Raw genomic sequence first — 57196 nt, 5'->3', positions numbered from 1 at the left:
ACCTCTACTTCCTGCCGCCGGACGTCGCGTCTCTGGTGGGCGTGGCGCCGCTGTGGCTGGCGCGCGCGGCGGGCGCGCTGGTGTTCGCCTGGGGGGCCTTCCAGGTCGCGGCGAGTTTCGCGCCGGACCGCGTGAAGATCGGCGGGCTGGTCGGCGGGCACCTGCTGCTCGTGGCGGCGCTCGTCCCGGCGGCGCTGCGCGGCGGGGACGCCCTGCCCGCGCCCGTCCGCACGTCCATGCTGGTCGTGTCGGGCGTGCTGACCGTCCTGGCCGTCCTGGGACTGCTGGGCGCGCCGTCCCGCCGGGGGCGCCTGTGATCCGGATTCCGTCTGTTTCGTTCACAACCCGGAACTTCACCGGGTTGCCCACTCCACGCCCGGAATCCGCGCTGCTCCCACTCGCGTCCGCTCGGACGGAATGGTGTGCGCACACCATTCCATCGGAGTCCATATGACCCCCGAACGCCTCCAGAAACGCCTCGCCCGCGCGGGGGTCGCGTCACGCCGCGCCGCCGAGGAGATGATCACGGCCGGGCGGATCACTGTGAACGGCGAGGTCGCCGTGCTGGGCCGCACCGTCACCGACGCGGACGACATCCGCCTGGACGGCCAGCTGATCGAGACCGAGAGCGTTCCCAAGGTCACGTACATGCTGTACAAACCGCGCGGGTACGTCACGACCGCCCGCGACGAGTATGGCCGCCGCAACGTCCTGGACGCCATGCCGCGCATCCCGGGCCTGCACCCGGTCGGTCGCCTGGACCGCGACTCGGAAGGGCTGTTGCTCCTGACGACCGACGGTGACCTGACGCTGACCATGACCCACCCCCGCTTCGGGCACGAGAAGGCCTACCGCGCCTGGACGGACGGCCCCGAGGAGCCCACCCAGGAGGACCTGGACGCCCTGACGGACGGCAGCCTGAAGTTGGAGGACGGACCGGCCCGGGCGCTCCAGGCCAGCCCGGCGCGGGGCGGGGCGTTCGTGACGCTCGGCGAGGGCCGCAACCGGCAGGTGCGCCGCATGCTCGAGGACATCGGCCACCCGGTGACGCGCCTGTTGCGCTACCGCGTGGGCGGCCTGTGGCTGGGCAACATGGAGGTCGGCGAGTACCAGCAGCTCGACGAGCGGGACCTGCAGGACCTCCTGCACCCGGAGAAGGTCCCGGCGGCCATCTGGGACCGCCAGTGGGAACGCATCCAGAAACGCTGGGGGTAAGGGGGTCGTGGGGCGTGGGCTGTGGGTTGTGGGAAAGGCCCTTCCGACCACCCACAGCCCACAGCCCACAACCCGGCCTGCTATGCTCTGTCCTTGCGGGGGAATGTTCGGCCGCGCCTGGGCGTGAGTTCAGGTGAGGAAAGTCCGGGCACCGCAGGGCAGGATGCCAGCTAACGGCTGGTCGGCGAGTCAAGCGCCCACCGCGCGCGCCTGCGCGTGGGTGGCGGCGAAGCCGAAGGACAGTGCCACAGAAACCAGACCGCCACCTGCTGACGTTTCAGTACGCGGAGCCCCGGCGCGGGCGGGCAGGTGGTCAGGGTGAAACGGTGCGGTAAGAGCGCACCAGGCCCCCGGGAGACCGGGAGCGCTGGTAAACCCCATCCGGTGCAAGACCCGACAGTGCGCGAGGGCGGCCCGCCCGTTGACCGCCAGGATGGTCGCTTGAGGCGCGTGGCGACACGCGTCCCAGAGAGATGGCCGAACAGTCACGCGAGTGGCGGACAGAACCCGGCTTACAGTTCCCCCGCACCACGCGAAACAGGCCGCCCCGATTCCTCGGAGGCGGCCTGTTTCGGGTTGTGGGTTGTCGGTCGTGGGAACAGCTTTTCCTACAGCCCACAACCGACAACCTACACCCCCTTCTTCACGTCCAGCGCCGCCAGGACGAACCCGGCGATCATCAGCGCACCGCCGATGGGTGTGACCGCGCCGAGCACCTTCACGCCGGTCAGGGCCAGCACGTACAGGCTGCCGCTGAAGATCACGGCCCCGGCGAGCAGGAAGCCGGGCGCGCGGCGCTGGCCCGTCTGGGTGCCCAGCGCGAGCAGGGCCAGCGCGGCGTACATCTGGTAGCGGGCGCCGGTCTCGAAGTTGGCGAGCATTGCGGCGTCCAGGCGGGGTTTCAGGCCGTGCGCGGCGAAGGCGCCCAGCGCGACGGCTAGCGCGGCCAGGATCGCGCCGCTTCTCAGGGTGCGGGTGGGGGTCATGGGGGCAGGGTAGCGGGTGGGGGGCGGGGTGGGTGTCCTGCCCCGCCCGGGGAGCTCCGGTGGGAATCCGGTGCCACCTGCGGGGGGAAGTGGGGGAGACGGTGGGAATCGGTGGTAAATCGTGGTGGTGGCTGTTACACTCGCCGCATCAACCGAAATGCGTTCAGCTCGTGTTCACGGTTGACCGTGACCGCCCGTCCGGCCGCCTGTGGTGGTGGGAGCGGGTGGGGAAGAGGAGAGTCGTTTGCCGTTTGGAGAGTACCCGTACACCATCGACGACAAGGGCCGCGTGGTCATGCCACCCGCGTTCCGTGACTTCGTGGAGGACGGCATGATCCTGACGCGCGGCATGGAGGGCTGCCTGTACGTGTTTCCGCTGTCCAGCTGGAAGCGCGTGGAGGAGCAGCTCGAGGGCCTGCCGCTCACGGACGCCGAGTCGCGCGCGTTCGTGCGGTTCTTCTATTCCGGCGCGAACAAGGCGCGGCTGGACAACCAGAGCCGCGTGTCCGTCCCGCAGACGCTGCGGGCCTTCGCGGGCCTGGACAGCGAGGTGATCGTGGCCGGAGCGCCCGGTCGCCTTGAACTGTGGAACCCGGCCCGCTGGGAAGCGGCGATCACGGCTGTGCAGGACAACCCCCCCAAACCTGACCTTCTCACGAACTTCGTGGCGTGATTCCAATGACTGACCCTGACTTTCCCACTGACCCCCACGCGACCCTCACCGGGGAAGCGCTTCAAGCCGATCTCACCCCCGACCCTGACGGGGAGACCCTCTCACACGTGCCGGTCCTGGCCGCCGAGGTGCTGGAGATGCTCCAGCCGGCGCCCGGCCGGGTGTTCGTGGACGGCACGCTGGGCGGCGCCGGGCACACGGGTCTGCTGCTCGCGGCGGGTGCCCGCGTGTACGGCATCGACCAGGATCCCTATGCCCTGGACCGCGCCCGCGCCGCCAACCCGCACGGCCTGACGGTGCTGGAAGGCAACTACCGCGACATGGCTACGCTGCTGGCCGGGGTGGGCGTGACGCAGGTGGACGGCATCCTGCTCGACATCGGCGTGAGTTCCTTCCAGCTGGACGACACCGCGCGCGGCTTCTCGTACCACACCGAGGCGCCGCTGGACATGCGCATGAGCCAGTCCGGCGAGAGCGCCGCCGACGTGGTCAACGAGTACGACGCCGAGGAACTGGCGTCCATCATCTACGAGTACGGCGAGGACCGCCTGTCGCGCCGCATCGCGCGGGCCATCGTCGCGGCGCGCGAGCAGGCGCCCATCGAGACGACCGTGCAGCTCGCCGACATCGTCAAGCGGGCGTACCCCGGCTTCTCGAAGGGCATCCACCCGGCGCGGCGCACCTTCCAGGCGCTGCGCATCCACGTGAACGACGAACTCGGCGCGCTGCGCGACGGCCTGGCCGCCGCCGAGACGCTGCTCGCCCCGGGCGGGCGGCTGGCGGTCATCAGCTTCCACTCGCTGGAGGACCGCATCGTCAAGCGCTTCCTGCTGGGCAGCGAGACCCTGGAACCCCTCACGAAACGGCCCGTGATCGCCACCGAGGAGGAACAGGCCACCAACCCCCGCGCCCGCAGCGCCAAACTGCGCGGCGCGCAGCGGGTCGGCGCATGAAACGCCGCGTGACCCTGCCGCGGTGGAACGGCGTCGCCTCCGGGTTCACCTGGCCGGACCTGGACCTGACGCTGCCCACCTGGCGTGCCCGGGCGGTGCGGTACCTGCTGATCTACGTGGCGCTGGTCGTGGCGCTCGTCAGCGTGCGGGCCTCGACCAGTGGCGTGCGGCCCGCGCTGCGTGAGGCGCAGGGGCGCGAGCAGGCGCTCGTCACGCAGCGGGACAACCTGATCCTGCAACTCGAGGCGCTCGAGACGCCGCAGCGGATCATCGAGTGGGCGCGCGGCAACGGCATGCGACTGTACGCCGACGCGCCCAAGGACACCGCCGACATCCCCGCGATTCCCGTCGCGGCGCCCGCCGCCGTTCCCGCCCGCACCGTGGAGGTGACCACCCAGTGGAAGTGAAGATCCGCACCCGCTCGGCCCTGATGCGCCTGATCGCCCTGGCGATGTTCCTGACGCTGGTCTGGGCGTACGCGCAGCTGGAGTGGGGCGCGCCGCAGAGCGTCAAGCAGCGCGTCGTGCAGGCCCGCGGGTCGATCCTGTCCGCCGACGGACGCGTGCTGGCCACCAGCGTGAACGGCAAGCGGGTGTACCCGCAGGGCACGCTGGCCGGGCAGCTGGTCGGCATGATGGGCGCCACCGAGGGCCTCGAGGGTCTGGAGGCCGCGTACAACGGCGCGCTGACGTCCGGGCAGAACCTGAAGCTGACGCTGGATTCGCAGGTGCAGGCGGCGGCCGAGGCGGCCCTGGCCCGCGCGGTGCCGGACCATCAGGCGGAGTACGGGTCGGTGATGGTCCTCGAGACCCGCACGGGGCGCGTGCTGGCCGCCGCGACGTACCCGCCGTTCAACCCGAACGACTGGCGCCGGTACTCCGACGAGCAGCGGCGTAACCGGCCCTTTATTGACGTGTTCGAGCCGGGTTCGACCGTGAAAGCACTCGTGGTGGCCGCCGCGCTGAACGAGGGCCTGACCACCCCGAACACGCTGTACAGCACGCCCATGAGCCGCTTCGTGGGGGGGCGCTGGGGCAGCCGCATCGGGGACGCGGTCGCTCACCCGTCCACGCTGACCACGCAGGGCATCCTGCGCTACAGCAGCAACGTCGGCATGAGTCACATCGTCGAGCCGTTCAAGCCGGAACGGATGCGTAGCTACCTCTCGCAGTACGGCTTTGGCCGGGACGTGCAGATTCCGGTGATTCCCGCCACGAGTGGTCAGCTGCGGCCTCTGCCCGAGTGGGGTGACCTGGTCCGCGCGACGAACGCGTTCGGGCAGGGCATGAGCAGCACGAACCTGCAACTGGTGGCGGCGTTCAACGTGCTGGCGAACGACGGGCAGTACGTGTCGCCGCGCCTGATCGAGAACGCGGGTGGCCTGGAGCGCCGCGAGGTGCTGCGGCCGGAGGTGGCGCGCACCACCCGGCAGCTGCTGCTGAACGTGATCAACGAGGGCATCTTCGGGCAGGCCGGAATCAAGGGTTACGACCTGGCGGGGAAGACCGGCACGGCGCAGGTGGTCGTGGACGGACGGTACTCCAGCACGGTGTACGACAGTGTGTTCGCGGGGTTCCTGCCGGCGGAGGCGCCGCGCGTGACGATCACGGTGATGGTGCACGGGGCGAAGCAGCGGCATCACGGGTCGCAGCTGGCCGCGCCGATCTTCCGGGAGATCTCGGCGCAGGTGCTGTCGTCGTGGGGGGCCGCGCCACACGCCCAGAACGAGCCATGAGAAGATAATGAGAAGTGATGTGGAGCTGGCCTGCGGGTCAGCTCTTCTTGTTGGTGGACTCATGCGGGCTCAGGTCCGGTAGGTGACGTGGGTTGCAATTGCACGGCTGTCGGGGAGAGGTCCGGTCCAATCCACCCCCCTTTTCTGTCTGGAACAGACGTATACGATGAGAAACTAAATGAGAGGATTAGAACATATCTCATTTTACAAAAACAGATATACAGCCAGAATCTCGATTATTTTGAACCAAGTATAGAATAAATTGGTATTTATAATGAGTTCACAAAAGTGAATATCTTAAAAACCTCCCATATTGACCCCGTACGCTCATCCCCAGGTCAGGTGAATCCTTCATTCCCTGCCTCCGAATGTCCCCACCAACAGGGACCGCAGCACAACCCCCACCTCACCAGAGCCAGGCACGAGCACCGACGTGCCTGACAGGAGCGTTCATGTTTCAAGCCCCCATCCGCCGACTGCAAGCCCTGATCGTGGCCCTCGTCGGCTTCACCGGCGCCGCCGCGCAGACCGCTGCCCCGGCCCTCCCGGCCAGCACGGTCGCCACCGACGCCGTCCGCGACGCCCTCGCCCAGACCGCACCCAGCCAGAACAGCGCCCAGCAGGCCGCCCAGAATCAGGCCGCGCAGAACCGCGCCGCGGGCGTCGCTGCGACGCAGGCCAGCGACGTGGTCGCCGTCACGCCCATCCGCGGCAAGAGCGTCATCGCGCGCAGCACCGCCTACAACAGCACCCCCGGCCAGACGGACGCCACGCCGTTCATCACCGCGACCGGCACCCGCACCCGCCCCGGCGTGATCGCGCTGTCCCGCGACCTCCTGCGCATCTTCCCGTACGGCACCCGCGTCATGATCGAGGACCTGAGCGGCCGCTATAGCAGCATGCTCAAGAACCGCGTGTTCATCGTGGAAGACACCATGGCCGCCCGCAAGACCAACTCGGTGGACGTCTGGATGCCCACCCGCAGCGAAGCCCTGAACTGGGGCGCCCGGCAGATCCGCATCACCGCCGTCCGCTGAAGCCAGCACACACAGGCCGCCGCCCCCACCCCGGGAGCGGCGGTTTTTTTGTGGCGTGCCCAGTCGGACGGGGGTGCTATGCTCCGCTGTCATGACTGCCCCCGACCGGACGCTCGCCTGGACGCTGGCCCGAGCGCACCTGCGCCGCCGCCGCACCCAGAACGTCCTGACCATCCTGGGCATCGCGGTGGGCGTCATGGCGCTGATCGCCGCGCTGAGCCTCACCAACGGATTCACCCGCGCCCTGATCAGCGCCACCCTGCGGGCCAGCCCACACCTGAGCGTCACCGCCTACACGCCCAGCGGTCCCAGCCCGGACCTGGAGCAGGCCATCCGCGCCGACGGGCGCGTGCAGGCCTTCACGCCGTTCCTGGCCGACAAGGGCCTCCTGACCCGCCCTGCCAGCAGTGGCCGCGCCGCCGGTGTGGACTTCACCACCCTGTTCGGTGTGAGCCGTGACGCCGCGCGGGTACTGGACCTGCCCCCCGAGGAGCGCCTGATGCTGGGCACCCTGAAAGACGGCGAGGTCATGCTGGGCGCCGCCCTGGCGCGCAGCGTCGGCGCGTTCAGCGGCGAGGAGGTCCGCCTGCTGAACAGCAGCCAGCGCCGCACCACCCTGAAGGTCCGGGGCGTGTTCCAGACCGGCAACTACCTGATCGACTCCGCGTACGCCTTCACCAACCTCAGGACGCTGCAACAGCTGCAGGGCACCACGACCATCACCGGGTACCAGCTGCGCCTGCACAACCCGGACCTCGCCCCCCGCGTCGGGGAGGACCTGACCCGCACCCGCGCGTACGCCGCGCTGCCCTGGCAGAGCCTGTACGGCACGCTGCTCGACCAGCTGGCCCTGCAGAAGCGGGTCATCGCGTTCGTGGTGCTGCTGATCGTGGTCGTCGCCGCGTTCGGCATCGCGAACGTCCTGACGCTCGCCGTGTTCGAGAAGACCCAGGAGATCGCCATCCTGCGCGCCATCGGCGCCACTCGCACCCTGATCACCCGCGTGTTCCTGATCGAGGGCCTGATCCTGGGTTTCGGCGGCCTGCTGCTGGGCAACGTCCTGGGGCTGGGCATCAGCGCGTACTTCACCGTGCGCCCGTTCACGCTGCCCGGCGACCTGTACTTCATCACCACCCTGCCGGTCGAGGTGAAGGTCACCGACATCCTCGCCGTGAACGCCATCGGCCTGACCACCACCCTGCTGGCCGCGCTGATCCCCGCCCGGCGCGCCGCGAGCGTGGAACCCGGCCGCATCATCCGCTGACCCGCCCCGTCCGCTGAACCGCGTCCCCGACCACACCCCCACCCGCCCCGCGCGGCCTACCATGCCGGGTATGGCGTACGACCCCCGCATCGGCTACGACTCAGCGCGCAAACTCACCGACGGCGACGTCCTCCAGGCCAAACCCGACGGCTGGTGGGGCGACTCCGGCAAACTGTACCGCGACTATCCCTTCCAGAACTTCATGGAGGGCGTGAACTTCGCCGTGCGCGTCGCGCAGCAGGCCGAGGAACGCGGCCACCACCCGGACATCCACATCCACTACCACTACGTCCGCGTGAACTACTACACCCACGACGCGGGCGGCGTCACGCAGCTCGACCTGGACGCCGCGCGCGCCCTGGACGCCCTGCTCGCCGCAGATGCGGCATCTGGAAACGAGCAGGCTTGAAGCTCCGCATTCCCGACGCGGACGTCCTGTGGGCGGACCTGCCCGATACGCGCCGCCACGAGCGGACCCTCACCGTGCAGCCCGGCGACCTGGACGACCTGGACCACGTGAACAACACCGTGTACCTCGCGTGGTGCGAGCAGGTCGCCCGCGAGCACGCCCTGCGCCTGGGCATGGGCACCGACGCACTGAGCGCGCTGGGCGCCGTGCCCGTCGCGCGGCAGCACATCATCACCTACCACCGCCCTGCGCTGCTGGGCGATCAGGTGCGGGTCCGCACCGCGCTGACCCTGCATGCCGGGGTCCGCAGCGTCCGCGCCTACGCCCTGGACCGCGTGAACCCCGGCGACCCCGAGGGCGGCGTGCGCCTCGCCGAGTGCCAGACCGAATGGGTGTGGGTGGACCCGCAGTCCGGGCGGCCCAAGCGCGCCCCGGCGCCGGTCAGCGCTGCCTTCGGCTTCGACGGCTGACCCTCCCAACCTCCTGCACCTACAGTGTCCCGGCCCGCAGCAGGATCGCGCGGGCCGGGGCGCCGTCCACCTCGGCCAGCGGCAGGGGCAGGCACACCAGGTCGAACTCGCCGTCCGGGACGCCCTCCAGCTTCAGGCTCTCCAGGATGAACACCCCCGCGTCCCGGCACGCGGCGTGCCCCGGCAGGTCCTTGCTCGTCAGGGCGTCCACGCTGGGGCAGTCCGTGCCGATCAGCCGCACGCCGCGCCGCGCCGCCTCCCGCACGAAGGCCGGGGAGAGGGCCGGGAAATCGGTCGGGAAGGTCGCCCAGTGCGCGGGCTGCCCGGTCCGCAGCAGCAGCCGCGGCGCGAGGGTCTCCGGCAGCCCGTCCAGCGCGTCCGCCTGAATCGCACCGTCCCGCGCCGTCACGCCCAGCACCCGGCAGCGGCCCACGTACACCTCCAGCGGCACGTCCTGCAACTTCACCCCGGCGTCGTCGTAATGCCATGGGGCGTCCACGTGCGTCCCGGTGTGCGTGCTCGTGCACAGCTCGCCGGTATTCACGCTGTCGCCCGCCGCGATCCGCGCCCCGGGATTCACCCGGAACGGCGCGTCCCCCGGCCAGTTCGGGTGACCGGGCGTGAGGAGGCGGGAGATGTCGTGCGGGAAGGTCAGCATGCTCCAGGGTACCTGCCCGCCGCTTGTTTCATGCGCCCCTCATCCCCGACAATGCATGCATGACCCTGCGGACACTCGGCGCCCTGTCCGTGGAGGGCGTCACCTTCCGGCGCGAGAAGGTGCTGCTGCTCCTCGCGTACCTGTGCCTGGAAGGCCCGCAGCCCCGCAGGCGCCTGGCCGAACTGTTCTGGCCCGACGCGACCAACCCCATGAATTCCCTGGCGCAGCACCTCGTGCACCTGCGCGGCCTGCCCGGCGCCCTGGCGGAGGACGGCCAGCGGGTCGCGGCCGCCATGCCCTGCGACGCCGCCACGCTGCGTGACCTTGTCCGGCGGGGCCGCCACGAGGACGCCGCCGCGCTGTACGCCGGGCCGTTCATGGACGCCCTGACCATCCCCCTGGGCGCCGACCTGGAAGAATGGGTGTTCGACACCCGCGACGCCGTCGCGCAGGACGCCCGCGCCGCCCTGACAACCCTCGGCGCGCAGGCCGCCGCGCACGGCCAGGCCCCCCGCGCCGGGGAACTCGCCGCCCGCGCCCTGACCCTGGACGGCGCCCCGCCTCCCGACGAACTCGACCTGCCCAGACTGCACCACCTCCTGAGCCTCGCCGGGCACCCGCTGGCCGCGCAGGTCGAACGCGACGCCCGCAGCCTCGGCCTGAACCTGAGCGCCGCGCCCGCCCCCGTCAGCGCCCCCTTCGCCGGACGCGAAACCGAACTGGCCGCCCTGAACACCCTGACCCCCGGCCAGACCGCCTGGATCAGCGGACACGCCGGGATGGGGAAGACCGCCCTGCTGGAGGCCCTGGCGCGCAGCGGCGGCTGGACGGTCCTCGCGGGCCGCGCCGAACCGCCCTACGCCACCCTGACCCCCCTGACCGCCGCGCCCCCCACCCATCCGCAGGCCGCGCACGCCGCGCTGCGCGACCCGCACCTGCGCGTCGCCATCGACAGCTGGGACGCCGCCGACCCCGCCACGCAGGCCGCCCTGACCCACGCCGCCGCCGCCCGCCCCGGCGCCGTCATCGTCATCACGTCCCGCCACCACCCGCCCTTCGACGTGGACCTGCACCTGAACCTCGGCCCGCTGAGCCCGGACGACCTGCGCGCCCACCCGGAGGTGCACGCCCGCACCGACGGGCACCCCGTCCTCGTCGGGCACGCCCTGCGCGGCCAGCCGCTCGACCTGCGCCTCGGCGCCCGCGTCCGCGCCTACCCCGACCCCGTGCGCGACGCGTTCCTGCTCCTCGCCCTGCAGGACCAGCCGAACCTGCGCGCCACCCGCGCCGCGCTGAACCAGGACGCCGCCACCTTCGCCCGCACCCTGTCCTACCTGACCACCGAGGGCCTCACCAGCGAAACCGGCCGCGTGTACGCCGCCGCCACCACCCGCGAGCACCTGAACCAGATCCACGTGCACGCCGCGCTGCTGCACCTGCGCCTCGCCCGCGCGCTGCCCGAGGACACCGCCTGGCCCCACTACGACCGCAGCCGCGACCTCTGGGAGGACCCCGACGAGACCCGCGCCGCCCACGCTGCCCGCCACCACGCCCACACCCACCTCAAACGCGGCTACCCCGGACAGGCCGCCGCGCTCCTCGACACCCTGAGTCACCTGCCCACCCTGGCCGTCCCACACGCCTGGGCACTGATCGGCGTGGGCCGCTACCAGGACGCCCTGAACCGCCTGAACACCCTGAGTCCCCACGACCAGCAGGTCAGCGACGCGCTGGCCGCCCGCGCCGTCACCCTGATCCGCCTGGGCCGCACCGACGAGGCCGTCACCCTGGCCGAGCAGATCAGCGGCAGCGGCCCCGACGCCGCCCACGCCGCCAGCGTCCGCGCCCACGCCGCCCGCATGCGTGAAGGGTGGGACGCCGCCCGCCGCCACGCCCAGATCGCCGCCGACCTCTGGAACCTCCACGGCGACGACGAGGCGCACCTGACCGAACTGGGCATGGTCGCCCGCGCCCAGGTCGGCCTGGGATCGGAGCCGCAGGTGGCCTTCGCGGAGGTCCTGCGCCGGTCCCAGGACCTTCCCAGCGTGCACGGCATGATCCTCGTCAACTACGCCGCCGCGCTGGGCGACCGTGGCAGCACCGCCCAGGCCGAGGCCGAACTTCACCGCGCGGTCGAACACCTGACGCTGGCCGGCGACCGCCAGGGGCTCGCCACGGTCCACGGCAACCTGGGCGTCCGGTGCCACCTGGCCGGTCAACTGCGAGAGGCCATCGAGCACTACCGCCGGGCGCTGGCGCTGCTGTCCGGGTCAGGGCACATCCGACTGCTCGGCGTGACCCTCAGTAACCTCAGTGAAATCGACGGTGATCTGTCCGGGTTCGAGGACGCCCTCACCCTTCTGGAACAGGCCGGGCAGGTCGAACTGGTGCAGCGGATCCGTCACAACGCACAGATGGTCAGCGCGCCCTGATCATGGCCCGGTCACGACCCACCTGACATGCTGCGCCCCGGAGGGACACCCATGATCCGAACTGCATTCCGCACCCGTCTGCCTGCCCTGCTCCCACTGCTGCTGGGCGCCGCCCACGCCCAGCTCAGCGCGCCCGCCACCGTCGCCCGCACCGCCGGGGTGTACCCGGCTGCCGCCGCACCCGGCGAGACCGCCTGGATCTTCGGGCTCAGTGGCGTCCCCGCCGAGGGAAAACTGAACGTCGGCGGTCAGACGACCGAGTACCGCCTCGACCGCCCCAGCGGCTGGCTGGCCTTCCAGGTGCCCCAGGCGGCCGCCGGGGGACCACAGACCCTCACGCTGCGCGGCGCCCCACAGACCCTGCGGCTGAACGTCCTGACCGTGCCCCCCGGCACCGACGCCCTGGTGTACGTCCGGCCTGACGCCGCGAAGACCGTGCAGGCCGAATACACCCGCCGCCTCCAGGCCCTGACCGAGACCTGCGCCAAAAGCTGCCCGGCCGAGGTGCAGTCGGTGCTCAGACGCCTGAGTGCCCAGCCGTCCCCCGCACTGACGCCCCTGACCGCCCCCGTGAAAGGTCAGGGCGTCACGCCGGGACTGGCGGCGCGGGCCGCCGTGACCCCCGCAGTCCGTGCCCCCCTGATCAACCTGAACACGCTGAAAGCCACGAACCTGACCCAGCTGCTGAACCCGGTTGCCCGTCCGCCCGCCGCGCCCGCCGACTCCATCTGCTCGGCACTGGCGGGCACCGTCCCGACCGCCGGACTGCCGCTGGGACAGGTGCTCACGCTGCTGGAGCTGATCTTCGCCGGTGACCTGCAGACCGATCCGACCTGGTCCGGGCACCCCACCCAGAGCGACGCACCGTACCGGGACGAGAAACCCATCACGGTCCTGCAGAAGGTCCTGCAGGTCAGGCCCGCGTCGGGCAAGGGGACGACCATCCACATTCTCGACACGGCCACCGCCACCGGCGACTCCTTCGTGATGGACGGCGACATCAACTACTACAACCAGCTGTACGGCAACCGCCCCTACCACGGGCGCGCCGTCGGGGAGATCGCGCAGGCGGTCGCGCCCGGCGCGCAGCTGAACTACCGGCAGGTCTGCGAGAAGGACGGCAGTTGCTCCACCCTGAAGACCGTGCAGGCCCTGTGCGCCGTCGCCGCCGACGCCCGGCGCGGCGGGCGGCACGTCGTGAACCTCAGCGTGGGCGGCCCGAACCCCACGCGCGGCCTGGAACTCGCGCTGCGCGAGGTGACCGCCCTGGGCGTGCCCGTCGCCGCCAGTTACGGCAACCGCGACGACTGCGCCAGTCTGGTCGCCGGGGACCGCTGCAACCATTACCCCGCCGACTGGACCCGGTCCTTCGAGTTCGGCCCGGCCGTGAATCTGGCGTCGCGCAGCCTGCGGCCCACCATGCTGTTCAGCGTCGCCGGGTGGGACATCGCCACACGGGACATGGCGACGTACAACCGCGGCGTGGGCAACCCCGGCGTGCTGACCGAGGCGCCCAGCGTGCAGGCCCCCGGTGAATTCTGGCTGGGAGGGTACCCGTACTTCGGGACCAGTTTCGCCGCGCCGGTCGTGAGCGGCATTCTTGCCAACTGGATGAGCTGCCAGCCCGGCGTCCCCCTGCTGCCGCTGATCACCACGCCCGGGCAGGCGCCCATCGCGGCCAGCGTCGTGAACGCCTGCCCCTGAGCCAATCCACCAGACCCGCGCGCCCCTGCCCCGACCGGGTGGGGGTCTGTCATTTTCACTTGACCCCCCCGCCGGGTGTGTCGCTACAATGGTCTATGAAACTTCTCACGTTGGGTGGCCTGCGGGTGGACGGCGCCACCTACCGCCGCGAGAAACCCCTGCTGCTCCTCGCCTACCTGCTTCTGGAAGGCCCGCAGCCGCGCCGCCGACTGGCCGACCTGTTCTGGCCGGACGCCGCGAACCCCATGAACTCCCTGGCGCAGAACCTCATCCGCCTGCGGCCCCTGGGCGCCATCACCGAAACCGACCAGCGGGTCGAGGCGCACCTGCCGTGCGACGCCGCCGACTTCCGCGCCCACCACCGCGCCGCCCGCTGGACCGAAGCGACCACCACGTACACCGGGGAATTCCTCGAAGGCCTGCGCCTGGACCTCACCCCCGACCTCGAAGAATGGCTGCTCGACACCCGCGACACCCTGGCCAGCGAGGCCCGCGCCGCGCACCTCACCCTCGCCGAACACCACCACGCCCGCGCCGAACCCACCCCCGCCCACGCGCACGCCGAACGCGCCTACCGCACCCCCGGCGCACCCCCCTGCCCTCCCGAGGACCTCACCCGACTGTGGCACCTGCTCGGCAGCACCGACCACCCCCTCACGCTGCACCTGCGCCGCGACGCCGACGACCTCGGCCTGCGCCTCCCCACCCCCACACCACCCACCCCCGACCACACCCTCATCGGACGACACGCCGAACTGAGCACCCTGACCGGCCTGCCCACCGGCAGCGTCGCCTGGATCAGCGGCCCCCCCGGCATCGGCAAAACCACCCTCCTGCGCGCCCTCACCCGCCACGGCTGGCGCCTCCTCAGCGCCCGCGGCGGCCTGCCCCTCGCCACCCTCGAACCCCTCAGCCCCCACCCCCTGAGCAGCACCGCCGACGCCCTGAACCTCCTGCGCGACACCCGCCTGAAACTCGCCATCGACGACTGGGAAGACTGCGACGACACCACGCGCGCCGCCCTGACCCTCGCCGCCCGCCAGACCCCCGGCGCGACCATCGCCATCACCGCCCGCCACCCCCCCACCATCCCCACCCCACACCACCTCCCCCTGCACTCCCTCACCGAACACGACCTCCAGAACCACCCCGGCGCGCACGCCGCCACCGGCGGCCACCCCACCCTCCTCGGCGCGTACCTGAACGGCACCCCACCCGACCGCACCCTCGACGCGCACCTCAGACACCTCGGGGACGACCACCGCCGACTGTTCCTCGCCCTCGCCGCGCAGGACACCCCCAACCTCAGCGCCACCCGCGCCGCCCTGAACCTCAGCGCCGCCACCCTCGCGGGCACCCTCGACACCCTCACCCGCGAAGGCCTCACCACTCCAGACGGCAGCATCCGCGCCAGCACCCCCGCCCGACACCTCCTCGACACCCACCCCCTCGACACCACCCTCACGCACCTGCACCTCGCCCGCCACCACCCCCACGACACCGCCTGGCCCCACTGGCTCGCCGCCCGCGACCTCTGGGAAGACCACGACCACACCCCCTGCGCCGCCGCCGCCCACTGGCACGCCGACCAGGAAATGAAACGCGGCTACCCCGCCAAAGCAGCAAAGACCCTGGAAGTCGCGCCGCAGACCGACGAAGTGAAACTATTGCGGGGATGGGCGCTGATTTACAGTGGTGAGTACCAGAGCGCACTGGATTGCTTAAAAAAGGTTCCTGACAGCGCGGAAGAACAGGTGGCCCGTGCTTCTGTCCTATTCAGGACTGGAGAGAACGAGCAGGCCTATCAACTTGCCCGGCCTCTGCGCCAGGGAAACTCCGAAGTCAACGCCCACGCCACCTTCGTTCTGGGCCTGTTGCACCGGCACCGTGAAGAGTATGAACAGGCACGGCAGAACTTCCGCCGCAGCGCGCACCTCTGGTATCTGCGAGGAAACCTGTTTGAGGAAGTTCAGTCCTTGTCCCTTGCTGCCTCAGCGGACTGTCGAATGAAACAGTCTGAGCCGGACGACGCTTTTGCCCCCATCCTGGTCCGTGCTCAGGGTCACCCCGCAGCAGAAGGGTTTGTCCTCATCAACTATGCAGTCGAACTGGAACACGCGGGACAACACACACAGGTGGTTGATCTGCTCCAACGGGCTGCCGAGCACATGGGCGAATCTGGCAATCTCAACGGTGTTGCTATAGCCGCCAACAACCTGGGACTGCGATACCACCTTGACGGGAATACTCATCTGGCGAAACGCTGGTATCGGAAAAGTATAGATCTGACCTTCCGCACCGGCGATATCCGTCTCCTCGGACTGGCCTTGAGTAACCTGTCCGAACTGGAAGTTGACCTTGTCGGACTTGAAGACGCTCTGATGCTCCTCAATGAGAGTGGACAATCTGCGACTGTGGAATTAATTCGGCGGAACCTCGCTGAAAACGTGAAAGCCATTCGCGTCAGTTAGGCGGTCACGGTGCGGTCACGCGCCCCGCTGCACCCTGGTTCTGGAGGGAAACATGAACAGATACCTGATGACAGGACTGCTGGGCTTCCTTGGTCTGGCGTACGCAGCGCAAGTGCAGCCTACCACTGCGCCCCCAGGAACTTCGTTGAGATTGACACTCACCGACGGAATACAGGTTGATGATCCGAAGCTGTTCATTGGTGCTCACAAATTGGATGCGACTAAAGTTCCAAATAGCGATGGTAAACAGTGGGATTTCAAGATGCCGGTGGGGGTTCTGCCCGGGCCACAGCCCATCCAGTTGCGGTCAGAAGGTAAAGAGCCTACTCGCGTACTGTCCTGGGTGACAGCTCTTCGTAATTCGGAACAAGATCAGAACTCTATTGTCGTTGTGTCCAGAAAGAGCGCAGATACTTTTAAAATACAAGATAAAATTTTTCAATTGAGTAAGAATTTGGTGAATACTAATAGTAAATATATCCCGGATCCAATAAAAGAATTGATTAAAGGTCAGATAAAATCAACGCCGTTAAATATTGAGCTGCTTAAAAATGATGTGCGGGGGAAGATATATATTCCTGGTGAATATATAGAAGGTTTCTTAAAAAATAATGCAACGCCTCAGCAAAAAATTGAGCAAGTGCGTCAGCTACAACTGGAGGCTTTAAAAATTAAGAATAGCGATCAATTAAGAGATTTTCAAAAATCAATTGAAGTAGCCGCAACTGGCAGCCAGGGGCAGCAGCTCAATTTTAATGGCTATACGTCAAAAGTTTTTCTGGATCCAATTGGAGGAACGCAAGGTAAGTCGGGTGTATCCATTGCATACTTCAAGCAATATGTCGAACCGTCTCAGAGATCGGATGGTAATATTTGTCAGCAAAAACTCTTTAGAATCAGTTTTACGGGTAAAGACGCTGCTATTTTCAAAGCAATTTCCCTGAGTCTTTTGTCGCAAGATAAAGATTTCTGGATTGACCCCACCGGGTATGGTATCCCATCTCAGACGACCCCACCCCAGCAGCAGACTCAGATTGCGACGCAGATGCAATATTCAATCCTCCAGGCGAACGTGCGCCAGCTTAATCATAGTGGGCTTTTCGATAACGGACGCATCGTTTATCCGGATGGTGGAAAAGGTGTCACAGTATTTGTCATTGATTCGGATAGTTCGGTGGCAAAAACTGGAGATAAGAGTGATGGTCTCAATTTGCATGGAGATGCCATCACACGAATTATCAAGACCATGGCGCCGGGAGCAGTCGTTGTGCAGCGCCATGCCTGCGCCAATGGCATATGTCGCATCGAGGACATCGTCAGTGCACTCTGCGACGCTGCGAATGCTGCACCTTCTGGAAAAGTGATCGTCAACCTGAGCTTGAATACTCCATACCCATCTGAAATGTTGGCTGAGGCTATGCGGCAAGTGACAGACAATGGCGGACTAATCGTAACGGCACATGGTAATAATTATCGATGCAGAATAAATGGATCTCAGCCTGGATCGCTGGGAGTGGATTACTGTAATGCATATCCCGCCGACTGGACAGGAGAACCGAGTAGCCTAACCGTGAGTCCGCCCAGTGTGATGAATCACACTGATTGGAAGGGGCGTTTGTACAGTGTCGGTGCATGGGATATAAGCAAAAATAGCCCTGCGATTTATAATAGAGATATTCGTGAAAAATTGAGCGATGGATATAGAACAATTGCTCCAACCTATCCAAAACTTTATGCTCCCGGAACCTTTTTCTTTAAATTTAGGGACGTATTGTCAAGTGAGTTTGCTGGCACTTCGTTTGCCGCTCCTGCTGTGTCCGCAATGTTCGCAACATGGTGGACGACGCAAAATAAAGCAGCTGTGCCTGATTTTATTCCCAAAGTGGAAAACGCTACTTCGGAAAGGAAATATCAGGCACAGCCTTTAATGTACAAACTAATCCAGGCAGCTAATATTCATTAGACGCTAATTTCGGCGAACCTCGCGTTTTCCTGAATGAAGGTCTTGCGCGGGGCGACGTCACTGCCCATGAGGTTTTCGAAGACTTCGTTGGCGACGATGAGGTCTTCGATGCCGACGCGTTTGAGGGCGCGGGTTTCGGGGTTCATGGTGGTGTCCCACAGCTGGTCGGCGTTCATCTCGCCGAGGCCTTTGAAGCGTTGGATGTCGTACTTCTTGCCTTCTTTGTTGGCGCGGGCGACGTGTTCCTTGAGGTCCTCGTTGGTGTAGAGGTACGTGCCTTTCTTTTCGCGGCCGATCATGATGCGGTACAGGGGGGGCTGGGCGATGTACAGGTATCCGGCTTCGACGACGGGGCGCATGTAGCGGTAGAAGAAGGTCAGCAGCAGGGTGGCGATGTGCCCGCCGTCCATGTCGGCGTCGGTCATGATGATGATCTTGTGGTAGCGGAGGTTGCTGAGGTCGAAGTGCATGCGGTCGCCGGTGCCTTCGACGCCCGCGCCGATGGCGCCGATGAGGGCGCGGATCTCGGCGTTTTTGAGGATCTTGTTCAGTTCGGCTTTTTCGACGTTGAGGATCTTGCCGCGCAGGGGGAGGATCGCCTGGAAGCGGCGTTCGCGTCCGCCTTTGGCGCTGCCGCCTGCGGAGATCCCTTCGACGATGAACAGTTCGCTTTCGCTGGGGTCCTGGCTGCTGCAGTCGGCGAGTTTGCCGGGCAGGTCGTCGTTTTCCAGGGGGTTGCTGCGGCGGACGATGTCGCGGGCCTTGCGGGCGGCTTCGCGGGCGCGGGCGGCCTCGGCGGCTTTCTCGACGATGGTCTTGCCGACCTTGGGGTTCTCCTCGAGGAACTCGGCGAATTTCTCGCCGACGACGGCGTTCACGGCGGTCTGCGCCTCGCTGTTCAGCAGTTTGACCTTCGCCTGGCTTTCGAACTGCGGGTCTTCCACCTCGACGCTGACGACGCAGTAGATCCCTTCGAGGAGGTCGTCGCCGCTGGGGGTGGGGTTGCCGTTCTTGATGAGGTTCTTGTCCTTGGCGTACTTGTTCAGGATGCGGGTGTACGCCGTCTTGAAGCCGGTCAGGGGGGTGCCGCCGTCACGGGTGCGGATCATGTTCGCGTACGTCAGGATATTGTCGCTGGCGTAGGTGTTCGCGTGGATGAACGCGACCTTGACGTTCACGCCGCTGTGCTGGCCGGTCATGACGATGGGCTGGTCGTACAGGAGTTTGGTGTCGTCGGTGACCAGGGCGCGGGCGAAGTTGGCGATGCCGCCCTTCTCGTGGAAGGTTTCTTCCCTGATCTGCCCGGCGTGCAGGTCCACGCGTTCGTCGCGGATGACGATCTTCAGGCCCGTCAGGTACGCCAGTTCACGCAGGCGGTTGCGGATGCGGTCGTAGTTGAACTGGTTGTCGAACTCCTTGAAGATGCTGGGGTCCGGGTGGAAGCTGACGCTGGTCGCCCAGGTGACGCTGTCCGGGGTGGGGCCCTCGTCGCGCAGGGGTTTGACGAGGATGCCCTTCTCGAAGCGGACGTTGTGCAGGTGACCGTGCTTGTTGACGGTGACGTCCAGGTAGAGGCTCAGGGCGTTCACGACGGTGCTGCCGACACCGTGCAGGCCGCCGGAGACCTTGTAGGCCCCCTGGCCGAATTTGCCCCCGGCGTGGAGTTCGCTGAAGATGACCTCGATGGCGGGGCGGCCCTTGCTCTGCATGATGTCGATGGGAATGCCGCGGCCGTTGTCGGTGACGGTGGCGGCGCCGTCGGCGTGCAGGATGACGTGGATCTCGGTGGCGAAGTTGGCGAGACCCTCGTCGATGCCGTTGTCGATGATCTCGGTCAGGAGCTGGTGGTAGCCGTCGATGCCGGTGCCGCCCTGCACGTACATGCCGGGGCGCTTGCGCACGGCGTCCATGCCCTCCAGGACGCTGATGTCGGCGGCGGTGTATTCGGCGCTGGGGCCGGCGGTGGTGGTGATGTCCTGCACGGTGTCGTCGGTCTGGGTCATGTCACTCCTGGGGCGCGCCCGGCGGGTGGGCCGGGCGGCGCGTGTGGGTGGGGGAGAGGTGGTGAGGCGCGCTGGGCGCACCTTCGGTGTCTGTCCAGTATACTACCAGGGTTGAAAACGGTCAAATATTTTACGCAAATACCATAATAATCGACTGTGTATCTCCGTGGGCATAAATCGGTAAAAACAGCGTTCGATACGCACAAAACAGCCCACGTCCCGCCGCGCCCCCTGGCGTCCCGCCTCCTGACCGGTCGTCAGGCGTCACAATAGGAACCCGATGTCCCGCGCCGTCACTCTGTCCCTCCTGCTGCTGGGGTCCGCTGCGGCCGCGCAGGACGCCCCGTGCTCGCTTCCGTCCGGCGAGCTGCCCACCCGCACCCGCGTGGTCTTCGTGCTGGATACCAGCGGCAGCATGCGCGGGATCGGGGACGGCCGGGCCGACATCTTCGCGCGGGTCAAGGGGCAGCTGAACGCCTTCGTGCGCGCCGCGCAGCCCGACCGGGTGGACCTGATCACCTTCGATTCGGGCCTGCGGTCCCGGCGCACCTTCGACGCCCCGGCCGGGAGTGGCGCGTGGAACGCCGCGCTGGGGGCCCTGAAGGCGGACGGCAGCAACACGTTCCTGTACCGCAGCGTCCGTGACGCGCTGCGTCCGCTGACCGCCCGTGACGGCGAGGTCACGCAGGTGTTCGTCCTGACCGACGGGATCGACAACGACACGCGCGAGCAGGGAAAGACCGTCACCGCCACGGATGCCCTGAACGCCTGGACCGGTCGCGGGCCGCTGGACCGCCTGACGTACGTGGCTCTGGGCACGGACATTCCCGCCGAGGCGCGCGCCGCGCTGAGTGCCAGCACCTACGCCAGCGGCCTGACGGTGCCCGTGAACGTCGTGCCGGACCTGGGCAGTGCGGGCCTGGAGGGCGGCCTGCGCCGTATGACCGGCGATGCGCTGCCCGCCCCGTTCCCAGACGGCACCGCCGTGACGCTGGCGAGCGGCACCCCCGGCCTCTCGCTGGCGGCGCCTACCGTGCAGGGGACCGAGGTGCGCCTGACCGTCCCGGCCGGACTGCGGCCCGGCACGCCCGCGCTGCTGTGCGCGCCGCCCGTCGCGGCGGCCGGGTGGATCGCGCCGAGGGAAAGGCAGGTGCTGCTGCGCCTGACCGGCCAGCCGCTGACGTGGCTGAATCCCGGCGCGGACCTCGCCCTGCGCGGCGGGGAAGACGTCGTGCTGCGCCTGCGCGCCGCGCCCGGCCTGAACACTGCCCGCATCACGCTGGGCGCGCTGCCTGCCGGGGTGACGGGCCGCGTGGACGCCCCCGCCGGATCGCGGGACTTCACGGTCACCCTGCGCGCCACGCGCCCACAGCCGGAGTTGACCGTCACGCCGACCCTCCTGCTGCCGGAGGTGGGGGCCACCCCGCTGCCCACCCTGCGCGGGCAGGCGGGCGGCCGCACGCTGAGTACCCCGGCGATCACCCCCACGCCCGGTACACCGGCCCCGACACCGTCCCCGGCGGGACGCTGGGCGTGGCTGGCGCTGCTGCCCCTGCTGGCCCTCGGGGCCTGGGCCGCCCTGCGGCGGCGCGCCACCCCGGCCCCCGCCCCGCGCGCCGCGCCAGCCCGCCCGTTCCTGCCCGGCGTGGAGGGCATCGAGTACCGCGAGGACCGCACCCTGCACCTCGTCACCGCCGACGGGGAGGTCGCGGGCGTGCCCACGCCGCTGGGCGGGCCCTTCGACCTGGGGCAGCTGAGCCGCGTGCCGCACCTGAGCGGCCTGCGTGCCGAGCAGCACCGCGACGGCCTGAAACTCCTGCGCCTCCCGCCGGACCTGGACGTCAGCCAGGGCGCGCGGCTCCTCCAGGCCGGGGACATCGTGCGGCCCGGCACCCTGATCGGCGTGGCTGTGGCCCGGCAGGTCCGCGCCCCCCGCCTGGAACTGGGAGAACTGGCCGGACTGGGCCTGCCCCTCGCGCTGCATGTCACTGGCCCCAGCGTGCAGGTGCGCGGCCCGTACGGCGCGCACGTCCTGCGCATCACCGCGCCCGTCACGGATCTGGGCGGGGCGCTGCGGGCTCCGGCACTGGACGGCCTGCGCGTCACCCTGAGCGGCCACACCCTGCTGCTGCTGGGCACGCCCGCCGGGGTGCAGCTGCGCGCCGCCGGGGACAGCCAGCCGCTGCGGGACAGCCAGCCGCTCCCGGCGCACGCGCTGCTGGACTTCCTGCCGCCCGGGTCCGGCGCGTGAGCGCCCCGCAAATGCTCTAGAGTGACCCGCCGCAAGGAGGCCCCCCGCTGTGCCCGTCACCCGCCTGGAAATCTGCACCGAACACCTGAGCATCGACCAACGAGAAGACCTGCTGGACGCCGTCTGGAACGCCCTGCGGATCAGCCCCGGCATGGTCACCGCCGACGGGAACGTGGAACTGAGTCTCTCGCACTGCGGGCCAGCCGTGGCGCCCGAGGACGCCCCGCTGGTCCGGGTGGGCGAGGTCGAATACCGCAACGTCACCCCCGAGCGCCTCGTGACCCTGATGAAACGCTGGAGCCGCTGACCCGCCGACGCACAGCGGAGGCCGTGCCCGGACAGTTCCGGCGCGGCCCCCGCTCACTGCGTGTTACCGCTCGGGTGGCCGCAGGCCCTGCGCGCCCCGCAGGTTCAGCAGCGCCGCCTCCAGGGTGCTGTCGCGGCCCGCGGTCGTCAGCAGGTCCAGGTCGGTGGGGGCCGTGACGTCCGGCGTGATCCGTTCGGGCAGGGGCGCCCCGTCCGGCCCGAAGGCCCGCAGGATCGTGACCGACACCACCCCGCCGTCCGGGAGGGGCAGGAAGTTCACGCCGCTGTTCTGCACGCCCTTGGTCGCCTCGCCCACCGCGAGTGCCCCGGCACGCTGCGCGTAGAACGTGAAGACCTCCGCGCAGGACGCCGTGTTCGGCCCGACCAGCAGCGCCGTCGGCCCGGCCCACAGCGGCGCGGGCGGCGGCCCCGGCGGGCGGCGCGGGGCGGTCATGGGCACCAGCTGCCCGTCGGCGCCCCGGTACACGCTGCCGCTCCCCCCGCGCGACTGCGCGCGGTACTCGACGGGCGTGAACACGCTGGCCGCCGCCACGCACTGCGCGAGGCTCCCGCCCCCGTTGAAGCGCAGGTCCACGATCAGCGCCTGCGCGCCGCCCGCGCGGGCCTCCTGCACCCGCTTGACGAACAGCGCCGCCGCGTCGGCCGGGAGGAACGTCGGGTAGCGGATCAGCGCCGTGCGGTTCTCCGGGCCCACCCAGGACAGCGTGGGTTCGTCGCGGGCCTGCAACGCCGCGCTGCCCAGCGTGAGGGCCAGGTCCGGGCGGCCCGCGCGGCGGACCGTCACCTGGATGGGCTGCGCGGCGCGTTCCAGCCGCACGAACTCCTTCGGGCCGACCGGGGCGTCCTCCCCGCCGCGTTTCCCGGCGGCCTCGCCCTGCACGGTGGTGATCAGGTCGAACTCGCGCAGTCCCGCCTCCTCGGCTGGGCTGCCGGGCGTGACCCCGGCGACGAGCAGGCCGCCCTCGACCCGCACGACCCGCGCGCCCGTGCGCGGCACCGCGAGGTTCAGCTGCTGCTCGCGCAGGCGCTCGGCGCCCTCGGCGTCGCGGACGTTCGTGTGCGCGTCCCCGAACGCCCTGAACAGGTCGCCCAGCACCGCGCGGCCCGTATCGAACGAGCAGGCGTCCCCCTCGGGCGCACAGCGCTGCGCGAGGGTGTCCGCATACTGCCGTGTCAGGTCCGTCAGGTCGCCGGTCGCCCAGCCGTAGTAGTTGCGCTGCACCTGCCGGGTCGCCGCGTCGAACAGGTCGGTGGCGGGACTGCCCAGCGCGGCCGGTGAGAGGAGCAGGGCCACGCCCAGGCCCAGCAGGCGAACGCGGAAATTGTGAGGCACGCCTGAAGCTACGGCAAAGGACGGGCCATGTTCGGTGTGCCGGTCACCATCCCTCTTCATGAAGCGGGGGCCGCGCCACCCCCGCGGGACGTTACAGGCGCGCGCTGGCCTTCATGCCGGTCAGGTCCAGGGTGTCGCCGAAGACACTCTGCCCGCTGCTGAAACGCATCCCGAAGAACCCGTGCCCGGCCTTCGCGGCCGTGTCCAGCGCCGGGCCGCCCAGCGTGAACGGCACGCCCTGCCCGGCGGTCAGGGACAGCTGCCCGATGGCCTGCGCCGCCTCGCCCGCCGCGTCGCACACCACCATGCCCGGCGCGGTCGGCGTCGCCGCGTACCGCGTGCAGGTCGCGGGCAGCGTCGTCAGGTCGGTCCGGACGAACATGTCCACCGCGCGCAGCGTGCCCAGTCCGCCCGTGCGGTACGTGGCGACCCCGCGCACCATGACCTGCTGCAGCGCCGCCGGAACGCTGTTCCCGGCCAGACTGTCCCGTTGCAGGTACACGACCTTTCCGCTCAGCGCGCCGCTGGACGGCAGGTCCAGGCGGGCATCCTTCACGTCCACGCTGGGCGTGGGAATCAGGCCGCACCCGGCGATCAGGGTGCAGGACAGCAGGGCGAACAGGGGACGGGCAGCGCGGGGCATCACGCCCGGAAGTATGGCCCGCGCGTCCGCGCCGGAGGGTGAGGGAACGGGCCGGGCGGCGTTCATGCGCGGTCGGGACTCGCAGCGGGGCCCAGGAGCACCCTGGAGCCGGGGGCACACTTCACCTGCGGTCGTTCTCGACTGCGCGCGGCGGCGTGGTCCCGCAAGTCTGCCCTGTTGCTGGGGGCGACAGCGGGGCCCAGCCTTGTCCTGGGGCGAGACGCACACCCTCCGACTGCCAACCGCCGGTCTGGACCCCTTCCCGCGCTGCTCGTGTCGGAGGCACCCTGGAACCCCCTCGACCCCTCTGAAAACTGCTGTGATGACGCCCCGCAAGACCTCGGATTTCTGCGGTCTGGTACCCTGCCCTGATGAAGAAGTCTCCCACCGTGACCCTGCAACCCCAGGCGGTGCGCCGCATCGCGGGCCGCTACCCGTTCGGCCACAGCGGCGATATCGCCCGCGCCGACGACGGCATCCAGCCCGGCGAGGTCGTGAACGTCAAGGGCCCGGACTCCAGCAAGGTGATCGCGCGCGGGTACTTCAACCAGCAGGGCGCCACCCCGCTGCGCCTGCTGACGTGGCAGGACGAGGACATCGACCTGAAGTTCTACCGCGCCCGCGTGAAGGCCGCCCTGGCCCGCCGCGCCGGACGGATCGTGAACACCGACGCGATGCGCGTCCTGCACGCGGAAGCGGACGGGATGCCCGGCGTGATCGCCGACCAGTTCGCCGGGACGCTGGGCGTCCAGCTACGCAACGCGGGCGTCGAGCGGCACCGTGACCTGATCGTCAGGGCCCTGCGCGAGGAGACCGGCGCGACCGGCGCCTACGAGCGCAGCGACACCGGCGAGCGCCGCAAGGAGGGCCTGGACCTCGTGACCGGCACCCTCTGGGGCGACGTGCCGGACCGCGTCGAGTTCTTCGAGGACGACCTGAAGCTTCACTTCAACCCGATGGACGCGCAGAAGACCGGGTTCTTCCTCGACCAGCGCGACAACCGCCGCCTGATGCGCACGTTCGTGCAGCCCGGCGCGGGCTTCCTCGACGTGTACTCCTACACCGGGGGCTTCAGCCTGCACGCCGCGAAGGCGGGCGCGAAGGCCGTCGCCATCGACAAGGACAGCGTCGCGCTGGGCGCGCTGGAAGGCGCGGCGCGCGGGAACGGGGTGCAGGTCGGCGTGCGCTGGGGTGACGCCATCGAACAGCTCGACGCCCTCGTCAGGGAAAAACGGACCTTCGGCGCGATCGTCCTCGACCCGCCCACCCTCGCCAAGCGGCGCGACGACGTGCCCCGCACCAAACGCATCTTCACCGACGGCGCCGCCCGCGCCCTGCGCATGCTCGACAGTGGCGGGCACCTGCTGATCAGCACCTGCGCGCACTACATCCGCGTGGACGACCTGCTCGACGCCGCCCGCGTCGCCGCCGCCGAGGCGAACACCGACGCCGAGGTGCTGGACGTGACCTACCAGCCGGCCGACCACCCGCACCTCCTGAGCGTGCCCGAGAGCCTGTACCTCAAGAGCATCCTGCTGCGTAAAGCCTGAAGGAACGGGCAGGGCAGAAGGTGGGCGCGCCTACCCTGATGCGCGGGTGCGGCGGGCAGCATCGGGTATGTCCGCCCGCCGAGTCCTGCTGCTGGCTGCCGCGCTGACCGGCGTGGCCCTGGCCCATTACGCCGCGCCGCTGCCCCTGAGTGCCGTCGCGCCCGCAAAGGCGCAGTTCGGCCTGCCGTTCGCGGGACCGCCCGGCCCGGACGCCTGGATGCTCGGGCAGGGGTACGGGAACACGACCGGCGCGTACCGGCAGCGGCGCAGCACCTACGGGAACCTCCAGGGCATCCACGCGGGCCTGGATTTCAGCGCCCCGTGCGGCACGCCCGTGCGGGCCATCGGGGACGGCGTGGTGGCCGAGGTGGACGGCCCGCACGGCAGCCCGCCGCACAACGTGGTCGTGGATCACGTCGGAAACCTCTCCAGTCTGTACGGGCACCTGCGGGTGCGGTCCAGCCTGCGGGTGGGGCAGCGGGTCACGCGCGGGCAGGTCATCGGCGAGAGCGGCGACTCGCAGGGCACCTGCGTGAGTGCGCCGCACCTTCACCTGGAACTGCGCGACCGTTCTCACCAGCGCTTTTTCAACCCGCTGTCGTTCATCGCAGCCGACTGGAATTCGCTGGCGCTGGCCGGGAGCTTCGGGCGCGGGTACGAGTACGACCTGACGCAGCCGCGGCGCTGGCAGACGCCGGACTCGCAGCCCGCCGCGTTGCGGGGTGGGGCGCTGCTGAACGAGTACCGCCAGCCCTGGCCGCCCGCCGCCGGAGGTGCCCGGTGAAGCGCACGCTCCTGGCTCTGACGGCCCTGTTGCTGGGCGCGGCAGAGGCCGCCACGCTGCCGTCCCGCGCGGTCCTGAGCGGCGAGTGCTGCCCCGGCGTGGTCTGGACGCCCGACTCGCGCGCGCTGCTGTTCCTGGACGGCCCCCCGGCGCGCGGCTCGACCGGCATCTACAGCGTCCCGGCGGACGGGGGAGAGGTCACGCGGCGCTTCTCCAGCGTGGCGTTCTTCTCGCCGTCGCTGCGCTGGGCGGTGCGGCCCGGCGCGGGCGAGGCGACCACCCTGGAACGCCTGACCGACGGGCGGCGCTTCACGCTGCCCACGTACGGCGCGGACGTCGTCTGGACGCGCGCCGAGACGCGACTGGCGTACGCGCGCAGCAGCACGAGCGGCAACTTCGACCGGCGCGTCACGCGGGTGTTCGTCGCGGACGTGTTCGGCGCGCCCCGGCTGGTGGCGACCCTGCCCGGTGGCAGCATCCACGGCTGGGTGAACGACTCGACGCTGCTCCTGAGCGGCAAGCCCAGCGCGGCGGCCCGCGACCGGGAACTGTTCACCCTGGACACCCGCACCGGTGCGCGGCGGGTGCTGCGGCAGGCGCTGGGCTTCCGCTCGGTGACCCTCAGCCCCGACGGTCGGCAGGTCGCTTACACCGTCGCCTTCGACAGCGCCGCCCGCAACGGCCTGTGGCTCCAGGCGACCGCCGGGGGCAGCCCGCGCGAACTGAGCGTGTTCGGCTCGTACCGCTGGCGGGATGCCACGCGCCTGCTGCTGATTCCGCTGAACGCGGCGGGCGGCCCGCACACGCTGCGGCAGTACGACGTGACCGCGAACGCCTGGAAGACCCTGGGCGACCTGGGCGATCAGGTGAGGCTGGCGGACTGGTCGGTCAGTCCCGACGGGCGGCGGCTCAGCTTCTTGAGTGCGCGGGATGGGAACGTGCGCGTGCTGACGTTGCCGTAATGAAGGATGAGGCTGCGGGTCATAGCAGAATCGCGGGCTGACCTGCTACACTGTCTCGTTTCCGAAGCGCAGGGGTGACCTTACGCACGCAACGTAAATCATCGGCGGCCCGCTGCATGCACGCCCGGCCGCGCACGAGGAGCCACACCTTGCAGAACAACCTGATCGTGAAGGGCGCGAAGGCACACAACCTCAAGGACATCACGGTGGAACTGCCGCGCGACCAGTTCGTGGTGATCACCGGCGTGTCCGGCAGCGGCAAGAGCACCCTGGCCTTCGACACCATCTACGCCGAGGGCCAGCGCCGTTACGTCGAGAGCCTCAGCGCCTACGCCCGCCAGTTCCTGGGCCTGATGGAGAAACCCGACGTCGAGAGCATCACCGGCCTGTCCCCGGCCATCTCCATCGACCAGAAGACCACCAGCCACAACCCGCGCAGCACCGTCGGGACCGTCACCGAGATCCACGACTACCTCCGCCTGCTGTACGCCCGCGTGGGCACCCCGTACTGCCCGGTGTGCGGCCGCAAGATCGAGAAGCAGAGCCCCAGCGAGATCACCGACCGCCTGCTGGCCGGCTTCCCTGACAAGCGAGCCATCCTGCTGGCCCCCGTCGTTCGTGGCCGCAAGGGCGAGTACCGCAAGCTGTTCGCCGACCTGCGCCGCGAGGGCTTCGCGCGCGTCCGCGTGGACGGCACGCTGTACGAACTGGAGGAAGCCGAGAAGCTGAAGCTGGAGAAGTTCGAGAAGCACGACGTGGACGTCGTCATCGACCGCGTGACGCTGCGCGAGAGTGACCGCAGCCGCATCGCCGAGAGTGTCGAACTGGGCCTGCGCCGCGGCGAGAGCCTGCTGCGTGTGCTGATGCCCGACGCGGGTGAGGACGGCGGCGCGCACGAGGAACTGTACTCCGAGAAGTTCGCCTGCCCCGAGCACGGCAGCGTGCTGGAGGAACTCGAACCCCGCTCGTTCTCGTTCAACTCGCCGTACGGCGCGTGCGGGGACTGCGCGGGCCTGGGCAGCAAGCAGGAGTTCAGCCCGGACCAGATCATCGACGACAAACTCTCCATCGCCGAGGGCGCGATCCTCCCCTGGAGCAAGAAGGGCACGGGCGGCGGCATCTACTACTGGGACAAGCTCCAGGCGCTGGCCGAACACCTGGACTTCAGCGTGAAGACCCCCTGGCGGGACCTGCCCAGGAAGGCGCAGGACGCGATCCTGCGCGGCCCCGGCGCGCCGTTCGAGGTCGTGTACCGCCGCGCGGGCAAGGAAACCATGCGCTTCATGACCGAGTTCGAGGGGGTCATCCCAAACCTGGAACGTCGCTACGCCGACACGGAAAGCGACTTCATGCGCGAGAAGCTGGAGGAACTGATGGAACTCCAGCCGTGCCCCACCTGCGGCGGCACCCGCTACAAACCCGAGATCCTCGCGGTGCGCGTGGGCGGCCTGAACATCAGTCAGGCGAGCGGCATGAGCGTCCTGGCGGCCGACACGTTCTTCCAGGACCTCCAGAGCGGCGCGCTCGATCACGCGGCCATCGAACCGTTCCTGAAGGGCCACACGGGCGGCAGCGCGAAGGCGCACGGACCCCGCCACTACGAGTACGTGCTGAACGACTTCGGCTCGGCGGTCGCCGCGCCCATCCTGAAGGCCATCCGCACCCGCCTGAAATTCCTGGTGGACGTGGGCCTGGACTACCTGAGCCTCGACCGCACCGCGAACACCCTGAGCGGCGGGGAGGCGCAGCGCATCCGCCTCGCCACGCAGGTCGGTAGCGGTCTGACCGGCGTGCTGTACGTCCTCGACGAGCCCAGCATCGGCCTGCATCCCAAGGACAACCACCGCCTGATCGGCACGCTGAAGCACCTGCGCGACCTGGGCAACACCCTGATCGTCGTCGAGCACGACGAGGACACCATGATGGACGCCGACTACCTCGTGGACATGGGCCCCGGTGCGGGCGTTCACGGCGGGCAGGTCGTCGCCGTCGGCACCCCGGAACAGGTGAAGAAGGACAGGAACAGCCTGACCGGCAAGTACCTGCGCGGCGAACTGAAGATCGAGGTGCCCACCCATCGCCGCCGGGGCAATGGCCGACAGCTGAAGGTCATCGGAGCGCGCGAACACAACCTCCAGAACGTGTCCATCGAGATCCCGCTGGGCACCATGACCGTCGTCACCGGCCCGTCGGGCAGCGGCAAGAGCACCCTGATCCACGACATCCTGCACGCCACCCTGGCGCGCGAACTGAACGGCGCGAAGACCACGCCCGGCAAATACGACCGGATCGAGGGCATGGAGCACCTGGACAAGGTCATCGAGATCGACCAGAGCCCCATCGGGCGCACGCCGCGCAGCAACCCCGCCACGTATACCGGCGTGTTCACCGAGATCCGCGATCTGTTCACCCGCACGCCCGAGGCGCGGCGGCGCGGCTACCAGGCCGGGCGGTTCTCCTTCAACGTGAAGGGCGGCCGCTGCGAGCACTGCAAGGGCGACGGCGTCATGAAGATCGAGATGAACTTCCTGCCCGACATCTACGTCCCCTGCGAGGTCTGCAAGGGTGCGAGGTACAACCGCGAGACGCTGGAAGTCAAATACAACGGCAAGACCATCGCCGACGTGCTCGACCTGACCGTCGAGGACGCCCAGAGCTTCTTCGAGGCGATTCCCGCCATCGAACGCAAGATGACCCTGCTGTGCGACGTGGGCCTGGGCTACATGAAGATCGGGCAGCCCAGCACCACCCTGTCCGGCGGCGAGGCGCAGCGCATCAAGCTCGCCAGCGAACTGAGCAAACGCGCCACCGGCAAGACCATCTACATCCTCGACGAGCCCACCACGGGCCTGCACTTCGAGGACGTCCGCAAACTCATGGAAGTGCTGCAACGCCTCGTCGAGGGCGGGAACACCCTCGTGATCATCGAGCACAGCCTGGACGTCATGAAGACCGCCGACCACATCATCGACCTGGGTCCCGAAGGTGGCGTGCGCGGCGGCACGGTGGTTGGCACCGGCACCCCCGAGGAGATGGCCGCCCACCCGACCAGCCACACCGGCGAGTACCTGCGCCGCGTGCCCGGCATCACGCCCGCCCAGCCCAGAGCCGACGCGACTCCAGCCGAGCCCGACAGCACCCCGAAGAAGGCCAAGCGCACCCCGAAGAAGGCGGCCGCCGAGGAGCCGGAACCCGTCGGCGCGGCCCCTGCCCGCAAGGGGCGTGCTAAGAAAGAAAGCGCATGACCGCGCCCGACTCCGCCCCCGCACCTCAGCCCACCCCGCCGGTCACCCCGGCCCCCGCGCCGACCCGCACCCGCCGGGCCCGCCGCCCACGCCTGCCGGAGTTCGAACCGCCGCGCATCACGCCGGGCCGCGCCCTGGCGCACCTGCTGGGCGGCCTGATCACCCTGGCGGCCCTGGCGTACTTCCAGTGGACGCCCGGCGAGTGGCCGGTGCGCCTGCTGACCTGGGTGGCCCTGACGATCATCGCGGACGAATTCGACGGCTGGTACGGCTACGTCGCGCTGCTGTTGGGCGGCCTGGGGTACTTCAGTCCCGTCACGCCCCCCGAACAGTGGGCCGTCATCCTGCCGCTGGTGGGGGGCGCGCTGGCGGGGGTGCTGCTCATAAAGCACTCCGGGGGGCTGTTCGTGCTGCCCTTCGCCGCCGCGCTGTACGCCGGCGTCATCATCGGCATGGGCCGGTTCGCCACCAAGCTGGACGGCAGCCTCACGCTGCCCACCAACGAGGCGTTCCAGCGGACCGCCCTGATCGCCATGATCATCGGCCTGACCGTCAGCGCCGTGCGGCGCGTCGTCAGCCTGATCCTGCGCGCCCGCGCCCGCCGCGCCCAGCGTGAGGCCGCCGCGAGCGCCTGATCCCCCTGTCGCACGTCCGTCGCCCCGAGCCATGCGCCGGGGCGTTCTCATGTGGATCAGGGCGCGTGCCCCGCGTGACCCGCGTCAGCGCAGGTCTCCGAATTACGGCATCGGAAAAACAGACTTCCGATGCCTCCATTCTTCGTCCTGCTCGGCAAAATTCACTCGCTCCGCTCGGCCATAAAGAACAGCTCTTTATGGCAAATGCTCTACACTGCCCCCAACCATGACCGCCAACAGCAACCCCAACCGCATGTTCCTGGTGATCGGCACGCTGATCGCCGCCGTCCTCATCGGCCTGGCCGTGTTCGCCGTGCAGGGCAAACCCGCCGCCGGAACCGCCGCCTTCGACCTGAAGGGCGTCCCCTTCGCCGGGCAGGAGAGCGCCCCGGTGGACGTCGTGGTCGTCGAGGACTTCAAGTGCCCCGTCTGCCAGAACTTCGAGGCGACCGTCGCGCCCGAACTGAAGACCAAGTACGTGGACACCGGCAAGATCAAGCAGTACTCCCTGCTGTGGCCCTTCCTGGCCGAGGCCCGCAGCCTCCCCACCGACGACAGCAAACTCGCCGCGCAGGCCGCCATGTGCGTCTACGATCAGGGTGGGAACGACGCCTTCAACGCCTTCAAACCCATCCTGTTCCGCGCGCAGGGCGACGAGAACACCGTCTGGGCCACCAAGAGCCGTCTGAAGGAACTCGCCGGGAACCTCGAAACCCTCGAACAGAGCAAGTTCGCCGAGTGCCTGGACAGCGACGCCACCGCCGCCCGCGTGGACGCCATGGAAGCGCAGGTCGTCAAGGCCCGCGTGACCGGCACGCCCACCGTGTTCGTGAACGGCAAGCAGGTCAACGCCACCGCCGCCGACATCGGCGCCGCCATCGACGCCGCGAAGTAAGCCGTGAGCCGCGACAACCGCCTGTACGCCGCGTGGGTCGTGTCCCTGATCGCCACGCTGGGCAGCCTGTACTTCAGCGAGATCCGCCACTTCAATCCGTGCGTCCTGTGCTGGTTCCAGCGCATCTGCATGTACCCGCTGGCCATCATCCTGGGCGTCGCGGCCCTGACCGGCGACCTGCACGTGCGCCGCTACGCCCTGCCTCTGGCCGGGACCGGCGTGCTGATCGCGCTGTACCAGAACCTCGAAACGTGGGGCGTCGTGCCCGTCCTGCGCGCCTGCACCGCCGACCCCAGCGCGTCGTGCGGCACCCCCTGGCCCGTGTGGGGCATGAACTCCCCGCTGAACACCGTCCTGACCATCCCGGTCCTGAGCATGATCGCCTTCACGCTCATCATCGGCCTGCTGAGCTGGCGGCGAAACCGCACGATCTGAGGAAGCCGGGGAGTAGGGAGTGGGAGGGACCGGATTGCTCGTTCTGTCGCCCGCACGGATCGGGGCGGAGGAGAGGACCTATCCACTCCCCACAACCCACTTCCCCTCCTACACCGGGCGGCCCGCCATCATGAACGACGCGGTCATGCCGCCGTCTACCGGTACGATAGCGCCGGTCATGAACGCGGCGTCCTCGCTGCCCAGGAAGTACACGACCTGCGCGACCTCGCGGGGTGTGCCCAGGCGGCGCAGGGCGTGCAGGTCCTCGTAGTCCCGGCGGGTCTGCTCGGGGTCGTCACTCTCGGTGATGCTCTGCAGGACCGCCTCGGTGCTGATCGCACCGGGCGCGACGGCGTTCACGCGTAGCCCGTGTGGCGCGAGGTCCAGCGCCATCGCGCGGGTCAGGTTCACGAGGCCGCCCTTGCTGGCGTTGTACGCCGCGTTGCCCTGCTCGGCGAACAGGCCCTGCACGCTCGCCACGTTCACCACGGCCGCGCCGCGCGGCAGCAGATCCACCAGCGCCCGCGTGAGCAGCAGCGGGGCGGTCAGGTTCACGTTCAGGGTGCGGGCCCAGCCGCGCTCGCTGACGTCCAGCACGCTGCCGTGCGCGCCCTGGAACGCCGCGTTGTTCACGAGGACCTGCACGCCGCCCATCTCGCGCGCCGCCCGGACGATCCGTTCCCGTCCGGCGGCGGTACTCACGTCCGCCTTCACGCGCCGCTGGCCGCGCAGGTTCGGCGGGAGGCTCAGGTCGGCACTCAGGACCCGCCAGCCCCGTTCCGCGTACAGTTCCGCGATCGCCCGGCCGATCCCGCGCGCCGCGCCCGTCACCACCACCCCATTCGAAGCGTCTGTCATGCCCCCAGTGTCACGGACACCCGCCCGCAGGGCGCGGAGGCATAAGGCAAGCTCAATGGGGGAGTGGGTTGTGGGAAGTAGGGAGTGGGACAAGAGCAGGGCCCGCCGACTGCGTTTGCGTCGGCGGGCCCTTCAGGGCGAGGTGGGCATTGGGGCGGAGGTCGGCAACCGACCCACTCCCCACAACCCACTCCCTACTCCCGGTTTATTTCCGGCTGGCTTCGATCAGCGCGGGGACGATCTCGTTGATGTCGCCCACGATGCCGTAGTCCGCGACCTTGAAGATGGGTGCTTCGGCGTCCTTGTTGATGGCGATGATGTTCTTGCTCTTGCCCATGCCGCTCAGGTGCTGCACGGCGCCGCTGACGCCCAGGGCGATGTACGCCTTGGGCTGCACGGTCTTGCCGGTCTGGCCGACCTGTTCGGCGTAGGGGCGCCACCCGGCGTCCACGACGGCGCGCGTGGCACCCACGCCCGCGCCGAGGTTGTCCGCGAGGGCCTCGACGTACCGGCTGAAGTTCTCGGGGCTGCCCACGCCACGGCCACCGGTGACGATCACGTCGGCTTCGGTCAGGGCGACGCGGCTGCTCTTCTCGACGCTCTTGCCGGTCACCTCGACGCGGGGGGCGGGCAGGGTGAGTTCGACGTCGTACTGCTCACCGGCCGCGGCGGCGGGGGCGGCGGGCGCGAACGAGCCGGGTTTGACGGTCACGACGACCAGCCCGTCGGCCTCGACCGTCTCGGTCACGCGGGCGAGGTACGTGTAGCGCTGCGCCTGGAGGGCCGCGCCGTTGCTGCTCAGCTTGGTGGCGTCCTCGAGGTACGCGGCGTCCAGCTTCACGGCCACGCGGGGGGCGTACTCGCGGCCGGAGCGGCTGCCGCCGATGATGACGACTGAAGCCTCGCCTTCCTGCGCGATCTGCGTGGTGGCGGCGGCCCAGACCTCGGCGTTGTAGGTGGCCAGGCCGGGCAGGTCGGCGACGAGCACCTGATCGGCGACGGCGGCGGCCTCGGTGGCGACCGCGGCGACGTTCTGGCCCAGCACGAGCAGGGTGATGGGGCCTTCGCGGCCCCCACCGGCCAGCACGTCGCGGGCGGCGGTGACCATTTCCAGGGTGGCTTTCGCCAGTTTCCCGGCGGTGTGTTCAGCGACGATCAGAATCATGCGATCACCTTGGCTTCGTTGCGAAGCAGGTCGAGAAGCTGCTGGGCGGCGGCCTGGGCGTCCTTGCCGTCGATCATGGTGTTCAGGCGGGCGCGGGTCTGGATCTCGGCGTTCACGGTGCGGACCTTGCCCGTCAGGCCGTAGGTCGCGGGGTCGTCCTTGCGGAGTTCCTTCTTCTTGGCCTTCATGATGTTCGGCAGAGTGGGGTAGCGGGGTTCGTTGAGGCCCTGCTGGGTGGTCACCACGGCCGGGAGGGTCGCGCGGAAGCTCTCGTTGCCGTCGTCCACGTCGTGGCGGCCGGTCAGGGTGTCACCGTCGAGTTTCAGTTCGTTCGTCCAGGTGAGCTGGGGCCAGCCGAGGCGTTCGGCGCTGGCGGCGCCGAGGGCCTGGGAGTCCCAGTCGGCTTCCTGGCCGCCCGCGAGGATCAGGGTGGCGTTCTCGGCCTGGGCGACCTGCGCGACGACGCGGCTGAGGGTCACGGCGTCGAACTTCTCGTCGGTCTCGACGTGAATGGCGCGGTCGACGCCCATGGCCAGGGCGGTGCGCAGGGCGTCCTCGTTGCGTTTGGGGCCGATGGCGAGCGCGATGATCTGCTCAATGGGCGCGCCGCTCTCGCGCAGGCGCAGGGCTTCCTCCACGCCGTACTCGTCCATCCCGTCGATGACGAGGGTGGCGCCGTCGAGGTCGACCTGCTGGGCGTTGATCTTGACGCGCGCTTCGGCGTCGGGCACTTGGCGGACTAGGGTCAGGATGTTCATGGGGCCTCCGGGGAGTGTGCACTCACGGCTGGTGCGATGCGGCGGGTGATGCCGGTCGCCCCAGCATGCCAAATTGGACTGAGTTCAAGTTTAGCAGATCGGGACGCCCCACCCGCAAGTCACCCACACGCGCCTTTCAGGTCACCAGTCCGGCCCGCCTTCTCATGTTCAACACCAGACCTTCATGCTCGCAGGCGTCTTAATCTTCAGTCACGCAGCTCGGGGAACCCTCTCACGATCAGGCCCGACGCTACCACTCATGAAGAAGCTGCTGCCCATGACCCTGCTGACCATCGCCGCCACCACCGCCACCGCGGGCGCCCAGAGCCTCAGTGGCGTCGAACTCGGCCTCACCGGCGGGTACGCCGGCGGCCTCAGCGGTGAGTTCTTCGTGCACGCCCCCAACGTCGCCGGTCCCGTCGGCGTCAAGGCCGGGGTGTCCTACACCCGCGCCGCCGACGCCATTAACGATAACAACGACGGGACTGCGCCCGGACCTGCGGATGGAACAGGCCCATTCACTTTTGGCGATCTCAAACAGAATATCGGTGCGACCGAATACGGCAGCTATACGAGTGTCTCGCTGGACGGTACATATGACCTGGGTGAACTCAGCCCCGGCGTGGACGCTACCTTCTACGGCGGCGGCCGTTACGGCATGTTCCGCTCGGTTGAGGACTACGGCAGCGACGGCAACGTCACCTACACCAGCAACGCCTTCGGCCTGGGTGCTGGGGTCATGGTCAGCTACGCCCTGACCGGCGGCCTGAGCCTCGTGGGTGACCTGGGCGTCGACCACTACTTCAAGTCAAGCATAACCACCGGCGGCAGCAATACCAACGCGGCCGGTACCTACGCTCCGGGCTCAGCCGATTACGCCGCGTATGATGATCGCTTCGTGCGCCCCGGCACCGTCTTCAAGGCCCGCATCGGCGTGAAGACCAGCTTCTAACCTGCGTCATCCGGACCGGCCTCCCGCGTGGGGGCCGGTCTTTGCTTTCCCAGGTGCTGGCGCAGCACCTCGAAGGCGGCGACCGTCCGGGGGAAGCCCAGGTACGGCACGCACATCATCAGCGCGCCGCGCAGCTCGGCCTCGGTCGCCCCGGCGTTCAGCGCGCCGCGCAGGTGCGTACGCAGCTCCGGCGGGCTGCCCAGCGACACCAGCAGCGCGCACGCGATGAGTTCCTTGGTCTTCAGGTCCAGGTCGGGCCGGTCGTACACCGTGTCGTACGCGAAGTCGCGGATGTACCCGCCCAGGTCGGGGTCCAGGTCGTCCAGGCGCCGCTGGATGCGGTCCTGCTGCGAACCGAAGATCACGTCACGGGCGCGGGGTGTGGGGTCGTCGCTCACGCTGACCAGGGTAGCCCGCGCGCCGGGAAAGAAGACCGTCAGGACGCTCGCGCTACAGTCCCGGGTGTGGGACAGATGTGCGCAGATCGTAAGGTTTCCCCAGCCTTCCGCCGGGGGGCGGCGCTACCCTACACTCAGGCTGTCACCACGCACGTTCCCTCCGCGCCCCTCTCCGCTGCGACAGCCGACCTGTCCCTGTCACCGCTCACTGCGCCCCTGCCGCGCTTTCCCTAGGGGGTTCCCATGAACCGATACGACGACCGCGCCCGCCTCGTGTTCCACTACGCCCGCGAGGAAGGCAACCGCCTGGGTCACGCCATGGTCGGCCCCGAGCACCTGCTGCTGGGCCTGATGCGCGAGGGCGGCACCGCCGCGAGCATCCTCGGGGAGTTCGGCGCGTCCCTGGACGGCCTGCGCCGCCGCGTCGAGGAGATCATCGGCCGCGGCGAGGGCAACCGCCTGAACGACGCGCCCAGCATCACGCCCCGCGCCCGCCGCGTCATGGAGCTCGCCAGCAGCGAGGCCCGCGCCCTGGGCGCCCAGGTGACGAGCACCGAGCACATCCTGCTGGGCATCATCCGCGAGGGTGACGGCGTGGCCTTCCGCATCCTGCAGGAACTCACCAAGGACGTGGACACCATCCGCTGGCGCATCCTGGCGCAGGGTGAGGGCGCGGGCAGCAAACCCGCCAAGCCGGTCGCCACGCCGTTCCTCGACGAGTATGGCCGCGACCTGACGAAGTGGGCGCGCGAGGGCAAACTCGACCCCGTGATCGGGCGCAGCGAGGAGATCCGCCGCGTCACGCAGATCCTCACGCGCCGCACGAAGAACAACCCGGTGCTGATCGGGGACCCCGGCGTCGGCAAGACTGCCATCGTCGAGGGGTTGGCGCTCGCCATCCACGAGAAGCGCACCCCGCCCAACCTCCACAACGTCCGGCTGGTCAGCCTGGACCTCAGCGGCGTCGTGGCGGGCACCAAGTACCGTGGGGAGTTCGAGGAGCGCCTGCGGCAGATCATCGAGGAGCTGCGCAACGCGAAGGTCATGGCCTTCATCGACGAGCTGCACACTCTGGTCGGTGCGGGCGGCGCCGAGGGGACGCTGGACGCCGCGAACATCCTCAAACCCGCCCTGAGCCGCGGGGAGATCCAGGTGATCGGCGCGACCACCACTGGCGAGTACCACCGCTACATCGAGAAGGACGCCGCCCTGGAACGCCGCTTCCAGCCGGTCATCGTGCTCGAACCCAGCCCCGCCGAGACGCTGCAGATCCTGCGCGGCCTGAAACCGAAGTATGAGGAACACCACGGCGTGCAGATCCCCGAACAGGCGCTGGAACTCGCCGTGCGCATCGGCGAGCGGAGCCTCCCGGGCCGGAACTTCCCGGACAAGGCCATTGACCTGATCGACGAGGCCGCCAGCCGCGTCCGCCTGAACATGAGTGTCGGCCTGCCCGTCGCGGAGACCGAGGACGGCGAACCGTACGTGACCCGCGAGGACATCGAGAGCGTCATCAACTCCATGGGCGGCATCTACTCCGAGGAAACGGCCGCGCAACTGGTCGACCTGGAACAGCAGTTGCAGGATCAGGTGTACGGCCAGCCGGACGCGATCCGCGCGCTGAGTTCCGCGCTGCGCCGCGCCCGCGTGGGCCTGGGCGGCCGCACCCGCGTCGCCGCGAGCTTCCTGTTCGTCGGGTCCAGTGGCGTCGGCAAGACCCACCTCGCCAAGGCGCTGGCCCGCACGCTGTTCGGCAGTGAACGCAGCCTGATCCGCATGGACATGAGCGAATTCCAGGAAAGCCACTCGGTCAGCAAACTGATCGGCTCGCCCCCCGGCTACGTCGGCTTCGAGCAGGGCGGCCGCCTGACGGAAGCCGTGCGCCGCCAGCCGTTCAGCGTGATCCTCCTCGACGAGATCGAGAAGGCCCACCCGGACGTGTACAACACCTTCCTGCAGGTCCTCGACGACGGCCGCCTGACCGACGGTCTGGGCCGCACCGTGGACTTCCGCCGCACGATCATCATCATGACCAGCAACACCGGCTTCAACGTGAACCCCACCGTGGGCTTCAGCCCCGTCACGCCGGACAATAACCAGCCGCTGCGGCACATCTTCACGCCGGAATTCCTCGACCGCCTGGACGAGGTCATCCGCTTCAAGAGCCTCGGCGAGGAGGAACTCGTGCGGGTCGCGCAGCAGCTCATGGGCGAGATGCGCGAGGAACTCGCCAGCCGCGAACTGACCGTCACCTTCGACCCCGCCATCGCCGCGTGGCTGGTCGGCAAACTCAAGTCCCGCAGCCCCAAGCACGCCGTCGGCAGCAGCCGGCAGCTGCGCACCCTGGTCCGCGAGGAGATCGAGGACCCCCTGGCCCTTGAACTCGCCAGCAACCACGGCGAGGAAGTCCGCGTCGTGCTCGGCCAGGACGGCATCCAGTTCGAGAAGGGCGAGGAAGCCGCCACCCGTCAGATCCTCGCGTAACCTCCATCTTGAAGGGGCCACGGCATTCGCTGTGGCCCCTCCTTCTACGGATTCCGTTTGTTTCGCCAACAATCCGGAACTTCACCGGATTGCCGGCTCCACGTCCGGAACCCGTGTTGCTCCTTCTCGCGTCCGCTCGGATTGAATGGTCTTTGCAGCCCATTCAATCGGAGTCCGTATTATTCACTTCCGGCAGGTGAGGTCCACGCGGAAGGCGGGGTCCGGGGTGGTCCACGGCAGTCCCGACTTCACGTTCCCGGCGCGGAGGTACACGAGTTTCGTGGGGGTGCCGCTGCCGGGCACCTGCGCCTTCACGGCGTACGTCGCGGCGGGCAGCACGGCGCGGTTGTGGTCCCAGCCGTCGCGGTTCGGGGCGACGCTCTCGACGCTGCTGGTCGTGCCGTCCGCGAAGGCGAGGTTCACGTTCGTGAGGCCGAAGCCGGTGCCGGTCAGGTCGAGGCTCTGCTCGGTGGCGTTGCGGAGTTCGGCGGTGATCTCGAATCCGGGGCGGTTGTTGTACGTGCTGGGCACGGCCCGGATGTCCGTCACGCGGAAGCGCCACACGCCGTTGAACAGCGTCTCGCCCAGGCAGCCGCTCACGGCCGCCACCTGATTCTGCCCGCCGGCACCCGCCGGGAGGTTCAGGTCCACCCGCCCGCCGGTCACGGTGACGTTCAGCCCGGCGGCCTTCAGCGCGGCCACCGGGACGTACGTGGTGCCGTTCACGCTGATGGCGTTCGCGGCGGCCCGCCCGTTGATGAAGAAGCGGACGCTGGTGGTGGCGGCCACCGCGACGCCCAGCAGCGCGGCGGCGGACAGGGACAGGACGGTCAGGGAACGGGCGGTGGGGGCACGCTGGGTCATGGGGACTCTCCTTTCCCGCGTCTGGGCGGGCATGGGGGCAGTGTGCGCGGCGGGGCATGATCGGGCCGTGATCACGCGCGCGGGGGGTGATATGGACTCCGGTTGAAAGGTTTGCAATAACTTTCAACCCGAGCGGAGCGAGCAGGAGAAAAACGGGTTCCGGGCGTGGAGTTGGCAACCCGGCGCCCTTCCGGGTTGTTAACGAAACAGACGGAATCCGTATGAGTCCATCGTTCCCTGCGTGGGCCGGGCGCGTCAATGCGGCCGCCGGGAACCATCAGTGGGCCGCGCGTCCGGTAGCATGGCGGGATGACGAAGAGCATTCTCGATTTCCAGGACGAACACGGCCGCATCACCGGGTGGCCCAGCGACCGCCGCCGCGCGCACCAGCTCGCCATCCTCGACTACCTGACCGGGCTGTTCGAACCCGGCGTGTCCTACGACCAGGGGCAGGCCGAGCAGATCCTCGCCGACCACAGCACCCTGGAAGACCCCAGCTTCCTGCTGACCGAACTCGTGGACGGCGATTACCTCGCCACGCAGGACGGGACCTACTGGCGGGCGGACGGCCGCCCCGGCGCGCGTGGCTAAAGCCCGCACCACCTACGTCTGCAGCAGCTGCGGGTACACTAGCGCCAAACCGCTGGGCCGCTGCCCGAACTGCCAGGCGTGGAACTCCTTCGAGGAAGAGGTGCCCGCCGTCACGACCGCCGCGCGCGGCGGGGCGTACGGGGGCATCACGGGCGGCCGTCTCACGCCGCTGTCCGGGGTCGGGCGCCGCGAGGAGCCCCGCACCCCGAGCGGCATTCCGGAACTCGACCGGGTGCTGGGTGGCGGGCTGGTCGCCGGGGGCGTCACGCTGATCGGCGGGGAGCCCGGCATCGGCAAGAGCACCCTGCTGCTTCAGGTCGCGGACAAGGTCGCGGCGGGGGGCGGCACGGTGCTGTACGTGGCGGGCGAGGAATCCCTGGAGCAGATCCGCCTGCGCGCCGACCGACTGGGCGTGCGGGCCGAGATCCAGCTGACCCGTGACACCCGCGCCGAACACGTCGCGGCGCTGATGGCCGAGCATAAGCCCGCGCTGTGCATCGTGGACTCCATCCAGACCGTGACGGTCGAGGGGGACGGCGCGCCGGGCGGCGTGGCGCAGGTCCGCGACGGCACTGCCCTGCTGACCCGCGCCGCGAAGGAGACTGGGACCGCCACCGTCCTCGTGGGGCACGTCACGAAGGATGGCACGGTCGCCGGGCCGAAAGTCATGGAGCACATCGTGGACACCACCGTCTTCCTGGAGACGGTCGGGTCGTACCGCCTGCTGCGCAGCGTGAAGAACCGCTTCGGGCAGGCCGGTGAACTCGGCGTGTTCGAGATGCGCGGCGAGGGCCTGATCGCCGTGGAGAACCCGTCGGCGGCGTTCCTGGCCGAGCGGCCCGTCGGGGTGCCCGGCAGCGTCGTCGCCGCCACCATCGACGGGCAGCGCCCCATGCTGCTGGAGGTGCAGGCGCTCGCCAGCAAGACGCCGTACCCGAACGCCCGCCGGGTCGTGGTGGGCCTCGACGCCCGCCGCGTGGACGTCGTCCTGGCCGTGCTGGAACGCCGCCTGGACCTGACGCTGGGCGGCCTGGACGTGTACGTGAACCTCGCGGGCGGCCTGAAAGTGCCCGATCCGGGCCTGGACCTCGCGGTGGCCCTGGCGGTGTACTCCGCCGTGGTGGGCCGCGCCCTGCCGGACAGCGTCGCCGTGTTTGGCGAGGTCGGCCTGGCGGGCGAGGTGCGCTCCACCGTCGCCTCCATCCGCCGCGCCGAGGAGGCCCGCCGCGCCGGGTACACCCGCCTGATCGTCCCGCCCGGCCTGGACGGCCACCCCAACGGCGTGAAGAGCGTCGAGGAGGCGGTGGCGCAGGTCTGGGGCGGCGCCCCGGCGTCCGGCCGGAAACCCCGCGCCGCTGCCGAACGTACCTGACGGTATGACTGCCCCAATTTTCGTCGCGCCGCCCACCTCGCCCGTCTGGTTCCGGGCGCTGGTGTGGCTGGCGCCCCTGCTCCTGATCGTGACTGCCTGGATCCCGGACGAGAGCGCCGAGAAGCCCCTGCCGGTGGCGGGCAGCGTGGCCCTGACCCTGCTGGGTGTGGGGCTGGCCGCCCTGTTCGTGCAGCTGCCCCGGCGGCTCTCGTACACCCTGACCGACACGGGCCTGCGTGTCAGCCGCTTCTCCGGCACCTTCGAGTGGCCGTACCGCGAACTGCGCATGCGCCGCACCGACGGCGGGCTGGGCCTGAAGATGGGCGGGGTGGGCCTGCCCGGCTACCACACCGGGACCTACACCTTCACGGGGGCCGGGTACCAGAATGTGCAGGCCATCGCGTCCAATACGCGCGGCGGCCTGATCGTCGAGCGGGGCGGTACCCCGTACTACCTGACGCCTGCCGACCCCGACGCCTTCGCGCAGGCGCTCGCCGCGCGGGGCGTGCCCGTGCTGGACTGAACCGCACTCCTGAGTGCACGTCACATGAATGGGGGTCGCACCTGCCGGGGGACGGTGGGTGCGACCCTCGGGGCATGACGAGAGGGGCCGCCGACCACGACCACGCCGGGCACGATCATGACCACATGCACGGGCACAACGAGCCTGGGCACGCCGGGCAGGGCTATGGCGGGCACGACCACAACCACGGCGCGAACGCGAACGCGCGGCAGCTGACCCTCGCCCTGCTGCTGACGGGCGGGTTCCTGATCGTGGAGGTCGTGTACGCGGTCCTGTCCGGCAGTCTGGCGCTGCTGAGCGACGCAGGGCACATGCTGACCGACGCGGCGGCGCTGGCCCTGTCGCTGCTGGCCCTCCGGGTGGGCGCGCGGCCCGCCGACGCCCGGCGCACCTTCGGGTACCGCCGGGCAGAGGTGCTGGCCGCCGCCCTGAACGCCGGGGCGCTGTTCGCCGTGGGGATCTACGTGCTGGTCGAGGCCGCGCGCCGCTTCGCGCAGCCGGTCGAGGTGCAGGCCACCCCCATGCTGATCGTCGCGGTGCTGGGCCTGATCGTGAACCTGATCAGCGCCCGCATCCTGGCCGGAGGGCAGGGCGAGAGCCTGAACATGCGCTCGGCGTACCTGGAAGTCATGGGGGACCTGCTGGGCAGCGTCGCCGTGATCGTCGGCGCGCTGCTGATCCGCTTCACCGGCTGGACGTGGGTGGACCCGCTGCTCGGCGCGGGCATCGGCCTGTGGGTGCTGCCCCGCACCTGGGCGCTGCTGCGCGCCAGCGTGAACGTCCTGCTGGAGGGCGTCCCGCGCGGCCTGGACCTGAATGCCCTGCGTGCCGAACTGCGCGCCCTGCCCGGCGTGGACGACGTTCACGACCTGCACGTCTGGAGCGTGACGGGCGGCGTGAACAACCTGACGGCGCATCTGGTCGCCCCGACGGCAGGCGACACCCTCCTGCGCGAGGTGGAGGAGGTCGCCGCCCGCTTCGGCATCGCGCACAGCACCGTGCAGATCGAAGGGCCGGACGCCCACGCGACCGGTGGGGCGGCGCTGCACCCCTGAGCGAATGGGGGAGAGGGGCAGGGCGTCAAGAAGTCGAAAGGTCAAAGGGTCTGAGAGCGACTAGCCACACTGCTTTTTTCTCAGACTCTCTGACCTTTGGACACTTGGACACTGGGTCGCGCGCCCGGGCGGCCCTGGTGAGCACCTATATGCCTTGACAGGAATATTCCGTCGGTGGCATAATCTGCCTACAACAGAATGCACCAGAAGGAGGTCACGCGCCACTTGAACCACCACACCTTCACCGCCCTGGCCGACCCGCACCGCTTCCAGATCGTCGAACTACTGCGCGAACGGCCTCACAGCGTCGGCGAGATCGCCGACCGGCTCGGCCTGCGCCAGCCGCAGACGTCCAAGCACCTGCGCGTCCTCACGGACGCCGGACTGGTCCACATGGAACCCCAGGCCAACCGCCGCATCGCCCACCTGCGCCCCACGCCCTTTCGTGACCTCGACGAGTGGCTGACCCGCTACCGCCCCCTCTGGGAGGAGCGACTGGACCGGCTGGACGACTACCTGCGCTCCCTCCCACCCGAAGACCCCGCACCCGACCCAGATGAACCCGGAGGTTCCCCATGACGCACGCTGCCCTCGACCACCGCATCGAAGACGCACGGACCCTCGTGCTGGAACGCACCTTCGCCGCCACGCCTGACCGCGTCTTCGCGGCGTTCACGCAGGCCGAGCACCTGAAGCACTGGTGGGGGCCGCGCGGCTGGACCCTCACGCACTGCACCGTTGACCTGCGCCCCGGCGGCCGCTGGCACTACTGCATGACCTGCACCGACCCCGCACAGGGCGACTTCCACGGCATGAACAGCTGGGGCCTGGGCGTGTACGAGCGCATCGAGGCTCCCACCCGCCTGACCTACACCGACCACTTCAGCGACGAGCACGGCGCCATCAACGACCAGATGCCCGCCACGCTGGCCGACCTGACCTTCGAGGCCGTTCCCGGCGGCACGCGCGTCACCAGCCGCTCCACGTACGTCCGCCCGGAGGACCTGCAGGCCGTCATGGACATGGGGATGCTGCAGGGCATCAGCGAGACGTGGGACCGCCTCGCCGAACACCTCTCCTGACCAGACACCTCTCCTGACCGGATCTGGCCCGACCGTCACGCCCCGGGCGCGGCGAGGGCCAGGAAGTTCCGGACGATCACCGACCGCTCCACCCGCTGCGACGCCAGGGACAGCGTCACGCGCGGCCCCCCGCCCAGCAGGTCGCGGTACACGCAGCCGCGCAGGTGCAGGTGCCGCATCGCGGCCGGCACCAGCGACACGCCCAGGCCCGCCGCCACCAGACTGACCACCGACATCATCTGCGGGGCGGTCTGCCCGGGCCGCGCCTCGAACCCCGCCGCGCGGCACGCGGCCAGCACCGCGTCATGCAGCGCCGGACCCACCGCGCGCGGCGTGAGGATGAACGGATCGTCCCGCAGCGCCTCCAGCGCAATGCGGTCGGCGTTCGCCGCCGGGTGATCCTCGGGGAGCACCGCGACCAGTTCACTGCACGCCACCTCGGTCACGCGGAACTCCTGCGCGTAGTCCGGGGTGGCGCGCACGAACGCCGCGTCCAGCACGTGCGCGCGCAGGTCCGCGACGAGCGCCTCGGTGTTCTTCTCGGTCAGGGTCAGGCTGACCTGCGGGTACGTGCGCCGGAACGCGCGGATCACGTCCTGCACCGCCGGGTCGATCCCCGCCGCGCCCGTGAAGCCCACCCGCAGCGCGCCCGTCTCGCCCCGCGCGGCCCGCCCGGTCTCGACGGCGGCGCGGTCCAGCTGCGCGGGAATGCCCGCCACCTCGGCCTGGAAAGCGCGGCCCGCCTCGGTCAGCTCCACGCCGCGGGGCGTCCGGTGAAACAGCGCCGCGCCCAGTTCGCGTTCCAGCGCGCGGATCTGCCCACTCAGGGGCGGCTGCGCCATGCCCAGCCGCGCGGCGGCCCGCGTCACGTTTCCCTCCTCCGCGACCGTCAGGAAGTACCGCACCTGCCGCAACTCCATACGCGCAGCATATGGCCATGCCCAGCCGCGCGTATTAGACGTCTGACCGGGCGGAGCCTACAGTCGGGGGCATGACCGTCCTGAGCCCCGCCCACCCCGCCCCGACCCTGACGGGCGAGCCGGTGCGGCGCGGCACGCCCGAGTACCGCCGGATCGGCGCGGCGCTGTTCCTGACGGGCTTCAGCGCGTTCTCACTGGTGTACTGCGTGCAGCCCCTGCTGACCGAATTCACCCGCGCGTTCCACGTCACGCCCGCCCAGAGTGCCCTGAGCATGTCCCTGACGACCGGCGCGCTCGCCCTGTCCATCCTGATCATGAGTGCCGTCGCGGACTCCTTCAGCCGCCGCCGCGTCATGCTGACCTCCCTGCTCGCCGCCGCGCTCCTGAACGGACTGGCCGCGCTGGCCCCCACCTGGACCCTGCTGCTCCTGTGCCGCGCCCTGGAAGGCCTCGCCCTCGGCGGGGTGCCCGCCGTCGCCATGGCGTACCTCGCCGAGGAAATCCACCCCCGCGACCTGGGCGCCGCCATGGGGCAGTACGTGGGCGGCACCGCGTTCGGCGGCATGATGGGCCGCGTCTGCATCGGCCTGCTGGGTGACGTCACCTCCTGGCACGCCGCACTGCTCGTCATGGCCGGCGCGGGCCTGCTCAGCGCCGCCGGATTCGCTCTGCTGCTTCCCCCCTCACGCGGTTTCCAGCCGCGCCCCGCCGCGCCCGCCCAAGAGCACCTGCGCCGCTGGGCCGCTCACCTGCGCACCCCCGGCCTGGGCGCCCTGTTCACCCTGGGGTTCCTGAACCTGGGCGTCATGGTCGCCGCGTTCAACTACCTCGGCTTCCGCCTGCACGCCCCGCCCTACGCCCTGAGCGCCGCCGCGATCAGCCTGATCTTCCTGACGTACCTGCTCGGCTCCGCCGCCTCCGGCTGGGGCGGACGCACGGCCGACCGCCGGGGCCGCCGCCCCCTGCTGACCACTGGGCTGACCATCAGCAGCGCCGGACTCGCCCTGACGCTCCTGCCCCCCCTGCCCGTGATCATCCTGGGCATCACGCTGATCACCGTCGGCTTCTTCATCACGCACGCCGTCGCCAGCAGCAGCGTCGGCCAGCTCGCCCGGCGCGACAAGGGCCACGCCAGCGCCCTGTACCTCCTCGCCTACTACGCCGGCAGCAGCGTCATCGGCGTCCTCGGCGGACTCGCCTGGGCCGCCGGAGGCTGGCCGCTCCTCGTCGCCCTGTGCGCGGCCCTGCTCGGCCTGGGCCTGACCCTCACCCGGCAGATCCCCCGCCGCTGACCACCACGACAGGGAAGAGGGGCCGGGTCTGCGTGACCCGGCCCCTCCAGCGTGCTGTGTTCAGTTCAGCGCGCCGGTCTGGAAGGTGAAGTTCGTGCCGTTGTAGTCGACGGTCAGGCTGCTGCTGTCGGGCACGTTCCCCTGGAGGATCTCGCGGGCCAGGGGTGTCTCGATCTCGCGGCTGATGGCGCGCTTGAGGGGGCGGGCGCCGAAGGCCGGGTCGTACCCGATCTGCGCCAGTCGGTCCTTCGCGGCGCCGGTCAGGTGCAGGCTGACGCGGCGTTCGGCGAGGCGGCGGATCAGGCCGCGCATCTGGATATCCACGATGCGGTGGAGGTCGGCGGCGGTCAGCGCGTCGAACACGATGATGTCGTCCACGCGGTTCAGGAATTCCGGGCGGAAGTGGCCCTGCAATTCGCCCATGACGGCGTCGCGGATCTCGCTGGCGTCCTCGCCGCGGTGCTGCATCTCCAGGATCAAGGGACTGCCGATGTTGCTCGTCAGGATGATTAGGGTGTTGCGGAAGTCCACGGTGCGGCCCTGCCCGTCGGTCAGGCGGCCGTCGTCAAGGACCTGCAGCAGCACGTTGAACACGTCCGGGTGGGCCTTCTCGATCTCGTCGAACAGCAGCACGGCGTAGGGGCGGCGGCGGACGGCCTCGGTCAGCTGGCCACCCTCCTCGAAGCCGACGTAGCCGGGAGGCGCGCCGATCAGGCGGGCGACGGTGTGCTTTTCCATGTACTCGCTCATGTCGATGCGGACCATGGCGTCCTGACTGTCGAACAGGAACTCCGCGAGGGCCTTGGCCAGCTCGGTTTTACCCACGCCGGTCGGCCCGAGGAACATGAAGCTGCCCAGCGGGCGGTTCGGGTCGCTCAGCCCCGCGCGGCTGCGGCGGATGGCGTCCGCGACGCTCACGATGGCGCGGTCCTGCCCGATCACGCGCCCATGCAGCTGCTCTTCCAGCTTCAGGAGCTTCTCGCGTTCACCTTCCATCAGCTTGTTCACGGGAATCCCGGTCCAGCGGCTCACGACGGACGCGATGTCCTCCTCGGTCACCTGGGTGTGCGCGAACTCGGCGCCCTTGAGCTTGCGCTCCAGCTCCTGCACCTCTTTTTCCAGCTGCGGCAGGCGGCCGTACTCCAGTTCGGCGGCGCGTTGCAGGTCGTAGTCGCGCTTGGCCTTCTCGATGTCGGTGCGCACCTGATCCAGCGATTCGCGTTTCTCGCGCAGCGCGGCGACCTCGTGACGCTCGCCCTCCCAGCGGGCGCGGACGTCGGCCAGCTCGTCGGTGATGCCCTTCAGGGCACCCTCGATGTCCAGCAGGCGGTTCTGGCTGTCCTGATCCTTCTCCCGCTTCAGAGCCTCGCGTTCGATCTCCAGCTGGAGCTTGCGGCGTTCGAGCTGGTCGATGCGCTCGGGGCTCGACTCCAGCGCCATGCGCAGCCGGGCGGCGGACTCGTCGATCAGGTCGATGGCCTTGTCCGGCAGCTGCCGGTCCGTGATGTAGCGGTGCGAGAGCTGCGCAGCGGCGACCAGGGCCGGGTCGGTGATCTCCACGTTGTGGTGCACCTGATAGCGCTCCTTGATGCCGCGCAGGATCGAGATGGTGTCCTCCACGCTGGGTTCGTCCACGAACACCGGCTGGAAACGGCGTTCCAGGGCGGGGTCCTTCTCGATCTCGCGGTACTCGCTGAGGGTCGTCGCGCCGATCAGGTGCAGTTCACCGCGTGCCAGGGCGGGTTTGAGCATGTTGCCCGCGTCGGGGCTGCCCTCGGTCTTGCCCGCGCCGACGATGGTGTGGATCTCGTCCACGAACAGGATGACCTCGCCCGCCGAGCCGATCACCTCGTCGATGACGCCCTTGAGGCGTTCCTCGAACTCCCCGCGGAACTTCGCGCCCGCCAGCAGGCTGCCCATCTCCAGGCTGACGATGCGCTTGTTCTTCAGCCCGTCGGGCACGTCGCCCTTCACGATGCGGATCGCGAGCCCCTCGGCGATGGCGGTCTTGCCCACGCCGGGTTCGCCGATCAGCACGGGGTTGTTCTTCGTGCGGCGCAGGAGGATCTGCATGGCGCGGCGGATCTCCTCGTCGCGGCCGATGACGGGGTCGAACTTGCCGTCGCGGGCGCGCTGCGTGAGGTCGGTGCCGTACTTGGCGAGGGCGTCGAACTGCTGTTCACTGGTCTTGGTCGTCACGGTCTTTCCTTTGCGCTGCTCGTTCACGGCGCGGTTCAGGTCGATTTCGGTGGGCAGCCCCTTGCCGCGGTACTCGCCGCGCAGAGCGAGCAGGAGGGCGTCGGCCGCCACGAACGAGTCGCCCAGCTGCCCGGCCAGCGTGTCGGCCTTCTGAAAGGCGCGGGCCAGCGCGGGGTCGAGGTACAGCTGACCCTCGCCGCCCTGCACGCGCGGCAGCTTGGCCAGTTCGGCGTCCAGTGCGGCGCGAACCCCCGTCAGGTCGCCACCCGCCAGGGTCAGGGCGCGCGCGGCGGTGTCGTTGTCGGTCAGGGTGCGCAGCAGGTGCGTGGGGGTGAGGTTCTGGTGCCCGCTCTGCTGCGCGAGCGTCTGCGCCTGCTGCACGGCCTGGGTGGTGGCTTCGGTGAAGCGTTCAGGGTTCAAGGGTGGGCCTCCGTGGGGTGAGGATCGTGGAGTTCAATCTCCCACCATTCTGAAACTTGAGTGCGGTCATGTCAAGTTTATTGCGGCTTAAGAATGGTGCTGTGGCTCCCGTCCCGCACGCAACGCCCCTGCAACGCCCCCCGGCGCACACTCCCCTCAGCCCAGCACCACACAGGAGGACCGACCATGACCCGCACCCTCAGCACGCTGCTCCTCGCCACCCTGACCCTTGCGGCCGTCAGTACTGCCTCCGCGCAGAAGACTACCCTCACCATCGGCGGTCAGCCCACCACCCTCGACACCGTCAAGGTCGGCGGCCGCACCTACGTCGCCCTGGATCAGCTGCAGAAGGCCCTGACCGCCGCGGGCGGCAGCATCCAGCTCGGCGCGGCGGAAGGCTGCCTGAACGAATGGCTGTTCAACGGCACCTGGCGCCTGCGCGTCACCGCCGTCAAGTACGTCCCGGATGCCGGGAACGGCAACTCCTACGGCTGGGTCGTCACCACCGAATTCCGCAACGGCGGCAAGCAGCTCCTGAACCTGTCCAATACCGGCATCGAGAAGGGCGTCAGCCTCGCCCTGAAAGACGGCACCACCAAGGAACTCGGCCTGAGCGGCATCGCCTCCGCGTTCAGGACCGGCACCGACCTGCCACCCGGCGCGGGCCTCGTCATGGACCTCCCGTTCTCCTGGCAGGGCGGCACGCCCACCAACGAGCAGCTCCAGGCCAACCCACCGGTCAAACTGATCGTCCCGGTGGACGTCACGGCTCTGCGTCGCGGCGGCAGCACCCTGTACAAGACCGTCAACTATGTCAAGGACCCCAGCTTCCGCGTGAACCTCACCTGCAAGAAGTGAACTCCGCCCGCGTGGACGGAAGCCGAACGCCCCGATGAACCTCACGGGGACCACGTCCCGCTGACGAGTTCCATCATGCCGGTCCCCGCAGCGGGCGCGGCGGCCCACGTGCCCGTCACCTCGATGGGTCCCTCCCAGTACGCGATCCGGGTGGAGCGGCTCAGGAGCTCCTGCTCACGCCGCACCGCCCGCACGCTCAGGTCGAACTCGTCCGACACCAGCCGCCAGCCCAGCGTGTAGGGCCGCCCGGTGGGGCTGGTCCACACCTCGCCCGGCTCGGCGCGCAGGCCCGAGACGGCCCGCACGCGCCCGTCCGGTTCCACCACGCTGCCGATCAGCTGCGCCACCGATCCGTCCGGGCGGCGCACGCGGTACACCATCAGGTCCCGCCCACCGTCCAGGTGCACGCTGAACCAGTCCCACAGCGCCGACCGGCCCGGAATCTGGTTGCCCCACTGGTGATCCAGCCACGCCTGCCCCCTCACCGCGCGCCCGTTCACGGTGCCCGCCAGGTCCAGCCGCGTGATCCCCTGGTAGAACAGCACGCCCGTATCGGCGCTGCCGCTGAACCCCGGCGGGTGCAGCACCGGCCCCTTCACCGGGGTCAGCGTCAGGTCCAGCGGCCCGGCCTTCAGGCTCAGCGGCGCGGTCGGCTCCGGCCCCGCCTGCGTCAGCGTCCACGCGCCCTGCCGCACCCGCAGTGGGGGAGAGGCCACCTCGCCCGACCCGGCGGTCTGCTCCAGGAACGTCAGCTGCCCCGTGCGCAGGTCCGTGACCGCCACGTGCGAGATCATCAGTGGCACCGGCACGCGGCTGTCCTGCACCCGGAACTGCGCCCAGTGCAGCGCCAGCCCCTCCGCGGGCAGGTACGCGCTCACGTACCACCACTCCATCGGATTCGCATGCGCCCCGAAATCCGTGGCAGGAGGCAGCTGGGCCGGGTTCACGACCGTCTGCACCGGCGCGCAACCGCTCAGGAGGAGGGCCGCCAGCACCGGAATGACCTTGAGACGCATCGGCACCCAGCCTAACCGACCGGGCGTTCACCTGATGCCGCAGATGGCGGATGGCGGATGGACGCGAACACCACTGCCTCCTTCCCACTCCCCACCGCCTCCCGAACAACGAACCGACCCCCCAGTCTCCCGGAGGGTCGGCCCGTGGAGCGCGGGGTTACTCGTCGCCGAGGTACGCCTTGCGGACGCTCTCGTCCTGCGCGATATCGGCGGCGTTCCCGGAGAGTTTGATCTCGCCGGTCTGCAGCACGTACGCGCGGTGCGCGATCTGCAGGGCCATGTTCGCGTTCTGCTCGACCAGCAGCACGGTCGTGCCGCGCTCCCTGTTCAGCTTCACGATGATGTCGAAGATGGCCTCAACGAACAGCGGGGACAGGCCCATGCTGGGTTCATCCAGCAGCAGGAGTCTCGGCGCGACCATCAGCGCGCGGGCGATGGCGAGCATCTGCTGCTCTCCGCCGGACATCGTGCCGCCCAGCTGATGCTCGCGTTCCTTCAGGCGCGGGAAGAACCCGAAGCCCTCCTGGATGCGGCTCTCGATCAGCGCGCGGTCGGTGACGGTGTACGCGCCCACGTCGAGGTTCTCGCGGACGGTCATGTCCTTGAAGATCCGGCGGCCCTCGGGCACGTGGCTGATGCCCTTCTGCATGATGTGGTGCGCGGGAATCCCGGCGATGGTCTGCCCCTCGAAGGTCATGCTGCCGGTGCGGGGTTTCATCATGCCGCTGATGGTGCGCAGCGTGGTGGTCTTCCCGGCGCCGTTCCCGCCGATCAGGGCGACGATCTCACCCTCGTTGACGGTCATGCTGATGCCCTTCAGGGCGTGGATGTGGTCGTAGTACGTGTGGACATTGTCGAGTTCCAGCATGGGCTTAGGCATGGGGGCGTTCTTCCTTCCCGTAGTCGCCGGCGGCGGCGCCGCGGCCCAGGTACGCTTCCATCACGCGCGGGTCGTTCCGCACCTGATGCGGTTTCCCCTCGGCGATCTTCGTGCCGTAATCCAGCACGGTGATGTGCTCGGACAGGGTCATCACGAGGCGCATGTCGTGCTCGATCAGGCACACCGTCACGCCCAGCTCGTCACGCACGCGGCGGATCAGGGCCTTGAGGTCCTCGGTCTCGCGGGGGTTCATCCCGGCGGCCGGTTCGTCCAGCAGGATCAGTTTCGGCGTGGTCGCCAGCGCGCGGGCGATCTCCAGCTTGCGCTGATCCCCGTACGGGAGGTTGGTGGCCAGTTCGCTCCGCCACTTGCCCAGGCCCACGAAGTCCAGCATGATCCGCGCGGCGTCCCGGGCCTCCTGCTCGCCGTCATGGAATTTCTTGGTGCGCAGCACGGCGTCCAGGAAGCCGCTCTTCAGGCGGCTGTGGCGGCCCACCATGATGTTCTCCTCGCTGGTCATGGTGGAGAACAGGCGGATGTTCTGGAATGTGCGCGCGATCCCGGCTTCCGTCACCTGATCGGGCCGCAGGCCCACGAGTTCACGCCCGGCCAGGCGGATGGTGCCCCTGGTGGGTTCGTAGATGCCGGTGATCATGTTGAAGAAGGTGGTCTTCCCGGCGCCGTTCGGGCCGATCACGCTGACGATGCTGCGTTCGGGGATGCTCATGGTCACGTCGTTCACGGCCGTCAGACCGCCGAAGACCTTCGTGACGCCCGCCACTTCGAGGATGTTGCCGCTCACCTGCTGCCCCCTGCCTTGTCGTCTTCCTTGGCCGGGGCGTACCCGGCGCTGTACACGTCGCCCGTGGCTGTGCCGAGCGCGCCCGCGTTGCCCTGGGCACTCTCGTCTTCCTGGTTGTCGTCGTGGTGCAGTTCCAGCTGTCGCCTGCGGTTGGGCAGCAGGCCCTCGGGCCGCAGGAGCATCATGGCGACCAGGATCGCGCCGAAGATCAGGCGCTGCAGCTGGCCGGGGTTGGCCTGCTGCGGAATCCAGGAGATGTTCGCGGTCGCCTCGCCCAGGCCGGGCAGGATGCGCAGGTTCAGCAGGGTCACGACCGCCGCGCCCAGGATCACGCCGGGGAAGGACCCCATGCCGCCCAGGATGACCATGGACAGGATCGCGATGCTCTGGTTCAGCACGAAGCTCTCGGGGCTGATGAACTGCTGCTTCGCGGCGAAGATCATGCCCATGACCCCGGCGAAGCTCGCGCCGGTCGCGAAGGCGATCAGCTTGGTCTGCATCAGCGGCACGCCCATGGCCTGCGCGGCGACCTCGTCGTCACGGATGGCGATCCACGCGCGGCCGATACGGCTCCTGTCCAGGCGGACGTTCACGGTCAGGATCAGGCCGATCATGACGAGCACCAGGGCGTACAGGAACAGCAGGTAGTACTGGTCCGGTGCGAAGCCCAGGGCGCCCGCCGCCGCGTCGAACCACGGCACCGAGGCGCTCTTGATGGGCGTGATGCCCTGCGAGCCCGCCGAGTACAGGTCGAGGTTGTTCGCCAGCACGCGGATCACTTCGCCGAGGCCCAGCGTGATGATCGCCAGGTAGTCGCCCTTGAGTTTCAGCACGGGCAGACCGATCAGGACGCCCACGGCGGCCGCGGCGAAGATGCTCAGCGCCAGGAACAGCCAGAAGAACCCGGCGTTCAGGCCGTTCGCCAGACCGTCCGCCTGCGGCGCGAGCAGCACCAGTAGGGCGCGCACGGTCAGGATGACGCCCGCCACCACGCCGACGCTGGCCAGACGGAAGCTCCAGGTGGTCGCGGCGGTCGGGGCGGTGCGGGCGGTCAGGCGGCTGATGTACAGCATGCTCGCGGCCGTCACGGCGGTCAGCACCAGCCCGATGGCGAGTGTGCCGGCGTTCGTGCCGCCCGGGTTCTCCCCGAAGTACTTCAGGATCTCCGCGAAGCGCGGGCTGCCCACGATGCCCCAGGTGTACGCGCCGACCGCGAAGAAGGCCACGTAGCCCAGGTCGAGCAGGCCCGCGAGGCCCACCACGATGTTCAGGCCGAGTGCCAGCGCGGCGAAGATCATGATCTGGATGCTCAGGTCGAGCAGGCTGGTGTCCTCGCGGCCCGCGGCGGGCAGGACGAATAGCAGGCTGCCGGCGCCCACCAGGGCGCGGGCCCACGGCGCGGCCTTCCACAGGTACGCGAAGAGGATGTTCGCCAGGAACAGGCTGACCATCAGGGCTTCCACGATGGGGTTTTTCAGCGCGGTGCCGACCGGGCCCATCTGGCCCAGCAGGTCGCCGTTGTGCGAGACGAGCAGGAACGCGCTGGTCACGATGAAGAACAGCACCAGCAGGATCGTGCGGTCCGGCGTGACTTTGGGAGACTTGAGGGCGGCGGTCATACTTTCTCCACGTTGCTCTTGCCGAGCAGACCGGTGGGTTTGAAGATCAGGATCAGCACCAGCGCGATGAACGCACCCAGTTTGCTGTACGAGTCGTCGATCACGGCGAGATTCTTGATGCCCAGCAGTTCACCGAACACGTTGGACACGCCGATCAGTTTCTCCAGCACGCCCAGCAGCAGGCCGCCCAGCACCGCGCCGGGAATCGAGCCGATACCGCCCAGCACGGCGGCCGTGAAGGCGGTCACGCCGGGAATGAAGCCGCTGTAGGCGTTGACCGTGCCGAACTTCATGCCGAACAGCACGCCGCTGATGCCGCCCAGCGCCCCGCCGATCAGGAAGGTGGCGCTGATCATGCGGTTGCCGTCGATGCCCATCAGTCCGGCGGTCACGCGGTCCTGCGCGACGGCGCGGATGGCCTTGCCCATGCGGGTGCGGTTCACGATGTAGTTCAGCACCGCGAGGCTCAGCAGCGACACGACGATCAGGATGACGTCCTTGAGTTGCAGGCTCACGCCGATGCCGGTCAGGAACTTCCCGAGGGGCGCGCAGCTGCTCTCGGGGCCGCAGAACGCCGAGGAGAACCCGGTGGGCAGGGTGTACGTCAGGTCGAAGCGGCCCTGGAAGCCCTCGATGACGCGCAGGACGTCCTGGAGGATCAGGGACACGCCGATGGCGGTGATCAGCGGCACCAGTTTCGGCGCGCCGCGCAGGGGGCGGTAGGCGAGACGTTCGATGATCACGTTCAGCAGGCCCGAGATGGTCATGGCGGCCAGCAGCGCGATCAGGAGTTTCAGGTACCCGTTCATGTTCACGGGGGCCAGGACGCGGAAGACTTCGAAGCCGACGACGGCTCCGGTGACGAACACTTCGCTGTGCGCGAAGTTGATGAGCTGGAGCACGCCGTACACCATGGTGTAACCCAGGGCGATGATGGCGTACACGAAGCCCAGCACGAGCCCGCCGACGATCACGTTCGCCAGGAAGGGCAGCAGAGTGGACAGTTCCAAGGCAGCTCAACTCCTTTCGTGGGGTGGGGGCGCAGATCCCGGCAGAGACGGGGCGGGGGTGGGGCAGCGCCGCAGGAGGCGGAAATACGGGGGGTGGACGTCACGGGTCGTGCCCGTGATGGTCTAGCTGTGCAAGGGGTCAGTTTTGCGTCAGTTATCCCGGATGGTAATGCATTTCACGAAGAGACGCGGGTGTGCTGTCCGGCCCCGCCGATCAAACAGGCGTTTGAATCAAGGCAAGAGGCCGGGCGCGCGGCCCGGCCCCAGGATGGTACGGGGAGGTGAATTGCCCCGCGGCAGGTGCGTCTATACACACCTGCCCGGCAGGATTACTGCTTGACGGGCTTGACGGGAATACTGGTGCTGAGCTTGAACTTCCCGGCGGTGACGTTCATCACGTACAGGGTCGCGGCCTTGCGGTCACCGGCGGAGTTGAAGCTCACGTTGCCGGACAGCAGGCCCGTGAAGCTGCCCTTGCGGATGGCGCTCTCGACCTGGGCGCGGCTGGGGGCCTTGTTGCCGTTGGCGCGCACGGCGTTCAGCACGCCCTGCACGACGACCTTGGCGGCGTCGTAGCCGAAGGCGCCGAAGCCCTGGGCGTCGTCGTTGAAGGTCTTCTTGTAGTTGGTGGCGAACACCTTCGCGGCGGGCAGCGCGCTCAGGGGCGCGGCGACGGTCGTGAAGTAGATGTTGTTCGCGTTGGCCTCGCCGACGATCACGGGCAGCTCGCCGCTGTCCAGGCCGTCGCCGCCGACCACGGGGGTCTGCACGCCGGCTTCACGCAGCTGCTTGATGAACACGCCCACCTGGTTGTAGATGCCGCCGAAGTAGATGGCGTCGGGGTTGGCGAGCTTGATCTTGGCGACGATGCTGGAGAAGTCGCTCTTCTCCTCGGTGCCTTCGTTGGCGCTGACGGTCACGCCCTTGGCCTTCAGGGCCTTCTCGACTTCCTTGGCCAGACCTTCGCCGTAGGCGGTCTTGTCGTTCAGGACGTAGACCTTCTTGGCCTTCAGGGTGCCGCTGATGAAGTTGGCGCCGGCGGGGC

At 69.1% G+C, this 57196-nt stretch carries 51 protein-coding genes and 1 other RNA gene (2 of these 52 running past the window's edge); 34 read left to right on the top strand and 18 right to left on the bottom strand.

Annotated elements, in window-relative coordinates:
• The 3 genes from DEIGR_RS11020 to rnpB form a co-directional block, all read left to right on the top strand.
• Positions 1-317 carry the 3' portion of a hypothetical protein gene (locus tag DEIGR_RS11020; RefSeq protein ID WP_046844516.1) on the top strand. The gene continues 55 nt to the left of window position 1, outside the view, so only the last 317 of its 372 coding nucleotides appear in the window; the start codon falls outside the window, past its left edge; its stop codon occupies positions 315-317.
• Positions 318-450: 133 nt separating this feature from the next.
• On the top strand, positions 451-1215 hold the full coding sequence (locus DEIGR_RS11015; protein WP_058977235.1) for a pseudouridine synthase: 765 nt from the start codon (positions 451-453) through the stop codon (positions 1213-1215).
• A gap of 95 nt (positions 1216-1310) precedes the next feature.
• An RNA gene (rnpB, locus tag DEIGR_RS15530) (RNase P RNA component class A) lies at positions 1311-1746 on the top strand.
• Between the two features lie 98 nt (positions 1747-1844).
• Here the strand turns inward: rnpB and DEIGR_RS11010 are convergent.
• Positions 1845-2201: a DUF423 domain-containing protein gene (locus DEIGR_RS11010; RefSeq protein WP_058977233.1), complete on the bottom strand. Its 357-nt coding sequence runs from the start codon at positions 2199-2201 to the stop codon at positions 1845-1847.
• Between the two features lie 244 nt (positions 2202-2445).
• Here DEIGR_RS11010 and mraZ point away from each other — a divergent pair, with 244 nt between their 5' ends.
• The 8 genes from mraZ to DEIGR_RS10970 all read left to right on the top strand — a co-directional run bounded on the left by mraZ (position 2446) and on the right by DEIGR_RS10970 (position 8742).
• On the top strand, positions 2446-2874 hold the full coding sequence (gene mraZ, locus DEIGR_RS11005) for a division/cell wall cluster transcriptional repressor MraZ (protein ID WP_058977231.1): 429 nt from the start codon (positions 2446-2448) through the stop codon (positions 2872-2874).
• Positions 2875-2981: 107 nt separating this feature from the next.
• Positions 2982-3827, top strand: a complete 846-nt coding sequence (rsmH, locus tag DEIGR_RS11000) for a 16S rRNA (cytosine(1402)-N(4))-methyltransferase RsmH (RefSeq protein ID WP_058977230.1) — start codon at positions 2982-2984, stop codon at positions 3825-3827.
• Positions 3824-4234 carry a hypothetical protein gene (locus tag DEIGR_RS10995; protein ID WP_236704726.1) on the top strand — a complete coding sequence of 137 codons (411 nt, stop codon included), beginning with the start codon at positions 3824-3826 and terminating at the stop codon, positions 4232-4234. The genes rsmH and DEIGR_RS10995 overlap by 4 nt, the downstream gene beginning before the upstream one ends.
• On the top strand, positions 4225-5562 hold the full coding sequence (locus DEIGR_RS10990) for a peptidoglycan D,D-transpeptidase FtsI family protein (RefSeq protein WP_058977228.1): 1338 nt from the start codon (positions 4225-4227) through the stop codon (positions 5560-5562). Before DEIGR_RS10995 ends, DEIGR_RS10990 begins: the two co-directional genes overlap by 10 nt.
• A 452-nt stretch (positions 5563-6014) precedes the next feature.
• Entirely contained in the window at positions 6015-6599 is a 585-nt protein-coding gene (locus DEIGR_RS10985; RefSeq protein ID WP_058977226.1) for a 3D domain-containing protein, read from the top strand.
• A gap of 91 nt (positions 6600-6690) precedes the next feature.
• On the top strand, positions 6691-7863 hold the full coding sequence (locus DEIGR_RS10980) for an ABC transporter permease (protein ID WP_058977225.1): 1173 nt from the start codon (positions 6691-6693) through the stop codon (positions 7861-7863).
• Between the two features lie 70 nt (positions 7864-7933).
• The gene (locus DEIGR_RS10975) at positions 7934-8272 is read left to right on the top strand and encodes a 4a-hydroxytetrahydrobiopterin dehydratase (protein WP_083524020.1); all 339 of its coding nucleotides are present in this window, start codon (positions 7934-7936) and stop codon (positions 8270-8272) included.
• Entirely contained in the window at positions 8269-8742 is a 474-nt protein-coding gene (locus tag DEIGR_RS10970; protein WP_058977220.1) for an acyl-CoA thioesterase, read from the top strand. Before DEIGR_RS10975 ends, DEIGR_RS10970 begins: the two co-directional genes overlap by 4 nt.
• 19 nt (positions 8743-8761) lie before the next feature.
• Here DEIGR_RS10970 and DEIGR_RS10965 read toward each other — a convergent pair whose 3' ends face one another.
• The gene (locus DEIGR_RS10965) at positions 8762-9400 is read right to left on the bottom strand and encodes a cyclase family protein (RefSeq protein WP_058977218.1); all 639 of its coding nucleotides are present in this window, start codon (positions 9398-9400) and stop codon (positions 8762-8764) included.
• A gap of 59 nt (positions 9401-9459) precedes the next feature.
• On the opposite strand from DEIGR_RS10965, the gene DEIGR_RS10960 reads away from it, so the two are divergent.
• The 4 genes from DEIGR_RS10960 to DEIGR_RS20365 all read left to right on the top strand — a co-directional run bounded on the left by DEIGR_RS10960 (position 9460) and on the right by DEIGR_RS20365 (position 17970).
• A complete protein-coding gene (locus tag DEIGR_RS10960; RefSeq protein ID WP_058977216.1) occupies positions 9460-11832 on the top strand; it encodes a tetratricopeptide repeat protein in 2373 nt (790 codons plus the stop codon).
• A gap of 51 nt (positions 11833-11883) precedes the next feature.
• Positions 11884-13536 carry a S8/S53 family peptidase gene (locus DEIGR_RS10955; protein ID WP_058977214.1) on the top strand — a complete coding sequence of 551 codons (1653 nt, stop codon included), beginning with the start codon at positions 11884-11886 and terminating at the stop codon, positions 13534-13536.
• A 95-nt stretch (positions 13537-13631) separates the two neighbouring features.
• On the top strand, positions 13632-16007 hold the full coding sequence (locus tag DEIGR_RS10950) for a tetratricopeptide repeat protein (RefSeq protein WP_058977212.1): 2376 nt from the start codon (positions 13632-13634) through the stop codon (positions 16005-16007).
• A gap of 52 nt (positions 16008-16059) precedes the next feature.
• The gene (locus DEIGR_RS20365) at positions 16060-17970 is read left to right on the top strand and encodes a S8 family serine peptidase (RefSeq protein ID WP_153013710.1); all 1911 of its coding nucleotides are present in this window, start codon (positions 16060-16062) and stop codon (positions 17968-17970) included.
• On the opposite strand, the gene DEIGR_RS10945 is transcribed toward DEIGR_RS20365, so the two are convergent.
• Positions 17967-19973: a DNA gyrase subunit B gene (locus DEIGR_RS10945; protein WP_058977210.1), complete on the bottom strand. Its 2007-nt coding sequence runs from the start codon at positions 19971-19973 to the stop codon at positions 17967-17969. The genes DEIGR_RS20365 and DEIGR_RS10945 overlap by 4 nt on opposite strands.
• Positions 19974-20253: 280 nt before the next feature.
• On the opposite strand from DEIGR_RS10945, the gene DEIGR_RS10940 reads away from it, so the two are divergent.
• Positions 20254-22224: a vWA domain-containing protein gene (locus DEIGR_RS10940; protein WP_083524019.1), complete on the top strand. Its 1971-nt coding sequence runs from the start codon at positions 20254-20256 to the stop codon at positions 22222-22224.
• A 49-nt stretch (positions 22225-22273) separates the two neighbouring features.
• On the top strand, positions 22274-22531 hold the full coding sequence (locus tag DEIGR_RS10935) for an NAD(P)H-dependent oxidoreductase subunit E (RefSeq protein ID WP_058977208.1): 258 nt from the start codon (positions 22274-22276) through the stop codon (positions 22529-22531).
• A gap of 63 nt (positions 22532-22594) precedes the next feature.
• Here DEIGR_RS10935 and DEIGR_RS10930 read toward each other — a convergent pair whose 3' ends face one another.
• Together DEIGR_RS10930 and DEIGR_RS10925 are read right to left on the bottom strand one after the other, a co-directional pair.
• On the bottom strand, positions 22595-23884 hold the full coding sequence (locus DEIGR_RS10930) for a S41 family peptidase (protein ID WP_236704725.1): 1290 nt from the start codon (positions 23882-23884) through the stop codon (positions 22595-22597).
• A 91-nt stretch (positions 23885-23975) separates the two neighbouring features.
• On the bottom strand, positions 23976-24527 hold the full coding sequence (locus DEIGR_RS10925) for a hypothetical protein (protein WP_083524162.1): 552 nt from the start codon (positions 24525-24527) through the stop codon (positions 23976-23978).
• Positions 24528-24898: 371 nt separating this feature from the next.
• On the opposite strand from DEIGR_RS10925, the gene DEIGR_RS10920 reads away from it, so the two are divergent.
• The 7 genes from DEIGR_RS10920 to DEIGR_RS10890 all read left to right on the top strand — a co-directional run bounded on the left by DEIGR_RS10920 (position 24899) and on the right by DEIGR_RS10890 (position 33033).
• Positions 24899-26077, top strand: coding sequence for a class I SAM-dependent rRNA methyltransferase (locus DEIGR_RS10920; RefSeq protein WP_058977203.1), 1179 nt, complete (start codon positions 24899-24901; stop codon positions 26075-26077).
• A gap of 67 nt (positions 26078-26144) precedes the next feature.
• Positions 26145-26861, top strand: a complete 717-nt coding sequence (locus DEIGR_RS10915; RefSeq protein ID WP_058977201.1) for a M23 family metallopeptidase — start codon at positions 26145-26147, stop codon at positions 26859-26861.
• A complete protein-coding gene (locus DEIGR_RS10910; protein WP_058977199.1) occupies positions 26858-27823 on the top strand; it encodes a TolB-like translocation protein in 966 nt (321 codons plus the stop codon). Before DEIGR_RS10915 ends, DEIGR_RS10910 begins: the two co-directional genes overlap by 4 nt.
• A gap of 116 nt (positions 27824-27939) precedes the next feature.
• Complete coding sequence (uvrA, locus tag DEIGR_RS10905; RefSeq protein WP_153013709.1) at positions 27940-31068, top strand: excinuclease ABC subunit UvrA; 3129 nt, start codon at positions 27940-27942, stop codon at positions 31066-31068.
• The gene (locus tag DEIGR_RS10900) at positions 31065-31703 is read left to right on the top strand and encodes a hypothetical protein (protein WP_058977196.1); all 639 of its coding nucleotides are present in this window, start codon (positions 31065-31067) and stop codon (positions 31701-31703) included. The genes uvrA and DEIGR_RS10900 overlap by 4 nt, the downstream gene beginning before the upstream one ends.
• 226 nt (positions 31704-31929) lie before the next feature.
• The gene (locus DEIGR_RS10895) at positions 31930-32598 is read left to right on the top strand and encodes a DsbA family protein (protein ID WP_058977194.1); all 669 of its coding nucleotides are present in this window, start codon (positions 31930-31932) and stop codon (positions 32596-32598) included.
• Between the two features lie 3 nt (positions 32599-32601).
• Positions 32602-33033, top strand: a complete 432-nt coding sequence (locus tag DEIGR_RS10890; RefSeq protein ID WP_058977192.1) for a disulfide bond formation protein B — start codon at positions 32602-32604, stop codon at positions 33031-33033.
• 108 nt (positions 33034-33141) lie between these two features.
• Here DEIGR_RS10890 and DEIGR_RS10885 read toward each other — a convergent pair whose 3' ends face one another.
• The 3 genes from DEIGR_RS10885 to DEIGR_RS10875 all read right to left on the bottom strand — a co-directional run bounded on the left by DEIGR_RS10885 (position 33142) and on the right by DEIGR_RS10875 (position 35814).
• Positions 33142-33891, bottom strand: coding sequence for an SDR family NAD(P)-dependent oxidoreductase (locus tag DEIGR_RS10885; RefSeq protein WP_058977190.1), 750 nt, complete (start codon positions 33889-33891; stop codon positions 33142-33144).
• Between the two features lie 205 nt (positions 33892-34096).
• Positions 34097-35056 (bottom strand): electron transfer flavoprotein subunit alpha/FixB family protein, encoded by a 960-nt coding sequence (locus DEIGR_RS10880; protein ID WP_058977188.1) that lies wholly within the window; start codon positions 35054-35056, stop codon positions 34097-34099.
• Complete coding sequence (locus DEIGR_RS10875; RefSeq protein ID WP_058977186.1) at positions 35053-35814, bottom strand: electron transfer flavoprotein subunit beta/FixA family protein; 762 nt, start codon at positions 35812-35814, stop codon at positions 35053-35055. The genes DEIGR_RS10880 and DEIGR_RS10875 overlap by 4 nt, the downstream gene beginning before the upstream one ends.
• A 259-nt stretch (positions 35815-36073) precedes the next feature.
• Between DEIGR_RS10875 and DEIGR_RS10870 the strand changes: the two genes are divergently transcribed.
• Positions 36074-36766, top strand: coding sequence for a hypothetical protein (locus DEIGR_RS10870; protein WP_058977184.1), 693 nt, complete (start codon positions 36074-36076; stop codon positions 36764-36766).
• On the opposite strand, the gene DEIGR_RS10865 is transcribed toward DEIGR_RS10870, so the two are convergent.
• Positions 36763-37164 carry a carboxymuconolactone decarboxylase family protein gene (locus DEIGR_RS10865; protein WP_058977182.1) on the bottom strand — a complete coding sequence of 134 codons (402 nt, stop codon included), beginning with the start codon at positions 37162-37164 and terminating at the stop codon, positions 36763-36765. The genes DEIGR_RS10870 and DEIGR_RS10865 overlap by 4 nt on opposite strands.
• A 243-nt stretch (positions 37165-37407) precedes the next feature.
• Here DEIGR_RS10865 and DEIGR_RS10860 point away from each other — a divergent pair, with 243 nt between their 5' ends.
• A complete protein-coding gene (locus DEIGR_RS10860) occupies positions 37408-39648 on the top strand; it encodes an ATP-dependent Clp protease ATP-binding subunit (protein WP_046844541.1) in 2241 nt (746 codons plus the stop codon).
• A gap of 183 nt (positions 39649-39831) precedes the next feature.
• Here DEIGR_RS10860 and DEIGR_RS10855 read toward each other — a convergent pair whose 3' ends face one another.
• On the bottom strand, positions 39832-40512 hold the full coding sequence (locus tag DEIGR_RS10855; protein WP_058977180.1) for a hypothetical protein: 681 nt from the start codon (positions 40510-40512) through the stop codon (positions 39832-39834).
• Positions 40513-40821: 309 nt separating this feature from the next.
• On the opposite strand from DEIGR_RS10855, the gene DEIGR_RS10850 reads away from it, so the two are divergent.
• The 6 genes from DEIGR_RS10850 to DEIGR_RS10825 all read left to right on the top strand — a co-directional run bounded on the left by DEIGR_RS10850 (position 40822) and on the right by DEIGR_RS10825 (position 45135).
• Entirely contained in the window at positions 40822-41103 is a 282-nt protein-coding gene (locus DEIGR_RS10850; protein WP_058977178.1) for a DUF2087 domain-containing protein, read from the top strand.
• Positions 41096-42475 carry a DNA repair protein RadA gene (radA, locus tag DEIGR_RS10845; protein ID WP_058977176.1) on the top strand — a complete coding sequence of 460 codons (1380 nt, stop codon included), beginning with the start codon at positions 41096-41098 and terminating at the stop codon, positions 42473-42475. Before DEIGR_RS10850 ends, radA begins: the two co-directional genes overlap by 8 nt.
• Positions 42476-42479: 4 nt before the next feature.
• Complete coding sequence (locus DEIGR_RS10840) at positions 42480-42998, top strand: PH domain-containing protein (protein ID WP_058977174.1); 519 nt, start codon at positions 42480-42482, stop codon at positions 42996-42998.
• Positions 42999-43123: 125 nt separating this feature from the next.
• On the top strand, positions 43124-44053 hold the full coding sequence (locus DEIGR_RS10835) for a cation diffusion facilitator family transporter (RefSeq protein ID WP_058977173.1): 930 nt from the start codon (positions 43124-43126) through the stop codon (positions 44051-44053).
• 225 nt (positions 44054-44278) lie between these two features.
• Positions 44279-44632 (top strand): ArsR/SmtB family transcription factor, encoded by a 354-nt coding sequence (locus tag DEIGR_RS10830; protein WP_236704724.1) that lies wholly within the window; start codon positions 44279-44281, stop codon positions 44630-44632.
• Positions 44629-45135 (top strand): SRPBCC family protein, encoded by a 507-nt coding sequence (locus tag DEIGR_RS10825; protein ID WP_058977168.1) that lies wholly within the window; start codon positions 44629-44631, stop codon positions 45133-45135. The genes DEIGR_RS10830 and DEIGR_RS10825 overlap by 4 nt, the downstream gene beginning before the upstream one ends.
• 35 nt (positions 45136-45170) lie before the next feature.
• Here DEIGR_RS10825 and DEIGR_RS10820 read toward each other — a convergent pair whose 3' ends face one another.
• On the bottom strand, positions 45171-46055 hold the full coding sequence (locus DEIGR_RS10820) for a LysR family transcriptional regulator (protein WP_058977166.1): 885 nt from the start codon (positions 46053-46055) through the stop codon (positions 45171-45173).
• Positions 46056-46126: 71 nt separating this feature from the next.
• Here DEIGR_RS10820 and DEIGR_RS10815 point away from each other — a divergent pair, with 71 nt between their 5' ends.
• Positions 46127-47347, top strand: coding sequence for an MFS transporter (locus DEIGR_RS10815; protein WP_058977164.1), 1221 nt, complete (start codon positions 46127-46129; stop codon positions 47345-47347).
• 60 nt (positions 47348-47407) lie between these two features.
• Here DEIGR_RS10815 and clpB read toward each other — a convergent pair whose 3' ends face one another.
• Positions 47408-49966: an ATP-dependent chaperone ClpB gene (gene clpB, locus DEIGR_RS10810; protein WP_058977162.1), complete on the bottom strand. Its 2559-nt coding sequence runs from the start codon at positions 49964-49966 to the stop codon at positions 47408-47410.
• A 186-nt stretch (positions 49967-50152) separates the two neighbouring features.
• On the opposite strand from clpB, the gene DEIGR_RS10805 reads away from it, so the two are divergent.
• Positions 50153-50824 (top strand): hypothetical protein, encoded by a 672-nt coding sequence (locus DEIGR_RS10805; protein WP_058977160.1) that lies wholly within the window; start codon positions 50153-50155, stop codon positions 50822-50824.
• 41 nt (positions 50825-50865) lie between these two features.
• On the opposite strand, the gene DEIGR_RS10800 is transcribed toward DEIGR_RS10805, so the two are convergent.
• The 6 genes from DEIGR_RS10800 to DEIGR_RS10775 all read right to left on the bottom strand — a co-directional run.
• Complete coding sequence (locus DEIGR_RS10800) at positions 50866-51840, bottom strand: lipocalin family protein (RefSeq protein WP_058977158.1); 975 nt, start codon at positions 51838-51840, stop codon at positions 50866-50868.
• Between the two features lie 157 nt (positions 51841-51997).
• Positions 51998-52720: an ABC transporter ATP-binding protein gene (locus DEIGR_RS10795; RefSeq protein ID WP_153013708.1), complete on the bottom strand. Its 723-nt coding sequence runs from the start codon at positions 52718-52720 to the stop codon at positions 51998-52000.
• The gene (locus DEIGR_RS10790; RefSeq protein ID WP_153013707.1) at positions 52713-53522 is read right to left on the bottom strand and encodes an ABC transporter ATP-binding protein; all 810 of its coding nucleotides are present in this window, start codon (positions 53520-53522) and stop codon (positions 52713-52715) included. Before DEIGR_RS10790 ends, DEIGR_RS10795 begins: the two co-directional genes overlap by 8 nt.
• Positions 53519-55141 (bottom strand): ABC transporter permease subunit, encoded by a 1623-nt coding sequence (locus tag DEIGR_RS10785; protein ID WP_058977154.1) that lies wholly within the window; start codon positions 55139-55141, stop codon positions 53519-53521. The genes DEIGR_RS10790 and DEIGR_RS10785 overlap by 4 nt, the downstream gene beginning before the upstream one ends.
• On the bottom strand, positions 55138-56151 hold the full coding sequence (locus tag DEIGR_RS10780; RefSeq protein WP_058977152.1) for a branched-chain amino acid ABC transporter permease: 1014 nt from the start codon (positions 56149-56151) through the stop codon (positions 55138-55140). Before DEIGR_RS10780 ends, DEIGR_RS10785 begins: the two co-directional genes overlap by 4 nt.
• A 329-nt stretch (positions 56152-56480) precedes the next feature.
• Positions 56481-57196, bottom strand: partial view of a branched-chain amino acid ABC transporter substrate-binding protein gene (locus DEIGR_RS10775; protein WP_058977151.1) — the 3' portion only. It continues 442 nt past the right edge of the window; only the last 716 of its 1158 coding nucleotides appear in the window; the start codon falls outside the window, past its right edge; it ends in the stop codon at positions 56481-56483.

Source organism: Deinococcus grandis (genome assembly GCF_001485435.1).
In the GTDB taxonomy this organism is placed as follows: domain Bacteria; phylum Deinococcota; class Deinococci; order Deinococcales; family Deinococcaceae; genus Deinococcus; species Deinococcus grandis.
This window is presented reverse-complemented; position numbering and strand designations above follow the sequence as displayed.

What these genes read in the sequence shown, in the direction of transcription:
- DEIGR_RS11015 (WP_058977235.1), top strand. Translation starts at nt 451, where the DNA reads ATGACCCCCGAACGCCTCCAGAAACGCCTCGCCCGCGCGGGGGTCGCG.
- DEIGR_RS11010 (WP_058977233.1), bottom strand. Translation starts at nt 2,201, where the DNA reads ATGACCCCCACCCGCACCCTGAGAAGCGGCGCGATCCTGGCCGCGCTA.
- DEIGR_RS10995 (WP_236704726.1), top strand. Translation starts at nt 3,824, where the DNA reads ATGAAACGCCGCGTGACCCTGCCGCGGTGGAACGGCGTCGCCTCCGGG.
- DEIGR_RS10985 (WP_058977226.1), top strand. Translation starts at nt 6,015, where the DNA reads ATGTTTCAAGCCCCCATCCGCCGACTGCAAGCCCTGATCGTGGCCCTC.
- DEIGR_RS10980 (WP_058977225.1), top strand. Translation starts at nt 6,691, where the DNA reads ATGACTGCCCCCGACCGGACGCTCGCCTGGACGCTGGCCCGAGCGCAC.
- DEIGR_RS10975 (WP_083524020.1), top strand. Translation starts at nt 7,934, where the DNA reads ATGGCGTACGACCCCCGCATCGGCTACGACTCAGCGCGCAAACTCACC.
- DEIGR_RS10965 (WP_058977218.1), bottom strand. Translation starts at nt 9,400, where the DNA reads ATGCTGACCTTCCCGCACGACATCTCCCGCCTCCTCACGCCCGGTCAC.
- DEIGR_RS10960 (WP_058977216.1), top strand. Translation starts at nt 9,460, where the DNA reads ATGACCCTGCGGACACTCGGCGCCCTGTCCGTGGAGGGCGTCACCTTC.
- DEIGR_RS10955 (WP_058977214.1), top strand. Translation starts at nt 11,884, where the DNA reads ATGATCCGAACTGCATTCCGCACCCGTCTGCCTGCCCTGCTCCCACTG.
- DEIGR_RS10950 (WP_058977212.1), top strand. Translation starts at nt 13,632, where the DNA reads ATGAAACTTCTCACGTTGGGTGGCCTGCGGGTGGACGGCGCCACCTAC.
- DEIGR_RS20365 (WP_153013710.1), top strand. Translation starts at nt 16,060, where the DNA reads ATGAACAGATACCTGATGACAGGACTGCTGGGCTTCCTTGGTCTGGCG.
- DEIGR_RS10945 (WP_058977210.1), bottom strand. Translation starts at nt 19,973, where the DNA reads ATGACCCAGACCGACGACACCGTGCAGGACATCACCACCACCGCCGGC.
- DEIGR_RS10940 (WP_083524019.1), top strand. Translation starts at nt 20,254, where the DNA reads ATGTCCCGCGCCGTCACTCTGTCCCTCCTGCTGCTGGGGTCCGCTGCG.
- DEIGR_RS10925 (WP_083524162.1), bottom strand. Translation starts at nt 24,527, where the DNA reads ATGCCCCGCGCTGCCCGTCCCCTGTTCGCCCTGCTGTCCTGCACCCTG.
- DEIGR_RS10920 (WP_058977203.1), top strand. Translation starts at nt 24,899, where the DNA reads ATGAAGAAGTCTCCCACCGTGACCCTGCAACCCCAGGCGGTGCGCCGC.
- DEIGR_RS10915 (WP_058977201.1), top strand. Translation starts at nt 26,145, where the DNA reads ATGTCCGCCCGCCGAGTCCTGCTGCTGGCTGCCGCGCTGACCGGCGTG.
- uvrA (WP_153013709.1), top strand. Translation starts at nt 27,940, where the DNA reads ATGCACGCCCGGCCGCGCACGAGGAGCCACACCTTGCAGAACAACCTG.
- DEIGR_RS10900 (WP_058977196.1), top strand. Translation starts at nt 31,065, where the DNA reads ATGACCGCGCCCGACTCCGCCCCCGCACCTCAGCCCACCCCGCCGGTC.
- DEIGR_RS10895 (WP_058977194.1), top strand. Translation starts at nt 31,930, where the DNA reads ATGACCGCCAACAGCAACCCCAACCGCATGTTCCTGGTGATCGGCACG.
- DEIGR_RS10885 (WP_058977190.1), bottom strand. Translation starts at nt 33,891, where the DNA reads ATGACAGACGCTTCGAATGGGGTGGTGGTGACGGGCGCGGCGCGCGGG.
- DEIGR_RS10880 (WP_058977188.1), bottom strand. Translation starts at nt 35,056, where the DNA reads ATGATTCTGATCGTCGCTGAACACACCGCCGGGAAACTGGCGAAAGCC.
- DEIGR_RS10875 (WP_058977186.1), bottom strand. Translation starts at nt 35,814, where the DNA reads ATGAACATCCTGACCCTAGTCCGCCAAGTGCCCGACGCCGAAGCGCGC.
- DEIGR_RS10870 (WP_058977184.1), top strand. Translation starts at nt 36,074, where the DNA reads ATGAAGAAGCTGCTGCCCATGACCCTGCTGACCATCGCCGCCACCACC.
- DEIGR_RS10860 (WP_046844541.1), top strand. Translation starts at nt 37,408, where the DNA reads ATGAACCGATACGACGACCGCGCCCGCCTCGTGTTCCACTACGCCCGC.
- DEIGR_RS10855 (WP_058977180.1), bottom strand. Translation starts at nt 40,512, where the DNA reads ATGACCCAGCGTGCCCCCACCGCCCGTTCCCTGACCGTCCTGTCCCTG.
- DEIGR_RS10850 (WP_058977178.1), top strand. Translation starts at nt 40,822, where the DNA reads ATGACGAAGAGCATTCTCGATTTCCAGGACGAACACGGCCGCATCACC.
- DEIGR_RS10840 (WP_058977174.1), top strand. Translation starts at nt 42,480, where the DNA reads ATGACTGCCCCAATTTTCGTCGCGCCGCCCACCTCGCCCGTCTGGTTC.
- DEIGR_RS10835 (WP_058977173.1), top strand. Translation starts at nt 43,124, where the DNA reads ATGCACGGGCACAACGAGCCTGGGCACGCCGGGCAGGGCTATGGCGGG.
- DEIGR_RS10825 (WP_058977168.1), top strand. Translation starts at nt 44,629, where the DNA reads ATGACGCACGCTGCCCTCGACCACCGCATCGAAGACGCACGGACCCTC.
- DEIGR_RS10820 (WP_058977166.1), bottom strand. Translation starts at nt 46,055, where the DNA reads ATGGAGTTGCGGCAGGTGCGGTACTTCCTGACGGTCGCGGAGGAGGGA.
- DEIGR_RS10815 (WP_058977164.1), top strand. Translation starts at nt 46,127, where the DNA reads ATGACCGTCCTGAGCCCCGCCCACCCCGCCCCGACCCTGACGGGCGAG.
- DEIGR_RS10805 (WP_058977160.1), top strand. Translation starts at nt 50,153, where the DNA reads ATGACCCGCACCCTCAGCACGCTGCTCCTCGCCACCCTGACCCTTGCG.
- DEIGR_RS10800 (WP_058977158.1), bottom strand. Translation starts at nt 51,840, where the DNA reads ATGCGTCTCAAGGTCATTCCGGTGCTGGCGGCCCTCCTCCTGAGCGGT.
- DEIGR_RS10795 (WP_153013708.1), bottom strand. Translation starts at nt 52,720, where the DNA reads ATGCCTAAGCCCATGCTGGAACTCGACAATGTCCACACGTACTACGAC.
- DEIGR_RS10785 (WP_058977154.1), bottom strand. Translation starts at nt 55,141, where the DNA reads ATGACCGCCGCCCTCAAGTCTCCCAAAGTCACGCCGGACCGCACGATC.